The sequence below is a fragment of the Chitinophaga lutea genome, assembly GCF_003813775.1.
Lineage (GTDB): Bacteria > Bacteroidota > Bacteroidia > Chitinophagales > Chitinophagaceae > Chitinophaga > Chitinophaga lutea.
The window spans coordinates 2708796-2766466 of sequence record NZ_RPDH01000001.1 but is presented as its reverse complement, the minus strand read 5'-3'; the positions used below and the strand labels follow the sequence as shown (position 1 = coordinate 2766466).

Genomic DNA, 57671 nt, shown 5'->3' with positions numbered 1-57671 from the left:
TTCCAGCGTTTTCACACCGGCCCGCAGCATCTGGTAGCGGAAGTCGGGCGTGGTATCCACCACGATGTTGCCGGCATCCGATGAAATGAGAATGCTGCTGCGCAGGCGGTTGTCGCGCGGGTCGGGCGACGCACATACTTTACAGGGGCAGGCGATGACCGGTACGCCCTGTGAAGTGCCAGTTCCAAGGAATGTTACTTTCAAAGCGTATGGTTATGCGGGTGTTTCTGTTGACGGGTTTTCTTCTTCCTCCCCACCGGCGGCTTCCGCGTTGCGGCTGTCTACCACCTGGCGGTACAGTTTCTGGGACTCGGGCGTGAGATAGCCTTCCTCCAGCGCTATGGACGGCAGGATGTCCATCAGGGTGTTGATCCGCCCTTCCACATTCAGGAATTTGTTGATCACCACCACTTTCTTATGTTCCAGCACACAGTAGCCGGAATTGAAGGTGCCTTTTTCGTACCGCAGGATATATTTCGCCTCTTCAAAAATCTTCTCCAGCTTCGCCAGGTTGTTAGGGGTACTTTTCAGGTTCATGATGTCTTCTTTTAAAATCCGCTATTTGCTGACCATCCTTGCTACCGGCACAATCATCTCCTCCATGGAAATGCCGCCGTGCTGGAAGGTGTTGCGGTAATAGTTCACGAAATAATTATAATTGTTGGGATAGCAAAGATACCCGTCTTCGCGGGCAAAGATATAAGAAGAATTGACATTTGGCTTCGGCAACCCTGCATCGCGGGGGTCGCGGAAGGCGAGCACCTCCTTGGGGTCGTAGTTGAGATTGCGGCCGTGTTTGTACCGCAGGTTGGTGGTGGTCTGCTTGTCGCCGATCACTTTGACCGGCGTTTTCACCCGCACGCTGCCGTGGTCGGTGGCGATGATCAGGTTGATTTTCCGGTCGGCCACCTTCCTGAGCGCCTGGTGCAGGTGCGAGTGCTCGAACCAGCTGGCGGTGATGGAGCGGTAAGACACTTCGTCGCCGGCCAGCTCCTTCAGCACTTCCATTTCCGTACGGGCATGGCTGAGCATGTCCACAAAATTATAAACGATCACGTTCAGCGGGTAATCCAGCATATTATGCATGTTGTTCACCAGGTGCTGGCCGTCTGCATGGTTGATCACCTTCGTGTACGAAAAGCGGCTGTCCATTTTCAGGCGCTGCAGCTGTGCCGCGAAAAAACTCTCCTCGTAGAGGTTCTTCCCGCCCTGCTCGTCGTCGTTCTTCCACTCTTCCGGGAACTTCGCCTCGATCTCGGCCGGCAGCATGCCCGCGAAAATGGCGTTACGGCTGTATTGGGTAGAGGTGGGCAGGATGCTGTAAAAGGTATCTTCCTCCATCAGCCGGAACGATTCGGCGAAAATGGGCTGGATCGTTTTCCACTGGTCGTACCGGAGATTGTCGATGAGAATAAAGAAGTTAGGCACCGAAGGATCCATATACGGCACGATCTTGTCGCGGAACAGGGTATGGCTCATCACCGGCGCGTCCTCGTTCTTCGGCTGCATCCAGCTGCTGTAATGGCGGGCGATGAACTTGGCGAACTCGGTGTTGGCTTCGGCTTTCTGGGAATGCAGCACTTCCAGCATCTCGGGGCTGTCGCTTTTACTCATTTCCATTTCCCAGTACACCAGTTTTTTATAGATATCCGCCCATTCGGCGTGGTTCGGGTTATCGTTGAGGGCCATGAACAGGGTGCGGAACTGCTGCTGGTAGGCCGTGGTGGTTTTTTCGGCCACGAGGCGCTTGTTGTCGATGATCTTTTTGAGCGACAGCAATACCTGGTTGGGGTTGACGGGTTTGATGAGGTAATCGGTGATCTGCGAACCGATGGCCTCGTCCATCACGTTTTCCGCCTCGTTTTTGGTGATCATCACCACCGGCACCTGCTGATTGTTTTCGCGGATGCGGGCCAGGGTTTCGAGGCCGGTAATGCCCGGCATCGATTCGTCGAGCAGCACCACATCCACAATATTGTCTTTCAGGAATTCCAGCGCATCATACCCGTTGGTGAGCGCCGATACTTTGTAGCCTTTATTTTCGAGAAAAATGATCTGAGATTTAAGGGAGTCGATTTCATCGTCTACCCAGAGTATGTTGATTTGGTTCATGCAATTTTTTTGGACCTGCTTTAAAATTACCGAAATATGTCAAAAATCGTTCCCTCAAAATATATGAAACTCTAATAATTCGTTAAATTATCGTGGTTTGGGCGCTGCGGCGCGCCATTCGTCACTTCAGACGGGTAAAAGTTACCTGCAAAGCTGTAGATTTGTACGGACAGATATTAAAAAATCCGAATGACTGACCGCAAACGAAAGATTGTGAACGATCCGGTTCACGGGTTTATTACCATCGATCATCCATTGATTTTCAACCTTATATCACACCCGTATTATCAGCGGTTACGCCGGATACACCAAATGGCGCTGGCCCACCTGGTATACCCCGGGGCCATGCATACGCGTTTTCATCACAGCATGGGGGCTTACCACCTGATGAGTTGTGCCTTGCAGGAGCTGCGCGGAAAGGGGGTGGTTATCACGGAAGAAGAGGAAGTGGCTGCAAAAATGGCCATATTATTGCATGACGTAGGGCACGGGCCTTATTCGCATGCGTTGGAACATACGCTGGTGGAAGACGTGTCTCACGAGGAGATTTCCCAGCTGCTGATGCAGACCCTCAACCGGGAAATGAACGGCAGCCTGGACCTTACCCTGGAGATATTCAACGGCCGGTACCATAAACAGTTCCTGCACCAGCTCGTTTCGAGCCAGCTGGATGTGGACCGGATGGACTACCTGAGCCGCGACAGTTTCTACACGGGTGTGTCCGAGGGGGTGATCAGCTACGACCGCATCATCAAGATGCTGACCGTGCATGAGGGCGAACTGATGGTGGAGGAAAAGGGGATTTATTCCATTGAAAAGTTTATTGTCGCCCGCCGGCTCATGTACTGGCAGGTATACCTGCATAAAACCGTGCTGAGCGCGGAAAATATGCTCGTAAAGGTGCTGGACAGGGCCAAAAAGCTGGCTTTGGACGGCACGGAGCTGTTTGCCTCGCCGGCGCTGCATTATTTCTTGTATAACCGCATCGGCCGGGGGGAATTCGAGGGACAGGAATGCCTTTCCCAATTTTGCCTGCTCGATGACTATGATATCATGGGGGCGATTAAAGTATGGACGCAGCACCCGGACAAGGTGTTACGCCTGCTATGCCAATGGCTCGTAAACCGCCAGCTTTTCAAGGTTACCCTCAGAAATGAGCCGTCGGAACCTGAGCTGCTGGCAGACCTGAAAGAAAAAGTGAAACAACGCTGGGACCTGAGCGACGGGGAGGCGGATTATTTCGTATTTACGGATACCGCCAGCCTGAAGGCATATGACGCAAACGACGAAAAGATCAATATCCTATTCAAGGACGGCACGGTGAGGGATATTTCATCGATCGACAATGCCCTTGTATCGCATACTTTGGCAAGACCGATAAAAAAATTCTACATTTGTCATCCAAAAATCTAGGCTAACAACGTTTTATACGAGCGCAACATGTTAGAGAATACATTCATATTATCCGGAGACGGCCTGGAAGGTAACATTTCAATTAATTACTATGCAATTTAGCGCATTACAGCTGGCTACCATATTGAACGGGAAGCTGGAAGGGGACCCGGAAGTGAAGGTGCACAATATCGCCAAGATTGAGGAGGCGGGCGACGGCATGTTGAGTTTCATCGCCAATCCCAAGTACGAGGAGTTTCTCTATTCCACCCAGGCCTCCATTCTGATCGTGAATGATTCCCTGGTGATAGAGCGGCCCATCAAGCCTACCCTTATCCGGGTGCAGGACGCCTACAGCGCTTTTGCGCTCCTGCTGGAGCAATATCAGAAAATGGTGGGTGCCGGGGCCAAAACGGGCATCCAGCAGCCTTCCCATGTACCGGCCTCCGTTAAAATGGGCCAGGGCGTGTTTATCGGTGCGTTTGCCTACCTCGGTGAGAATGTGGTGCTGGGCGACAATGTGAAGATCTATCCCGGCGTTTACCTCGGCGATAATGTGAAAATAGGCAGCAATACCGTGCTTTACCCGGGTGTAAAGCTGTACGATAACAGCGTGGTGGGCAACCGCGTGATCCTCCATGCCGGCTGCGTGATCGGCGGCGACGGGTTCGGATTCGCCCCCCAGGCCAACGGGACCTATAAAAAAGTGCCCCAGGTGGGCAACGTGATCATACACGACGACGTGGAAATCGGCGCCAATACGACCATCGACCGGGCCACCATGGGCTCTACGGTGATCCATGCCGGTGTGAAACTCGATAATCTTATCCAGATCGCCCATAACGTGGAGATCGGCAGCAGCACGGTGATCGCCGCCCAGTCCGGCGTATCCGGCAGCACCAAAATCGGCAAAAACTGCGTGATCGGCGGCCAGGTAGGCATCGTGGGCCACATCCAGATCGCCGACGGCACCAAAATCAACGCCCAGAGCGGTTTGTCCAAATCCATCACCACCCCCAACACCGCTTTGACCGGCTCTCCGGCCTACGATTATAAAAGTTCGCTAAAAAGTCAGGCAATTTTTAGAAATTTGCCGGACCTGGAAAAGAGGGTAAAAGAACTGGAAGATATGGTGAAACAGCTGTTGGCCGAAAAAGCCCTTCTTCGCTGAAGCGGCAGCAAGGATTGAAAGAGCTACAAGAAGGATTTAAAACGCAATTGAATACGAAGCTATAATGATGGAAAATCAGCAGTCGAACCAGCAGACCCTGCAAGGTCCCGTGACCATATCAGGCGTTGGTTTACACACAGGAGCACAGGTGAATATGACTCTCAAGCCGGCCATGCCCGGCTTTGGTATTAAATTCCAGCGCATCGACCTCCCCGACCAGCCGATTGTGAAAGCCGATGTGGATTACGTGGTGGATACCGCCCGCGGCACCACCCTGGAGCACAACGGCGCCCGCGTCAGCACGGTCGAGCACATCCTGGCCGCCCTCGTGGGCATGGGCGTGGATAACGTGCTGATCGAACTGAACGGCCCCGAAATCCCCATCATGGACGGCAGCTCCATCCCCTTCATCGACATCATCGAGGAAGCCGGCATCCAGGTGCAGGACGCCAAAAAGGTCTATTATTCCATCGACACCAATATTAACTATTACGATGAGGTGAAAAAGGTCGAAATGGTGGCTTTGCCCGCCGTTGACTACCGGGTTACCGCCCTCATCGACTTCAATTCCCAGGTACTCGGCACCCAGCACGCCAACCTGAAAAGCATGAGCGATTTCAAAAAAGAAATCGCCCCCTGCCGCACTTTCGTATTCCTCCACGAGCTGGAATACCTGCTGGCCCACAATCTCATCAAGGGAGGCGACATCAACAACGCGATCGTGGTGGTAGACCGCCCGGTGACCGACGAAGAGCTCGGCCGCCTGGCGAAAGCCTTCGACCGCGAGGAAATGTCCGTGCAACAGCGCGAAGGCATCCTCAACAATGCCCAGCTGCACTTCCCCAACGAGCCCGCGCGCCACAAGCTGCTCGACGTGGTGGGCGACCTGGCCCTGATCGGCGTGCCCATCAAGGCGCACATCATCGCCAACCGCCCCGGTCATGCTTCCAACGTGGAGTTTGCCCGCAAAATCAAACAGTACATCAAGAAAAACAAACATAACAGGGACGTGCCCATTTACGATCCCAACCAGCCCGCGATCTATGATGTGAACCGCATCATCAAAACCCTGCCGCACCGGTACCCGATGATGCTGGTAGACAAGATCATCGAGCTGAGCGATACCCGTGTGGTGGGCATCAAGAACGTCACTTTCAACGAACAGATTTTCCAGGGCCACTTCCCCGGTAACCCCGTAATGCCGGGTGTACTGATCTGCGAAGCGCTGGCCCAGGTGGGTGGAATATTGGCGCTGAATCCGATGCCGGATCCGGAAAACTATGATACCTATTTTTTAAAGATCGATAATTGCAAATTCAAACAAAAGGTATTGCCCGGCGATACCATGGTGCTGAAGATGGAGCTCCTGAGCCCCATCCGCAGAGGCCTCGTGGAAATGCGCGGAACGGCATTCGTAGGCAACAAGGTAGTCACCGAGGCTGACATGGTTGCCCAAATTGTAAAACGCGAAGGAAAATAACAGCATGATTCATCCGCTCACATACATCCACCCGGACGCTAAAGTTGCGCCCAACGTAAAAATCGATCCGTTCACCGTTATCCATAAAAATGTTGAGATCGGGGAAGGCACCTGGATTGGTTCCAATGTAACCATCATGGAAGGCGCCCGTATCGGCAAAAACTGCCGCATCTTCCCCGGTGCTGTTATTTCCGCCATTCCACAGGACCTCAAATTCGAAGGCGAGGATACCATCGTGGAAATCGGCGACAATACCACCATCCGCGAATATGTGACCGTTAACCGCGGTACCAAAGACCGGCTGAAGACCTCCATCGGCAGCAACTGCCTCATTATGGCCTACAGCCACATTGCGCACGACTGCATCGTGGGCAATTACTGCGTGTTTTCGAACAACACCACCCTCGCAGGCCACATCACCGTGGGCGACAACGTGGTGCTCGCAGGCATGGTAGCGGTACAGCAGTTCTGTAAAATCGGCAATCACGCTTTCGTAACCGGCGGTTCGCTGGTGAGGAAAGACGTACCGCCCTACGTAAAGGCGGCGCGCGAGCCCCTCTCCTATGTGGGCGTGAACTCCGTGGGGCTTAAACGCAGGGGCTTCACCCTCGAGAAGATCAACCACATCCTGGACATCTACCGCGTCATTTTTGTGAAAGGCAACAATATTTCCAAAGCCATCCGCATCATTGAAGCAGAATTTCCGGCCACGGACGAAAGGGATGAAATACTCTCCTTCATCCGCGATTCCGGGCGCGGCATCATGAGAGGATACAGTACCAGGGCGAATGACGATCTCGCTTAACCAGGTCGGCAAGCGGTTCAATTACGACTGGATCTTCCGTCGTTTCACCTATACGTTCAGCGGTACAGGCCACTACGCCATACTGGGGCCCAACGGCTCCGGCAAATCCACTTTACTGCAGATCATCAGCGGGCACCATCACCACAGTGAAGGCGATGTGCAATATCTTTTCAACGAACAGACGCTCCCGTCCGACCGGTTTTTCAATCATTGCGCCATCGTGGCTCCCTACCTGGAGCTGGTGGAAGAACTGAGCCTGCAGGAGTGCTTCGATTTCCATCTCCATTTCAAATCTTTCCTTCCCGGCTTTTCACCCCGGGAAATTGCGCGCATCGTAGGCCTCGAAAAAGCCTGGAAAAAACAGGTGCGCAACTTTTCCTCCGGCATGAAACAGCGGGCCCGGCTGGCGCTCGCCATTTTTTCGGACGTGCCGGTGCTGCTGCTCGATGAGCCCTGCACCAACCTCGACGGCGACGGCATCGCCCTCTACCAGCAACTGATCCGCGACTACTGCGGCAACCGCCTCGTGATCGTGAGCTCCAACGACGAAGCCGAATATGGCTTTTGCCGTGAACATATCCGGATCAATGACTATAAACAGTAATAATCATTACTTTTAGTAATTCGTGTGAATCTTCAATCACTCCCTATGAGCATACCAAACAGGAAAGTTGTCAATGGCTGGGCCATGTACGATTGGGCCAATTCCGTGTACAACCTGGTGATCACCACCACCTTTTTCCCCATCTATTACCTGGGCGTCACCAAAGCCCGCTCCGGTACCGATGAGGTGACCTTCATGGGGAAAACGCTGCTCAGCTCCGTTTTGTACGATTATACCCTGTCGCTCGCCTACCTGCTGATCGCCATCAGCCTGCCCATCCTCTCCTCGATCGCGGATACGCGCGGCAATAAAAAGAACTTCCTCCGTTTCTTCTGTTACCTCGGTTCCCTGGCCTGCGCCTCCCTCTATACCTTCACCGACACCAGCAGCCTCGAACTGGGCATGCTGTCCGTGATGCTGGCGGCCATCGGCTTCTGGGGCGGCCTTGTGTTCTACAACTCCTACCTGCCCGAAATTGCGTCGCCGGAGTACCAGGACCGGGTGAGCGCCCGCGGCTTTTCATTCGGGTACATGGGCAGCGTGCTCATGCAGCTCGTGGGGTTTGCCCTGGTAACGGTGAAACCTTTCGGCATCACCGACGGTATGGCGGTGCGCATCACCTTCCTGCTGGTGGGCATCTGGTGGTTCGGCTTCGCGCAGATCACGTTCAAACGCCTGCCTGCCTCCAAACCCGCCGTCAACGACGGTTCCGGAAGAGTGTTCAAAGACGGGTTCATCGAACTGAAAAAAGTATATGCGCAGGTAAAAGTGATGCCTGTGCTGAAAAGATTCCTCCGCGCCTTTTTCTTCTACAGCATGGGCGTGCAGACCGTGATGATGGTGGCCGTGATTTTCGCGTCCAAGGAGCTCAAACTCGAAGCCACCAAACTCATCATCTGCGTGGTGCTGATACAGATCGTGGCCATCCTGGGCGCCTGGGGCATGGCGCGGCTCTCCGGCCGCTTCGGCAACTTCAGGGTGCTCATTGCCACGGTGCTGCTGTGGATTGGCGTATGCCTCAACGCCTACTTCATCACCACCGAAGTACAGTTTTATTTCCTGGCCGTAGCCGTGGGCCTGGTGATGGGCGGCATCCAGTCGCTCAGCCGCTCCACCTACGCCAAACTGCTTCCCGAAACCCGCGATACGGCTTCGTTTTTCAGCTACTACGACGTCACGGAAAAAATGGCCATCGCGCTGGGCGTATTCAGTTTCGGGTACATCGAGCATATGACCAACAACATGCGCACCTCGGTGCTGGTGCTCATCGGCTTTTTCTCCATCGGGCTCATATGGCTGTTCTCCGCTTTACAAAAACAACGTAGTTTAGCAAAGAGAAAAACGCAAGTACCCGATTATGCAGCTTCACACGATTAATACAGGACTCTTCAAGCTCGACGGCGGCGCCATGTTCGGCGTGGTGCCCAAAACCCTCTGGCAGAAACTGAACCCGCCGGACGCCGATAATCTTTGCACATGGGCCATGCGCTGCCTGCTGGTGGAGGACGGCAACCGCCTCATCCTCATCGATAACGGCATCGGCAATAAACAGGATGAAAAGTTCCTCAGCCACTACCGCCTCCACGGCGACGATACGCTCGACAAATCGCTGGCCGCCCTCGGTTACCACCGCAACGATATCACGGACGTACTGCTCACCCATCTCCATTTCGATCATTGCGGCGGCAGCATCGAGCGCGAAGGCGACAAACTGGTGCCGGCCTTCCGCAACGCCACGTACTGGAGCAATGAAGCGCACTGGAAATGGGCCACCGAGCCGAATGACCGGGAAAAAGCCTCGTTCCTGAAAGAAAACATCCTGCCCATCCAGCAGAGCGGACAGCTGAAATTCATCGAGCAGCGCGACGGCGTTTCGTTCACGGACCACATCCGCCTGCGGTTCGCATACGGGCACACCGATGCCATGATGCTGCCCGAGATCCGCTATAAAGGCCATACCATCGTTTACATGGCGGACCTGCTGCCTTCCGCGGCGCATATTCCCATTCCGTATGTGATGGCCTACGATATGTTCCCGCTGACCACACTGGAGGAAAAAAAGCGTTTTCTCATGGAAGCGAACGAGCGCCAGTATGTGCTGTATTTCGAGCATGATCCTTCCATTGAGTGTGGCCTGCTGCACAGTACCGAAAAAGGCATCCGGCTGAAAAGCTCGTTCCCGTTAAGCGATTTATAATTTTAAAAAATCTCAGCTTATGTATAAAAACATTTTCCGCATGCTGCCCGTTGCTGCATTGATCGCTCTCGCAGCCTGCCAGGGCGGTGCTCCCGCCGGCAATACCGCCGCCATCGCCGATTCCCTGAAAGTAGATTCCCTGTCGGCCGACGTGATGAACATCCACGACGAGGCCATGGCCAAAATGATGGTGATCCGCCGCCTCAAGACCCGCATGGCGGAAATATCCGACAGCCTCGGGCACGACACCAAAGTGTCCAACCCCTACATCGCCGCCGAGTTCAGGCTCGACAGCGCCAACAGGGCCATGGAAAACTGGATGCAGGGGTACGACATGCACTTGGAAAACAAAACGACCGCCGAAAAGAAAGCCTATCTCGAATCAGAGAAAAAGAAAATAGAGGAGGTAAAAACCTTTATGCTGGAAACGATCGACCAGGCCAAAAAGCTGTTAAAAGAAGAATAAAACCCATCCACCATGGCTACCAAAGAAGCATTTCTCGAATACATCAAAACCGGCTATACGTTCAAAGGCGAGCACTTTAAACTGGGCTGCGCGATGTTCAATGGCGAAGTGGTGACGGGCGCGGACGTGCTCCTGCCCCTGAAAACGCTCAACCGCCACGGCCTCATCGCGGGCGCTACCGGCACCGGTAAAACCAAAACCCTCCAGGTGATCGCCGAAGGCCTCAGCGACGCCAGCGTGCCCGTGCTGCTGATGGACATCAAGGGCGACCTTAGCGGCATTGCCGCGGCCGGCGCCTCCAACGCCAAAATCGAAGAACGGTACGCCAAGATCGGCGGTACCTGGGCGCCCGCAGCCTACCCGGTGGAGCTGCTCACCCTCAGCCACGAAAAAGGCGCGCGCCTCAGGGCCACCGTCAGCGAATTCGGCCCCGTGCTGCTGTCCAAAATCCTCGACCTCAACGATACGCAGGCGGGATTTGTGGCGATGATCTTCAAATATTGCGACGACAATAAACTGCCCCTGCTCGACCTGAAAGACTTCAAAAAAGTACTCCAGTATGTGAGCGACGAAGGCAAAAAGGAACTGGAGAAAGATTACGGCAAGATTTCCACCACCAGCACCGGCACCATCCTCCGGAAGGTGATCGAGCTGGAACAACAGGGCGCCACCGTGTTTTTCGGTGAGAAGTCCTTTGAGGTAGACGACCTGATGCACATCGCCGAAGACGGCCGCGGCAAGATCTCGATCGTGCGCGTGACCGACATCCAGGACCGCCCGAAACTCTTTTCCACCTTCATGCTCAGCCTGCTCGCCGAATTATACGCCACGCTGCCGGAAGAGGGTGACCTCGACAAACCGAAGCTGGTGATGTTCATCGACGAGGCGCACCTGATTTTCCAGGAGGCCAGCGATGCGCTGCTGCAGCAGATCGAAACCATCATCAAACTCATCCGGTCCAAAGGCGTTGGTATTTTCTTCTGCACCCAGAACCCGATGGACGTGCCCGCTTCCGTGCTCGGCCAGCTCGGCCTCAAGGTGCAGCACGCACTGCGCGCCTTTACCGCTAACGACCGCAAGGCCATCAAACAGACCGCGGAAAACTACCCGCTGTCCGATTTTTATAAAACCGACGAACTCCTGACGCAGATCGGCATCGGCGAGGCGCTGGTAACCTGCCTGAGCGAAAAAGGCACGCCTACCCCGCTGGCCGCCACCATGCTGGTGTCGCCGCATTCCCGGATGGACATCCTCACGGATGCCGAGCTCGATCAGCTCGTAGCCGGCAGCAAACTCGTGCGGAAATACAACGAGGATATCGACAGCGACAGTGCTTACGAGATGCTCACCGCCAAGCTGGAAGAAGCGGCTGAAAAAAGCAAAGCCGCCGAAGAAGAAGCGCCCGCCAGAAAAGGCCGGCAGAAGGAAGAAAAAGGCCTGCTGGAAACCATCGTGACCAGTTCCGCCGCCCGCCAGGCCGGCAGAACGGCCGCCAACATCATCACCCGCAGCCTTTTGGGAGCGCTGGGATTGGGCGGCCGCAGCAGCAGGAAAAAGAGCAGCTGGTTTTAATCAGATAATATCCGGCCTGTATTTCTTCAACCCCTGACCGTTGACGAAGTACAGGCCTTTTTTAAACCGATCAGGTATGGTGTCTTTCCTGTTTATCACCGGGTTATCCCTGCTGTTTGCCGGTATGGGCCTGTGGACGTGGAAAAAACCGCGCCGCCGCATCAACCCGCTGGTTGGCTACCGAACCGCCCGTTCCATGAAAAGCCAGGCTGCATGGGACTTTGCACAGGCATACTCGGGTAAGGTGATGTGCTTTACCGGCTGTGCAATGCTGGCAGCGGCGCTCCTCCTGTTTCTGATCGCCCCGGGCATCTTTGATGACGGGCCCGCAGCCGCCGTTCTCTCCCTGATGATCATTCCAACGGTTGCAGCTTCCGTTTTGCCGCTGTATCTTACCGAAAGAAAACTGAAACGGCTTTTTGACGAAGCCGGCAACCCGATAAAATAGTCTTAGCATATGTCGACACCCATCAAAACGGGGCTTTGCTCCTACGGCCACAGCGGCTACGCGTTTCACGCGCCTTTCATTCATGTGCATCCCGGTTTCGAACTCACGGCCGTGGTGGAGCGCAGCAAACACCTCACCCAGCAGCGTTATCCGTACGTAAAGATCTATAACGACGTGAAGGCCCTGATGGCGGATGCTTCGCTGGAACTGATCGTGGTCAACACGCCCAACTATACCCACTACGAATACACGAAAGCCGCCCTTCAGGCAGGTAAAAACGTGATCGTGGAAAAACCCTTCACCGTTACGGTGGCGCAGGGCGAAGAACTGATCCAGCTGGCCGCATCCAAAAAGCTGCTGCTGAGCGTGTACCAGAACCGCCGCTTCGACAGCGACTATAAAATCGTTCGGAAAGTGGTGGAAGACGGCCTGCTGGGCGACGTGCTGGAAGTGGAATTCCACTACGACCGCTTCAAGGAAGAACTGAGCTACAAAAAACACAAGGAAGTAGCCGAGGCGGGCACCGGCGTGCTGTACGACCTGGGTTCCCACCTGATCGACCAGGGGCTGACCATTTTCGGGATGCCGCAGGCGGTATGGGGCGATGTGCGCATCATCCGTAAAGATTCCGTGGTGGACGACTATTTCGAACTGGTGATGTATTACGACCAGCTGCGCGTGCGACTCAAATCGAGCTACCTCGTGCGTGAAGCGCTGCCGGCTTACATCCTGCACGGCCGCAAAGGTTCGTTCATCAAATCCAAATCAGACATCCAGGAAGCGCTGCTGATGAAAGGCGTGCTGCCCGATACGCCAGACTGGGGCGCTGAAGCGCCGCATGAGTGGGGGCTGCTCCACACCGAGATCAACGGTAAAGTGGTGAAAGAATTCATCCCTTCCGGCAACGGCAACTACCTCGATTATTACCAGGGCATATACAGCGCATTGCGGGAAGGGAAACCGAACCCCGTTACGGCGGAAGACGGCCTGAACGTGATCAGGGTCATTGAAGCGACGTTTAAGAGCAGTGAAGAAAAACGGGTGGTTACGCTGTAATCATGCGGAGATAAAACGCCGGTGCATGCTACTTCCTGTTTACATGTAATGCGGGGAGTGTGGATGGCACCGGCCGTGAGAACGTTATGCCGTAGGCGAGAGCATCCCGTCTTCATCGCGCAATACAAAACCTTCTGCAACCAGGAACTGCAGGGTTTCCAACACCCTGCTTTCCTCTGCATCCACTTTCTGCATCAGCGCCTGCAGGCTGATTTTCCCGTCTAAAGCCGCCATGATCGCGGTAGTGAGGCGGCCGAACTCTTTGGACTGCAGTTCGCCTTTTTCCTTTTTCACACATACATCACATACGCCGCAGGGTTTGGCGTCTTTTTCGCCGAAGTATGCCACCAACTGCCGGGTGCGGCACTGGCTGCCGGTGCGCGCATAAGCGGAAACGGCGGCTATGCGTGCTTCCATGGCCTTGCGCCTTTCTTCGATCCGCGCCATATTCACCCGCAAATGCTGTGCGGGCAGCCTTTCTTCAAGGAAACAAAGCTGAGGTTGGTCTTTCCGCGGATAATACCGCAGCAGGGCCTGGTTATGCAGCATCTGCAGGTCGTGTATCACATCTTCCTCATCCACCCGCATGATCCGCGCGATCTGTTTTTCGAACACGGGCACGGGGTTATCGAAGATGCCTTCGTAGGTGCGGAGCAGGGTCTGGATAACCGGCTCCAGGTCCGGGTGGCGTTCTTCATATTCGAACAACGCATCGCGGCTGGTGACGAATTCCAGTTTGGACGGCAGGTACACGCTCTCGCTCAGCTGCCAGACGCCCTCCTGCTCGAGGATGCGCAGCGCGCGGAACGCCACGGTGATGTTGAGGCCGAAGCGTTTTACAAAGTCGTTGATATCAAAATCGTAGTAGACTCCCTCCGAGCCTACCGGCACCTGCAGGTAGTTCACGACGGCCTGGTACACGGCCCTTATTTCGTCGAGCGACGGGAATTGCAGCGGGATGCGGGCTTTGAGCTCTTCGAGGTCGCGTTCGTTGTACAGCAGCACGGCATAGGCCTTTTCTTCATCGCGGCCGGCGCGGCCGGCTTCCTGGTAGTACGCTTCGATGCTGTCGGGCACATCCGCATGTATCACCATTCTTACATCGGGTTTGTCGATTCCCATCCCGAAGGCGTTGGTGCACACCATCACACGGGTTTCATTGTTGACCCAGGCTTCCTGGCGGGCGGTGCGCTCCGCCTGGGCGAGGCCGGCGTGATAGTAGCTCGCTTCGATGCCCTGCGCGCCGAGCATGCCGGCGATGTCTTTGGTTTGCCGGCGGTTGCGGCAATAAATGATGGCGCTGCCGGGCACCCGTTCGAGTATCTGTTTGATGCGGCCCAGTTTCCCTTCTTCCTCCACCACGCTGTAGGAAAGATTGGCCCGCGCGAAACTCTTGACGAATACGGCCGGGTCGCGCAGCTGTAACTGCTGGCAGATGTCTTCCCGTACTTTGGGTGTAGCCGTGGCCGTTAGCGCCAGTATGGGCGCGTTGGGAAAGTGTTCGCGGATAGTGGCGATCTGGAGGTATGCGGGCCGGAAATCATAGCCCCACTGCGAGATACAGTGCGCTTCGTCTACCGCGATGAGGCGCACGGGCAGCACTTCGCAATACCAGAGGAAACGCCTGCTCTGCAACCGTTCCGGCGACACGTAGAGGAACTTGATTTCCCCTTCGCGGGCCAGCGCCAGTACCTTTTCCACGTCGCGCGTCTGCATGCCCGCGTAGATGGCGAAAGCGGGGATGCCCCGTTTGTTGAGGTTTTCCACCTGGTCTTTCATCAGGGCGATGAGCGGCGTCACCACCAGGCAAAGCCCTTCCTTCATCATGGCAGGCACCTGGAAACAAATGGACTTCCCGCCGCCCGTAGGCAGCAGGGCCAGTGTATCGCGGCCGGCGGCGATGGAGTTCACGATATCTTCCTGCAAAGGCCGGAATTGCTGAAAGCCCCAGAATCGGTGTAATATGGAATGTGCGGTTACCAAGCAGGCAAATTTAGCGCTATTCTTTCTGCAAATACGGCAACGACCATCCTTTTTTGAGCGAGGTGAGGCGGATGGCGATCACCAGTAAAATACTGGCGATCATGTTCCAGTCTTCATCCACACCTACGTGGCGCAGCCCGATGTACAGCGCGGCGCCGGCAAGGCAGGCCGTGGCATAGATCTGGCGGCTGAAGATCAGGGGGATTTCATTCACCATCATATCCCTGATCACCCCGCCGAAAATGGCGGATATCATGCCGAGGATAACGGCGGCCCAGGGATGCACTCCATAGAGCAAGGCTTTCTGCAAACCGATGACGGTATAAAACCCGATGCCGATGGTATCGAAGAGGAAAATGCCGCGGCGCACGCGCAGCAGGCGGGCGCGGAAGAGGATCGTCACCAGTACGCCGAAGGCGATGGCGATGATATAGTTTTTATCGCCGACCCACACGGGCCGTACGCCGAGGATGAGGTCGCGCATGGTGCCGCCGCCGATGGAGGTGACGAAAGCCGTAAAACTCACCCCGAAAATATCGTGGTACATTTTTTTATCCCAGGCAGCGAGCGCGCCGGATATGGCAAACACGAACGTGCCGATGAGGTCTAACCAGTAGATCATAGTTGGTGCGCATTACAATGCAATACGCGAATTAACGATAAATCGGTCAGATTACTTTTTTAAACCGCAGCCGCACCGAATTGATGGCCAGCACCACATCGGAGAGCCCCATCACGAGCGCGGCCAGGATGGGATTCAGGAAACCCAGCGCGGCGACCGGTATCGCCACCACGTTGTAGGCAAAGGCCCAGAACAGGTTCTGTTTGATGGTGAGATAGGTATGTTTGCCCAGCCCCATGGCCAGCGGCAACGCGCTGAGATGACCGTTGAGCAGGATGACGTTGGCGCTTTGCATGGCCACCTGCGTGGCGTCGCTGAGTGATATGCCGATGCTGGCCTTGGCGAGTGCGGGCGCATCGTTGATGCCGTCGCCCACCATGGCCGTAGGGGCCTGTTGCATCAGGTCTTCTATTTGCTGCAGCTTCTGCGCGGGGGATTGTTCGGCATACACTTCGTCGATGCCCAGTTGTTGCGCCAGCTGTTCGCATTTGCGCCGCATGTCGCCGCTCAGCAGGATGGTGCGGATACCGGCCTGTTTCAGCTGCGCCATTACCTGCTGCGCTTCGGGGCGCAGCTCATCGATGAAATCGATCCAGCCCATCAGCTCGCCGTTCTTCAGCAGGTAGATATTATGCGAATCGTCGCCGGTAGCGCCGCGGGCCATCAGGTACGAGCCTAACTGCCACTCGTTACCTGCTTTATCTTTCGCCTGCATGCCCACGCCTTTCTGTTCCCTAACCTGCTGCAGGGCGGTTTCTCCCACACCCTTCCAGAGCGCCACAATGGAGCGGGCGATGGGATGGGAGGAATATTTTTCGAGGCTGAACACCACGGAACGGAACTCATCCGGCTCCATGGCGGTTTCCCAGCGGCCGATCTGCAACTTACCCGTGGTGAGTGTGCCCGTTTTATCAAACACGATCTGGCGGATGTTACGGAACGCTTCCAGCGTATGCGCTCCCTTGATGAGGATGCCGTTGCGGGCGGCGCGGCCAAGGCCCACCATCACGGCGGCGGGCGTAGCGAGGCCCATCGCGCAGGGGCAGGCAATCACCAGCACGGCGATGCTGCGCATCATGGCGGTAGACAGCGGGGTCTGACCGATGAAGTACCAGCCGAGGAAGGTAAGCAGGGCGATGCCCAGCACCACCGGTACGAAAATGGCGCTGATCCTGTCCGCCAGTTTCTGCATGGGCGGTTTGTTGCTCTGCGCCTGCTTCACCAGGTTGATGATGTACGACAGCACGGTGTCTTTCCCCGTAGCGGTAATGAATATTTTGATGCTGCCTTCTTCCAGGATGGTGCCGCCGATCACTTTATCCTTTTCGCGGCGGTTCACGGGCTCGCTTTCGCCGGTGATCATCGATTCGTTGACATGGCCGCCGCCCCAGTAAATGGTGCCGTCCATGGGGATTTTATCGCCGGTATTGACCAGTACCCGGTCGCCCGTACGCAGTTCGCTGTTATCGACTTCCTCTACTTCCCCCGCATCGTTGAGCCGCTTTGCGTGGGTATGCTGCAGGCGCGCCAGCTCCGCGATGGCCGTGGTGGTGGATTTCACCGATTTCTCCTCGAGCAGGTTGCCCAAAAACACGAGCGTGAGAATGGCGGCGGTAGTCTCATAAAAAAGATAGTCCGGGCCCAGGTGCTGCAGCGTTCCGATGAGGCTGTACACAAAAGCAGCCGTGGCGCCCAGGGTGATGAGGACATCCATATTGGCGATGCCGTTGCGCAGCGAGCGCAGGGCGCTCCGCCCGAAATGCAGCATGCCCGTGGCATACACCGGTATGGTGAGCGCCAGCTGCACCCAGGGGTTATGCAGCCAATGCCAGTCCGCCACCATGTGCAGCATGAGCGGTGCGGTGAAAACAAGACTGAACAGGAATTTAAAACGGAGCGTGGTATAGAACGGTTTGGTTTTGCCACCCTGGTTGGGCAGCACCACTTCATAACCGAGATTATTGATGCCATTGATGACTTCGTCGGCGCTGGCGCCTTCGGGGAGGTTAAAACGCAGCTCTTCCGTGGCCACACTGATCGCTACATCCTCCACCCCCTTTTTTTCGAGGTATTTGGAGATGGTCAGTGCGCAACTGGAGCAATTCATTCCTTTTACTTTACAACTGATCGTTTCCATGGCTTAAAATGCTGACACCGTAAAATTACCACAAACCCGCTTGCAGCGCGGGATTATTTATGCAACCCGGGTGCTTTTTCCCGGGCCCGGGGCGGGATACACGGCTTCCCTGCTGCTTTTGGGAATTAATGCAACGGCGGTGCCATTTTCCGCCGCGGAATTGCTAATTTTAAACCCTGTTTAAGGCCCAAAGCGTATGAGATTGACATTTGCACATGCGGAGCTGCCGGAAGTGGCCCGCCAGTTCTGGTCTGCCTTCCCCCGGGAACAGGTTTTCGCCCTGACAGGGGAAATGGGAGCAGGTAAAACCACGCTGATCAAGGAGCTCTGCGCCGCCAAAGGCGTGGAAGACGCCACGGCCAGCCCCACTTTTTCCATCATTAACGAATACCGGTATGCAGACGGTAGCGGGCGCGAAAAGATTATCTACCACCTCGACCTCTACCGCCTCAAAAGTCTCGAAGAAGCCGTGGAAGCGGGTGTGGAAGACTGCCTTTACCACCCGGACGCCATCTGTTTCGTGGAATGGCCCGAGCTGGTGGCCCCCCTGCTGCCCGCCGGCACCGTGCACATTTACCTGACCGTTACCCCGGACCACAAGCGGAAGCTCCACGCCGGCCACGCGGAACCCGGGCATTTTGCACCTTCCCTGCAATAATAAATGTATCTTTGAATAGTGACCTAACATACAATTGTCTACGATTATGGAGCAAAGGCAAAAACCTGTTGTGAGTGCCGGATTTACTTATTCTCCGCTGGAAGAAACGCTGGATATTCCACAAAAAAATTCCCGTTTATTCATTGGCATCCCCAAGGAGACTTCCTTCCAGGAAAGCCGCATCGCACTGACCCCGGACGCGGTGAGCATCCTGAGCAACAATGGCCATCACATTGTGGTGGAACATAAGGCGGGAGACGGTTCCCACTTCTACGACACGGATTATTCCGAAGCCGGCGCCGAAATCGTTTACGAGAAAAAAGAGGTGTTCAAGGCAGACATCATCGTGAAATCGGCTCCCCTCAACGACGAGGAAATAGAGCTGCTCCGCCCCCACCAGATCGTGATCTCCCCCATCCACCTGTCTGTACTGAAAGCCGAGCAGCTGCAGAAGATGATGGACAAACGCATCACCCTGCTCTCATTCGAAAACCTGAAAGACGATGCGGGCACTTATCCCATCGTGCGCGCCATGAGTGAAATAGCCGGCGGGGCGGTGATGCTCATCGCCGGGCAGTACCTCAGCAACAGCAACCGCGGCAAGGGCATATTGCTGGGCGGCATTACCGGCATCCCTCCCACCAAGGTGGTGATCATCGGGGCGGGCATCGTAGGCGAATTTGCGGCCCGTACAGCCCTTGCACTGGGATCTTCGGTAAAAGTATTCGACAACAATATTTACAAGCTCAAAAGGCTCCAGAATAACATCGGCGTGCGTGTATTCACCTCCGTGATACAACCCCGCGTGCTGGCGGAACAACTCCGTAATGCGGACGTGGCCGTCGGCGCACTGTCGTCCCAGAGCGGCCGCACCCCCATCGTTGTCACCGAATCAATGGTGAGCCACATGAAAGCAGGGTCGGTAATCGTAGATGTGAGCATCGACCGGGGCGGGTGTTTTGAAACCTCCGAAATCACCTCGCACGAAAACCCCGTATTCAAGAAATATGACGTGATCCACTACTGCGTGCCCAATATTCCCTCCGGCTTTGCCGGCACCGCCTCACAGGCCATCAGCAACGTGCTGATGCCGCTGCTGCTCGAAGCGGCGGACGACGGCGGGTTCGAGAACCTCGTATGGATAAAGCGCGGCGTGCGCAACGGGATTTACCTCTACAAAGGCGCCCTCACCAACTACCACCTCAGCGAAAAATTCAAATTGAAGTATACGGACCTGGAGCTGCTGCTGGCAGTAAAGGGATAATAAAAAAGAGGCTGCGAAAACAGCCTCTTTTTTTATTGCGTCGATTCAAGATTTGCCCTGTTCCCCCAGGGAATAAAGATCACACAGGCTTCTTTTTTTACTCCGGCAATGCGGAGATATTCATTGTGATGGACATCCTTTTGCAGCGGCTCCGGCAATGGAACAATAGGTGCTGTACGGGCTCAGAACAATGTATATCGCACCAGCAGTTGCGGTGTGATGGCAGTAGCCGACAGTGCTTCGTAAGGGCTCATGTTGTTGGGCAATATCACCCGCAGTTCCGTATGCAGCCTGTTATACCGGACACCCGCCCCTATCAGCAGCGGCAGGAAGAACTCCCGCCCGCCGTCGAGCGCAGTAGTCGCTTCTACCAGGCTGCCATCGTTTTCACGTGTTTTGCGCAACTCGTCTTTCCCGCCGATATAAATGGCGCCGGTCATGCCTGCATTGAAATAAGGGCGCCAGGTGCCGGTGGGGAAAGTATATTTAACGAGCGTTTGCACCTGCACATAATGTTCCTGCACATCCACTTCGTTCAAAAAGCCGTTTTTGCTCCAGTTGCCCCGGACGGCGCGGCTCGTATAAATGAGCTCGTTGGTCCAGGCCAGCTTCTGGCGGTTGCGGGAAATAGGTACATCCAGGAAAACACCGATCACCGGTGCCGCCTGCGGGCCGTATTGACCCAGCGCCATGGGATGCACTCCCGAAAAACGGTACATGTTCAGACCGGCCCCACCCATTACGCCCAGGGACACACGGAGGTCTTTATCTTTTTTCGGCAGTTCCACCTGCTGGCCGGGATAGCGGCAGGCCACATATTGCTGCAGCACCCTGCGCAGGGCAGTCTCCGAATAATCGAGACCGGCCAGCTGGCGCGCGGGCACACAGTCGCCCAAGGCCACCACCAATTGCTGGCGGTAGAAATGATGCGTTTTCAGTTTGCCGTAGTCCGGCGAGTTTCTGTCGCCGATGAACACCATTTTTTTCACCAGTTGCGTAACGCTGTCTTTTTCGATGATAAAAAAGTGCTGCCGGTGATTGCGGTCGGCGTACAACAACAGCTGCACGGGGCCTGTCATCAGCACCCGCATGAAGTGATTGCCGGTAATCGTATCACGGTCGGGGCGGAACGACAATACATCCAGTTTTTCGTTGGTGACGTCCATCACCGCCGGCAGCGACAGGTAGGTTTCCTGGTTCTCGCGGATGCGGAAACCTTTGATATCGGCAGGAACATACTCTTTGGCAGCGGCGTTGTCTCCTTCCCGGAAACTCACCGTAAGCGGGTTAATGTCCCATTTCCGGTAATCGATTTGCCCGGAAAGGCTGTCGCCGTTAAGGAGCAGTAACGCACCGGGTACATAATTGCGTTGCGCCGATGCGGCATATGCCAGCAGCATGCCGGCACAGAAGAGGTACAGAGATTTCAACTATTGGGGGTTTTAAGCTTCCAGTTTATAGCCCATAAAAAAGGCCGCGAGAATAATGATACCGACAATGATGCGGTAGTATCCCCACATTTTGAATCCGTATTTCTGCAGCGCCCCGATGAAGAACTTGATGGCGAGCATGGCCACCACGAAGGCTACGACGTTGCCGATCAGCAGCAGTTTGATATTTTCCGCGGAGCTGGTCAGCAGCTCATGGTGTTTCAGCAGTTTATATCCTGTAGCGGCAGCCATGGTAGGCACCGCCAGGAAGAAAGAAAATTCGGCGGCGGCGTGGCGCGTCAGTTTCTGCTGCATCCCGCCGATGATGGTGGCCGCGCTGCGGCTCACACCGGGAATGAGGGCAAGGCACTGGAACAGGCCGATGCGGATGGCTTTGAAATAATCCATCTTTTCGTCGGTATCGATGGTGGGGTTCTTGAACCACTTGTCGACGAACAGCAGCACGATGCCGCCCAAAAACAGGGTGGCGCCTACCACTTCGGGTTTTTCAAGCAGGGCGTCGATCTGGTCGCCCAGCAGGTAGCCCAGGATGAGAGCCGGCAGCACGCCCAGCAACAGCTTGAAATAAAAAGACGGTTTGCTGAAATTGAAGAACTTCTTCCAGTACAGCACCACTACGGCCAGGATGGCGCCCAGCTGGATGCAGACTTCGAACAGTTTGGTGAATTCGTCTTTGTTGATGCCCATCAGGCTGCTGGCGATGATCATGTGGCCGGTGGACGATACGGGTATAAACTCGGTTAATCCCTCTACAATTGCGATGATGATAGCTTCAATTATGCTCATGGTTCATTCAAATAAGAAAAGCGATGATGTTGATCATCGCCGTGGATATAATAATGTATGCCCGTTTGTTATTGTTTCGGTTTGCGCATGATCGCGTAAGCCTCCACGCCCAGCCCGATCAGGATAACGATAGGCGCCAGGGTGATGCGGCGGAAGCTGTATACTTCTTCCGGTGAAAAACGGCTGGCATCGTTGCCGCCGCCGCCCATCATGAGCAGAAAGCCGATCACGATCAGCACCACGCCGCCCAGCATCAGCTGGTAGTTGCTCTTGCCGAAGAGGCTGCGCCCTTCGGTTTCTTTAATTTCTTTAGACATATTGTGTGTATGAACTTTTTAATCAATATAAATCATCCAGCTTCAGCTTCAGGTACTTCATCACCGAACGGTGCGTGCTGACCAGCGAAATGCCGATGCCGATCACGATCAAACCGAGGAACAGCAGCCCCGTCATAAAATAGTCCCGCATGCTTCTCACCTCGGGCAGCGCGGATTCCGCGAAATAGATCAGCACGATCAGGCCGGCAATGGCCAGCAGGGCACTGATGCCGCCGTTGATGATGCTCCGGATATCGAATGGCTTGGCGATGAACCAGCGTGTAGCGCCCACCATCTGCATGGTTTTGATCAGGAAACGGTTGCTGAACATCGCCAGGCGGATGGTATTATCGATCAGGAACAGCACCACGATCGCCATGATGATACAGATCACCAGGATAACCAGGCCGATGGACTTGGCCTTATCCAGTACCTCGCTCACCAGGGTGCGCTGGTAGTACAGTTCCCGTACGGTGCTGCGACCTGCGATGTTTTTCTCGATGGCGGCGAGGCTGTCCGGATGCACATAACGCGCATACAGGCTGATATCGATGCTCGCATACAGGGGGTTGAAGCCCAGTACAGCGAAATTTTCCTCCGGGTTCTCTTTTTTGAATCTTTCAGCCGCCATATCCTTCGACACGTACTGGATCTTCCGTACAAACGGCAAAACGGCGAGTGAATCTTTTAATAACAAAGCCTGTGGTTCCTTTACATTGTCCCTGAGGATCACCTGCAATTCTATGCTTTCCTTATAGTAGTCACTCAGCTTTTTGGCGTTAATCATAAAAAGACCGAGCACTCCGAGCAGCAGCAGCACAAGCGTGATCCCGATGATCGAATAGATATAAGAAGGCTTCGATTTCTTTGCTGACGATTTCCCTGATTGAGCCATTCATCGATAGTTTAGAGGCGAAAATAATAAAAATTGGCAGTTATGTTTACTTTTGCCATCCCAAACGGTATTTTAACATTTTTTATTATATGCATATGAACACCGGTTGGAAATTGAGGCATAAATATTTAATTTACTATAAACGCCCCTCACCGGGGCCATTCTGGTATGGAGTATAATTTCAGGCAAATAGAGCGAAAATGGCAGCAGCACTGGGTTGAAACCGGTGCTTACAAGATAAGCAACACCAGTACGAAGCCCAAATGTTATGTGCTGGACATGTTCCCCTACCCCTCCGGGGCGGGCCTCCATGTGGGGCATCCGCTGGGTTACATCGCGTCGGACATTTACGCCCGTTATAAACGCCTCAAAGGCTTTAATGTGCTGCACCCCATGGGTTACGACGCCTTCGGGCTGCCGGCGGAGCAATATGCGCTGGAAACAGGGCAGCATCCGGCCGTAACCACGGAGCAGAACATCCGGGCTTTCCGGAGCCAGCTGGACAATATCGGGTTTTCGTACGACTGGAGCCGCGAAATCCGCACCAGCGACCCCTCTTACTATAAATGGACGCAGCGCATCTTCCTGCAGCTGTTCGGCAGCTGGTACAATCGCCAGGCCGGCAAAGCAGAGAAGATCGAAACCCTCGTGCGCATTTTCGAGGCGGAAGGCAACCTGCACCACGAATGCCCCGGCGACCGCGCCATCCGCTTCAGCGCCGACAGCTGGAACGACTATACGTACGAACAACAGCAGGAAATCCTCATGGAATACCGCCTCGGCTACCTGGCCTACGCGGAAGTGAACTGGTGCCCCGCCCTCGGTACAGTACTGGCTAATGACGAGGTGATCAACGGCGTCAGCGAACGCGGCGGCCACCCTGTGATCAAGAAAAAAATGCGGCAGTGGTTCCTGCGTATCACGGAGTATGCAGACCGCCTGCTCGAAGGCCTGGAGAAAGTGACCTTCAGCGAAGCCATGAAAGATATGCAGCGCAACTGGATAGGTAAAAGCCAGGGTGCCGAAATCAAGTTCAACATCGCCGGCAGCATGGAAAGCCTCGTGGTGTACACCACCCGCCCCGACACTATTTTCGGGGTGGATTTCATGGTGGTGGCCCCTGAGCATGAACTGGTAGACGCGATTACGAGCGAAGCGCAGATGCAGGCCGTAAACGACTATAAAGATTACGTGCAGAGCCGTTCCGAACGCGAGCGGATGGCCGACGTGAAACTCATCACCGGCTGTTTCACCGGCGCATACGCCATCAACCCGTTCGACGGCCGCCAGATCCCCATCTGGATATCCGAATACGTACTGGCCGGCTACGGCACCGGGGCCATTATGGCCGTGCCCTGCGGCGACCAGCGCGATTTCAACTTTGCCAAACACTTCAACATCCCCATCACCAACATCCTGGGCGATGCGTTCAATGGCGAGGAAGCCAATCCCACCAAGGAAGGCAAACTCTTCAACAGCAACTTCATCACCGGCGTGGAGATGAAAGAAGCCATGGAGATGGTGATCAGTAAAATTGAGACACTCGGCATCGGCAAAAGGCAGATTAACTATAAAATGCGCGACGCCGGCTTCAGCCGCCAGCGTTACTGGGGCGAGCCCTTCCCGATCGTATACCGCAACGGCGTTCCCGAGGCCATGAACCCGGATGAACTGCCGCTGGAACTGCCCCACGTGGAGCACTACACGCCCGGTGAAGACGGCGAAGGCCCGTTGGCCAATATTACCGGCTGGGTGAACCTGCCCGCGGAACCCGGTACCTCCCTGCGCCGCGAAACCAGCACCATGCCCGGTTATGCCGGCAGCAGCTGGTATTTCCTCCGGTATATGGACCCGAACAACGACAGTAATTTCTGCGACCGTAAAATATCCGACTACTGGGGCCAGGTAGACCTTTACATCGGCGGCACCGAGCACGCCGTGGGCCACCTGCTGTATTCCCGGATGTGGACGAAAGTACTGTTCGACCTCGGGCACATCGGCTTCGACGAACCGTATAAAAAACTGGTGAACCAGGGCATGATCACCGGCAGCTCCCGCCTCGTGTACCGCCTGCGCGGCACCAACCAGTTCGTTTCCGCCGGCCTCCGCGACCAGTATGAGACCGACGAGCTGCACGTGGACGTGAACATCGTAGACGGGCTGGAACTTGACCTCAACGCCTTTAAAAACTGGCGCGCGGAGTATGCCACGGCACAGTTCATCCTCGAAGACGGGAAATACATCTGCGGCACGCTGACCGAAAAAATGAGCAAACGCCTCTTCAATACGGTAAACCCCGATGTGGTGGTAGACAGATTCGGTGCGGACACCTTCCGCATGTACGAAATGTTCCTCGGCCCGGTGGAGCAAAGCAAGCCCTGGGAAACAAAAGGGATCGAAGGCGTGCACCGCTTCCTCAAAAAATTCTGGCGCCTGTTTGCAGACGAACAAAAAGGCCTCATCGTACAGAACGCGGCCCCCACAGCAGAAGAACTGAAGGCGCTCCATAAAACCATCCGTAAAATCGAAGAGGATTCCGAGCGGCTTTCGTTCAACACCGCCGTGAGCGGCTTTATGGTGTGCGTGAACGAGCTCACCGACCTGAAGTGCCATAAAAAAGCCATCCTCGAACAATTGCTGGTACTGCTGACGCCCTACGCCCCGCACGTATGCGAGGAGCTGTGGCACCTCATCGGCAACAGCGGCTCCGTGCTGGATGCAGCTTTCCCCGTTTTCGACGCGCAATACGTGACCGAAAGCACCAAGGAATATCCCGTGTCTGTAAACGGCAAACTCCGCACCACCATCAACATTTCACTCGAAGCCACGGAAGCGGAAGTTTCCGCCATCGCACTGGCCAATGAAGTGATACTGAAATGGACGGAAGGCAAACCACCGAAGAAGGTGATTTTTGTGAAAGGGAAGATGATCAACGTGGTGATATAAGCACACACTCAATGTCTGATAGATAAAGGCCGCTTGTAACAAGCGGCCTTTATAATTTTACAGGGTCTGCGCCGCCACCGCAGTATCATTTCTTCTTATCATGCCTGGGCGGGTTCCCGGCCTTTTCAGCCCCCTGTTTCATCCCATTTTCCTCAAAATACATGACGAACGGTTTCGGCAAACCCCATTTCCTTCTTAATTTCCCATGGAAAACTAAAATCTTGCAGCTTATGAGATCATTGTTAGCAGGCTTACTGTCAGCCGCACTATCCCTCCCGGTCTACGCACAAAGCACGGAAGCCTACTTCACCACATACCCTACGCTCAGCCCCGACGGCAAAACCGTGGTGTTCAGCTTTGAAGGCGACCTCTGGAAAGCCGATGTACAGAATCCCCAGGCCGTTCGCCTCACCGCCATGCAGGGCAACGAAATACTCCCTAAAATATCGCCCGACGGGAAATGGGTGGCCTTTACCGCCTTCCAGTACGGTAACGCCGATATTTTCCTGATGCCGCTGCAGGGCGGTGAAATCAGGCAGCTCACCATGCACGAGGCGGGCGATCAGCTCGAATCCTGGAGCTGGGACTCGAAATACGTTTATTTCGCCTCCAGCCGCAGCGGCAACGCCGCCAGCTACAAGCTCGGCATCGAAGGCGGCACACCCGCACGGGTGTTTAACCACTATTTCAACGTAACGCACAACGTGGTGGAACACCCCACCAGCGGCGAACTGTTCTTCAACGACACCTGGGAGAGCAGCTTCCAGGCCAACCGTAAAAGATATAAGGGCGATTTCAACCCCGATATTCAGTCGTATATCCCCGCCACCAAAGCTTACAAGCGGTATACCGATTACCGCGGCAAAGACTTCTGGGCCACCATCGATAAAAAAGGCGCCATCTATTTCGCATCGGACGAAGCGAACGGCGAATACAACCTCTATACCTTCAGCAACGGGCAGAAAAAAGCCCTCACCAGCTTTTCCACCTCCATCAAACGCCCGTTTGCCAATGCAGACGGCGGGAAGGTGGTGTTTGAAAAAGACTACCAGGTATGGCTGTACGATGTGGCTTCCGGCAAGGCTGAAAAAGTACCCATCAAAATATACCGGAACCCCGTGTTACCCAAGGAACAAGGGTTTGACGTAAAAGATAAAATCTCCAATTTCGATGTATCGCCCGACGGGAAAAAGCTTGCCTTTATTTCCCGCGGCGAGATTTTTGTGTCTGACATCGAAGGGAAATTCGTGCGCCAGATCCCCCGGCCCGCGGAACGCGCCCTGGAAGTGTTGTGGATGGCCGATAACCGCACCCTGCTCTTTAACCAGACGCTGAACGGCTACCAGAACCTCTACACCGTGGCGGCAGACGGCAAAGGCACGCCTAAAGAGCTGACCAAAGACAAAAGGAGCAACCGCGACATCAACATGAACAAAACCCGCACCATGGCCGTATATCTCAGCGGCCGCGATGAAGTGCGGGTGTTGGATCTGAAAACGCTGGATTCACGCACCATCGCCAAAGACGAGCTTTGGGCCTTCCAGAATGCCGATCCGCGCTTTTCACCGAACGACGAATACGTGGTGTTCACCGCTTTCCGCAATTTCGAGCAGGACATCATGGTGCATAACCTGAAAAAAAATACCACCGTCAACCTCACCAATACCGGTGTCACAGAAACGAATCCGTACTGGTCGCCCGACGGAAAGTACATTTATTTCACTTCCTCCCGCACCAAGCCGGCGTATCCTTTCGGCCTCAACAACCCAAGGATTTACCGCCTCGCGCTCGACAAATTCGATGCGCCGTTCCGTGCGGACAAGTTCGACGAGCTGTTTAGAAAGGAGGAAAAGAAAGACACCTCCAAAGCCTCGCCCGCACCGTCTTCCATCGATATCAACACCGCGCGCATCATGAAGCGGATTGAGCTCGTAAGCCCCGATTTCGGTTCGCAGTATGGCCCGATCTTCATCAATAAAAAAGGAGAAAAGACCACCGTTTATTATTCTTCCAATCACGACGGCAAGCCCGGTATCTGGAAAACCGTTTCCGAACCGTTCGAGGCGTCCAAAACGGATAAAATCGCCGGTACGGAAAGCGGCGGCGGCAGCATCGTGGAGGCAGACGGCAAGCTGTACATGCTCGCCGGCGGCAACATCCAGAAGCTGAACCCCGATGCCAACAAAATCGAAGGCATCAACATCAGCACCCCCTTCTACCGCAACCTGCGCCAGGAATTCGACCAGATTTTCTACGAAACCTGGGCCAACGTGGAAGAGAACTTCTATAACGCCGACTTCCACGGCACCAACTGGAGCAAGGTGCGCGACGACTATGCCCGTTATCTGCCGTACATCAATAACCGCGGCGACCTGCGCGTACTGCTCAACGACATGCTCGGCGAACTGAACTCTTCGCACCTCGGCTTCAACACCGGCGGCGAAGACGAAAAAATCGCCCTCAGCTACCGCACCATGGAAACGGGCATCCTGTTCGACCAGCAGAAACCTTACACCGTGGAAAGCATCGTACCCAACAGCAATGCGGACAAATCAGGGGTGGATGTAAAACCCGGCGACGTGCTCACCAAAGTAAACGGCGAAACGGTGAACAAAGCCGCCTGCCGCGACCAGTATTTTACCCGGCCTTCATTTGAGCGGGAAATCACCCTCACCTTCGAGCGCGGCGGCAAACCGTTCGACGTAAGGCTGCATCCGCAAAGCATCGGAGAGCTGGGCGACCAGCTATACGACGACTGGATTTACAGCAACGAGAAGAAAGTAGACCAGCTCGGCAACAACCGCATCGCTTACACCTGTATGAAAAATATGGGTACCGGCGAACTGGATAAATTCCTGATCGACATGACCGGGAAAATTGCGCAGAAAGACGCCCTCATCCTCGACCTCCGTTATAACACCGGCGGCAACGTTCATGATGAGGTACTGCGCTTCCTGGCCCAGCGCCCCTACCTGCAATGGCAGTACCGCGGCGGCAAACTTTCACCCCAGCCGAATTTCGCGCCTGCCGGCAAACCCATCGTGCTGCTGATCAATGAGCAGTCGCTCAGCGACGCCGAAATGACCGCCGCCGGTTTTAAAGCCCTGAAACTGGGTAAAATCATCGGTACGGAAACCTACCGCTGGATCATTTTCACCTCCGGGAAAGGACTGGTGGACGGCTCTTTCTACCGCCTGCCTTCCTGGGGCTGTTATACGCTCGACGGGAAGAACCTCGAGAAAGAAGGCGTGGCGCCGGACATTTACGTGAAAACCACGTTTACCGACCGCCTCGAAGGGAAAGACCCGCAGCTGGAAAAAGCGGTACAGGAAATCATGAAAGACCTGAAATAAAACCTGCCATAGCAATAGAAAGGGCGCACCGTACAGGTGCGCCTTTTTTGTGCCGTTAAATTTGCGTCAACACGCTGCACCCGCCGGAAAAAATTTCTATCTTGGTAACTATGAAAAAGACCGCGTCTGCGCTGCTGCTTTGTTTGATAAGCGCATTAACCACCTTCGCCCAGGATAAGACCCTGACGGTAATGACATTTAATATCCGCTACAACACCCCGCGGGATAGCGTGAATGCATGGCCCAACCGGAAAGACAAGGTGGCCTCGCAGATTCTTTTCCATCAGCCGCAGGTGCTGGGCGTACAGGAAGCCCTGTGGGACCAGATGGACGACCTGGCCAAGGCGCTGCCCGGTTATAAATTCATCGGTGTGGGCCGCGACGACGGTGATAAAAAAGGCGAGTTTTCCGCCATCTTCTACGATGCCGCCCGCCTCACTTTGCTCGACCAGCGTACCTTCTGGCTGTCTGAAACACCGGAAACCGTGGGCAGCAAGGGCTGGGATGCCGCCATCTGCCGCATCGTGACCTACGGCCGCTTCCGCGACAATAAAACCAAAAAGGAATTCTATCATTTTAATACCCACTTCGACCATATCGGCAAGGTAGCCCGCCGCGAAAGCGCTAAGCTGTTGCTGAAAAAAGTGCAGGAGATCGCCGGCAAAACGCCCGTGGTGATCACCGGCGACTTCAACGCCACACCCACCGACGAGCCCATCCAGGTGATCGTGAACCAGCAGGACCCTCAGCGCCTCACCGATGCGAAAGCCATCAGCAAAACGCCGCATTACGGCCCTAACAGCACTTTCAACAGCTTCCGCGCCCACGATATCGGCAACGAGCCGATCGATTATATTTTCCTGAAAGGGAACTGGGGCGTGAACAAACACGCTACCATCTCCCAAACCTGGAAGGGACTGTTTGCATCCGACCACTTTTCGGTGGTGGCGGAACTGCGTTTCCCGTAAGCATTGATTCAATAAAAAAAGCGGCTGCGTCCCACCGGATACAGCCGCTTTTTTTATTGCCGGGGCTCAGGGCCGCCGGTTCAATGCTATTGTTTTTCTTCCTTCGCAATGCGCGTGGGCGCATCTACCCCGCCAACGATGCTTTTAGCGCTTACGGCGATGGCTTCGATGATGTCCGCAATGTTCTGCATGTCCAGGCTTTCCACTTCGTCGTTCACGGAATGATAAAGGGTGTCTTTATCGATCTGCGTGGTGGAAATGGTATGCGCCGGCACACCGAGGCGGGCCAGGGTGGCATTGTCCGAGCGGTAGAACAATCGCTGCTCCGGATAAGGGTCCGGGTGAAAACGGAACGTGGAGGCTTCGAGGTTCTTTTGCAGGATGGTGCCGAAGTCTGATCGTTCAAAACCGGTAATGAACGCGCTGTTACGGCCGAACTTCGATTCTTTCCCGATCATTTCTATGTTGAACATCGCCACGATCTTTTCGGGAGCCAGCTGCTGGGAGAAGTAACGCGAGCCGAAGCCGCCGATCTCTTCTGCGGTGAATGCGGCAAAGATGACGCTCCTGGCGGGCGGATGCTGTTTGAAATAGTTGGCCAGCAGGATAACGGCCGTGATGCCCGAAGCATCGTCGTCCGCGCCATTGGCGACACTATCTTCCGCCTCGGCCTTCTGGATGCCGATATGATCGTAGTGACCCGAAAAGATCACATATTCCTCCGGCTTGTCCGTACCGCGGATCATGCCCACCACATTGTGCAGGTAGCGGGGATTTTCTTCCGCCGTAACGGAATCCACCGGGCGTATGCGGCGGCCCACCGTGGCGAAGGCCTGCCGGTAACCGGTGAGGCCCGGCAGCGGCTCCAGGCCTGCTTTTTTAAACTCATCTTCAATGAACAGGGAAGCCATTTCGATACCGGGCGAGTAGGTTGCGCGCCCCTGCATGCTGTCGGCCGCCAGCACCGAAATGATGCGGCTCACTTCCGCTTTACTGATGCGCTGGGCGCCTGCCGGCCCACAGATCAGCAGCAACGCACAACACAGGCCGGATAAGTATAATTTCATATAGACAAAGATTTGGTTAAAAATAATACATTTGACGTTGAAAGAGATCCCATGTCCAATTCTAATATAAGACCAGATGAGAACCGGCTTAGCGCCGCAGAGAAGGAGTTTGAGAATAGCATCCGGCCGAAGGAAATCATGGATTTCTCGGGGCAGGAGCAGATCATCGGCAACCTGAAGATATTTATCCAGGCGGCCAAACAGCGCGGCGAGGCCCTTGATCACATTCTTTTCCACGGCCCTCCGGGCCTGGGTAAAACCACCCTGTCCCGCATCGTCGCCAACGAACTGGGCGTGAACATCCGTGAAACCTCGGGCCCCGTGATCGAAAAACCCGGCGACCTGGCGGGTTTGCTCACCAACCTCGAAGAAAAGGACGTGCTGTTCGTGGATGAAATCCACCGCCTCAGCACCGTGGTGGAGGAATACCTCTATTCCGCGATGGAAGACTACCGCATCGACATCATGATCGATTCCGGGCCCAGCGCCCGTTCGGTGCAGATCAACCTGCACCCTTTCACGCTGATCGGCGCCACCACCCGCTCGGGATTGCTCACCGCGCCCCTGCTGAGCCGCTTCGGTATCAAATCGAGGCTGGAATATTACAATGCTGCCACTTTGCAGAAAATACTCTGGCGCGCAGCGGGCCTGCTGGGCACCAAAATCACATCCGACGCAGCCATGGAAATAGCGCGCCGCTCGCGTGGCACGCCGCGTATCGCCAACGGCCTGCTGCGCCGTGTGCGCGATTTTGCACAGGTGATCGGCAACGGCGTGATCGACATGGGCATCGCGCAGCACAGCCTCCGCGCACTGAGCGTGGATGAATATGGCCTCGACGAAATGGATAACCGCATCCTCAATGTGATCATCGAAAACTTCAAAGGAGGCCCTGTCGGCATCACCACCATTGCCACCGCAGTGGGCGAAGAGGCGGGCACACTCGAAGAGGTGTACGAGCCCTTCCTCATCCAGGAAGGTTTTATCAAACGGACGCCCCGCGGCCGTGAGGTGACCGAAAAGGCCTACACACACCTGGGCAAAACGCCGAACAAGGGCGGGCAGCTGTTATTCTGACCATTCATCATCCGCATAAAAAAGAGCGTGCCACTGGAATGCGGCACGCTCTTTTTTTATGTCGTTTGTTAGTGTGATCAGTCTTTCACCACCAGCCTGAAACCATTGCCGTGAATGTTCACGATCTCGATGTTGGTATCGTCTTTCAGGTATTTGCGCAGTTTGGCGATATACACGTCCATGCTGCGCCCGTTGAAGTAGGTATCGCTGCCCCAGATCTTTTTAAGGGCCACTTCCCTCGGCAGCAGGTCGTTTTTATGTTCGCAGAGCATGTGCAGCAGCTCGTTTTCTTTCGGAGACAGGGTGTGCGTGGATTCGCCGCCCTTGGTAAGGGTGCGCAGGCGGGAATTGAAGGCGTACTGCCCTATTTTGAATTCGAACTGTTCTTCTTCCTTGCTGTTCAGCTCCTGGTTGCGCTTCAGGATGGCTTTGATCTTGAGCAGCAGCAGCTCGCTGTCGAACGGTTTGGAGATATAATCGTCGGCGCCCAGTTTGTAGCCCTGGATGATATCTTCCTTCATGGTTTTGGCGGACAGGAAAAAGAGCGGGATGTCGGGATCCACGTCGCGGATCTCTTCGGCGAGCTTGAAACCGTCCATATTGGGCATCATGATGTCGAGCAGGCAGATGTCGAACTTGTCGCGGCGGAAGGCGGCGAGCGCCAGGATGCCGTCCCGGCAGAGCTCCACATCATAATCGTTCAGCTCCAGGTAGTTCTTCAGCACCATACCCAGGTTGGTGTCGTCTTCTGCCAGCAATATCTTAGGTTTACGTTCTTCCATATCCAGTTAGTTTTTAAACTGTAACAAATATACTTATCTTTTTTTCACCAGGGCGCTGAGGGGGTGCCGGAGGTTGGCATAATTGATCATGTCCACTTTAATGCTGCCGACGGAAATGGGGCTGTCTATCCGCAGGGGTATCTTGTTCCCGTCGTCGCTCACCCAAACGGTCATCTGTTCCCCGCCCTGGAAGATGGTGCCTTTGATCAGGAGCGGCTTGAACTTGATGGCGCGGAAGGTGCCGTAGCGGGTGTCTACATTTTCCTTGCCTACATAGCGGATATAAATTTCATACACTTCGTCGTCGAGGAACATCGTAAAGGGAATTTTATCCCCGGGCTTATGTTTGGAAAAGTCGATGTTGCGGGCGTAGTAGATGGCGCTGATCACGTCCTGGATGCAGTTGGGCACTTTGAAGGTGCCGTTGGTGCTGGTAGCCTGGCCGGTTTCGCGGTTGAAGCCCACGTTATTGTAGATTTTATAGCCGCCTTCGTTGACGTTGCGGATAAAGCGGATGGGGAGCATGGTGGCGGTATCGATATAACTTTCGTATTTATCGCGCACTTTGAAGAACCAGTCGTAGGTGCGGTAGGTGCGTCCTTCCCCTATTACGTGGTAAGCATCTTTCCCGTTGTATTTTTCCAGTTTGCAGTTGAAGGTGGCTTCGCCGGCGCCGACGAACATGCTGCCCAGGTTATAGAACACTTTCAGGGTCAGCGATTCACCTGCGTTGAAACTGGTATTGGTGATGCCGCAAAAGTCGCTTTGGGCAAATGATCCTCCTGCAATGGTTAACCCGCAAAATAACATCAGAAAATACTTCATCGATCAATCGCTATTTGTCTTGAATATTTTTACGCCCAGCAGCAACAGGCTCCCCATCACGGCCGGCAACACCAGGTTGATCAGCCAAATGGCCACCGTGGCCGCCAGAATGCCCGCTGCGTTTGTACTCAGCAGGCCCAGGAAATGCATGCTAACACTGCCGCGAAGCCCAATTTCAGCAATAGCGATGGTGGGCAGCACAGCCATCACGAGGTAAATCACATTGATCATAAAAAACCCCTGCCACCACACGAAAGACACGCCCAACGCATATAATAAAATCAAATATTGTGCCGAGAACACCGTATACCGCAGGGCGCTCAGGAGCAGCAGCTTCCGCAGTTCCGTGGGGGAATAGCGGGCAATGATCTGGATAAACACTTTGACCTTGCGCAGCCAGGGTATTTTTTCAAACAGGGTTACAATGATCTGTAACCGAAAGTAAAGTATTAGCACGAGGGTGCAAATAACCAGCAGAAAAGCTAACAATAATTTCTCCCTGACGGCCGGTTCGAAATTCCCCCCGCGGGTCATTTCATACTGATTAATATAGTAAATAAAGCCAATCAGCCCAAAAACGATGGTGATGATCAGCTGGGAGAAGCTACCTACGATGGTGGCGGCGATGGCTTTGAGTTTGTTCTTGTTACGCAGGTAAAGGATGCGGCCGCCGTATTCCCCGATACGGTTGGGGGTGTTCACGGAGAGGGACACCCCGCTGAGGATGGCCCCGAAGGCCCGCCGGAAGGGCACTTCTTCGAGCGGCTGCACCAGCAGCTGCCATTTGCGGGCTTCCAGCCCCCAGTTCAGGAACATCATCACCACCACCACCAGCATTAACAGCCAGCCCTTCTCCATGACGGTGGTCTTCATATGCGTCCAGGCCGCCGGAAGGTTCTGCTGATGTAAGATCTGTTGGTAGATAGCGAAGGTTAACCACACACACAGGGCGCCGCCCAGCACATAATTGAGGATTATTTTGGTACTTTTGTTCAGTTGTTCAGATTTTGGCAAAAATAGTCTCCGCTTGGCAAACAATACAAAAATAATTCTCGGCATCGACCCGGGAACGATCATTATGGGGTACGGACTGATCGCCGTTACCGGTAAGCAGGCTGTCATTATCGAAATGGACGTACTGAAGATGAATCCCAAAAAAGACCATTACGAGCGGCTCCAGCTCATCCACCACCGCATGAACGAGCTGATTCACCAGCATAAACCCGCCTGTTGCGCCATCGAGGCCCCCTTTTTCGGGAAAAACGTGCAGAGTATGCTGAAACTGGGCCGCGCCCAGGGAGTGGCCATCGCCACGGCCATGCAGGCCGGGCTCACCGTGGCGGAGTATTCTCCCAAGAAAGTGAAACAGTCCATTACCGGGAACGGTAATGCCAATAAAGAGCAGGTCTGGCAAATGCTCCAGCGCATCCTCCGCTTCGACGAGCAGCCCGAATACCTCGATGCCACCGACGCCCTGGCTGTAGCCGTTTGTCATCATTTCCAGGAAAGCAATCCGCTGGCAGGCATCAGTAAATCAAAAGGATGGGAAAAATTTCTCCAGCAACACCCCGAGCGGGTTTGCAAGCCTTAGCCGCATTTGAACAAATAGAAGCGGGCGGCTGTTTGTTAATTGAGAAAATGTACTTATTTTGAACTAAAATATGGCTGAACTGCTTGCTTGAACCGAAAAAACGCAAATACAATTGTTACTTTAATGGATTTTTATACCTTTTATCACCCCTAATTTTTTCGTAGATGGATACGAAGGCTAGAATACTACTAGTGGAGGATGATTATAACCTGGGTGCTATAACCAAAAAGCGTTTGGAAGAATCCGGATACGAGGTGACGCACTGCTCAGATGGGGACATTGCCTGGAAAACGTTTCAAAAAAGCCTGTATGATATTTGCCTGCTGGATGTGGTTATGCCCAAAAAGAACGGCTTTGAACTGGCCAAACAAATCCGGCAGCGGAACGATCTGATCCCTATACTGTTCCTTACCTCCAAATCCCAGGATGAAGACAAAATCAGCGGATTTAAACACGGCGCGGACGATTACGTAACCAAACCTTTCAGCATGCAGGAGCTGCTGCTGCGGATAGAGGTATTCCTCAAACGCACCAGGCCGCTGAATGCAGACAAACGCACCACGTTTACCGTCGGAAAGACCACTTTCGATTACGGAGAGTTGAAGCTGCTGGACAAAACCGGCAAAGTAAAAGCCAGCCTGACCCAAAAAGAAGCGGACCTGCTGAAATTCTTTTGCGAAAACGCCAACAAGACCCTCAAACGCGAAGAAATCCTTTACCACGTATGGGGAAAAGACGATTACTTCCTGGGCCGCAGCATGGACGTTTTTATCACGAAGATCCGCAAACACTTCCTGGACGACAAAGACGTGAAGCTCGAAACACTTCACGGCATCGGCTTCAAGTTTTATGTCCCGACCTTATAAACCCGACGTTATCTTTTCCTGGATTGCTTTAAATTCTTCCTGCGACAACTTCAGTTTCTGACGTGTAAAATTCAGGTCATCCGCAGAATTGATCGGGATGAGGTGCATATGCGCATGCGGCACTTCCAGCCCCACCACGCTCATACCTACCCGGTTGCAGGGAATCGCCTGCTCGATGGCGCGGGCGATGGGCTTGGCAAACAACAGCCATTCCGCCAGCAACTGGTCGTCCACATCAAAGAACTTGTCGGTCTCCACTTTGGGCACAATAAGCGTGTGGCCCTGTACCAGCGGAAAAATATCCAGGAAGGCGTAAAAATGTTCGTTCTCCGCGATTTTATAGCTGGGTATTTCGCCTTTGATGATTTTTGAAAAGATAGTCATAGCGTGTATTGATTAAGCAGGTCCAACTGCTAAGCTACGCCAATCGGCGTAAAAGAAAAAGGTCTTGCCGGAGCAAAGACCTTTTATCGTAGCTATTACAACTATTTGTGCCCGTTTACACGGTAATGCTTTCAATTTTGAATTTCATGCTGCCATTGGGAGCGTTCACGAGCGCTTCATCGCCCACTTTTTTGCCCAGCAGGCCTTTGCCGATGGGGGAAGTCACCGAGATTTTGCCCTGTTTCAGGTCAGCTTCCTTTTCGGAAACCAGCTGGTAGGTCATTGTTTTTTTGTTGGCCAGGTTGGTGATGGTCACCTTGCACAGCACTGATACCTTCGATGTGTCGATGGAATCCGCTTCCACTACCCTGGCATTGGCAATGACGTTTTCCAGCACGGCAATTTTCGCCTCGTGGAGGCCCTGCGCTTCTTTAGCTGCGTCGTATTCTGCGTTCTCCTTCAAATCCCCTTTTTCACGGGCTTCCGAAATGGCTCTCGCTATCTCGGCCCTCCCTTTCGTTTTGAGCTGCGTAAGCTCGTCTCTCATTTGGTCAAGGGTTTCCTTGGTTACATAATTTACGCCAGACATAACCGTAACGATTTAGTATAAAGAAAAAAAAAATTAACGCCCCCGCTTGCGCAAAGACGTCATTAAGTGTGATCATTGCAAATATAACAAAAATAAAATGCGGCGGAAACTCCCGTTCACATATAAAAAACGCTAATATTCTAAAGATTTTAGCTGCCTGAAAGAAGGCCGCAGTGACCCGTTGCCGCCCCCGGTGGGGGAAAATGCTCCACCTGAACAAATCCCCTAAATCCCCAGCTTCGTCAGTACCACCTGTGCCATTTTGATGCTGGCCTCGTGGGAATAACCGGCAATGTGCGGGGTGAGCACCACACGCGGGTGCTGCAGCAGGAACTGCAGTTGTTCTTTTTCCGCTGCGCTGAAGGTATCGAGCTTTTCATTTTCGAGTACGTCGAGGCAGGCGCCCGCCAGCGTGCCGGCTTCCAGCGCGCCGATCACGTCGGCCGTGCGCACCACCTTCCCCCGGGAAGTATTGATCAGCACCACCGGTTTGGCGAAATTGCCCAAAAAAGCGGCGTTCCCCAGGTGCCGGGTTTCTTCGGTGAGGGGCAGGTGCAGGCTCACGATATCCGCTTCCCGGAAAATGGTGTCCATATCCGATTCTTCCACATATTCATTGCCGTAGCCTTTTTTGTATTTATCGTACGCCAGGATGCGCATGTCGAACCCGCGGAGCTTACGAGCAAAGCTGCTGCCTGTGTGGCCGTAGCCGATGATGGCAATGGTTTTGCCGCCAAGTTCCCAGGCGCGGTTACCATCGCGCTCCCAGATGTACTGCCGCAGCTCCAGGTTGCTTTTCAGCAGGTTGTGCATGAGCATGATCAGCATGCCTGTGGCCTGCTCGCCCACCGTGTCCATATTCCCTTCGGGGCTGCTGGCGCAGTGAATGCCCTTGCTTTCCGCATAAGGCACGTCTATCAGTTCCATCCCGGAGCCCAGGCGGCCTATCCACTCCAGCGCCGGGGCCTGGTCGATCAGCGCCTTATCCACCCTGATACGGGTGGTTACGATGAGGCCTTTGCAGTCGTGAATCACCTCCATCACCCCGTTGTAGGTAATGGACGGTTCGTATTGTACGGTGTATCCCTTTGCTTCCAGTTGATTGATCAGGTATTCGTGAACTTTCGCTGTAATTAAAACTTTCTGGCTCATAACATGTGTTCGGAAAGGGTCACGAAGTCGGCCACAGACAGCTCTTCCGCCCTTTTTGTAAATATTGGTTCCTGTAAAAATGTCTTATCGAAAAACCCTTTCAGCGGGTTGCGCAGCTGTTTCCTGCGCTGCCCGAAGGCCGTTTTCACCAGCAGGTTGAACTTCTTCTCGCTTTTGACCGCCAGCGGAGCCTCCAGCCGGGTGAGGCGGATAACGGCCGACTTCACTTTGGGCGGCGGGTTAAAGCTCTGCTCGTCCACCTCAAAGAGGTATTCCACCCTGTAAAAGCGCTGCAGCAGCACGCTCAGGATGCCGTAGTCCTTATTCCCATGCCCCGCCGCGATGCGCTGCGCCACCTCTTTCTGGAACATCCCCACTACCGCAGGCACCTGCGCCCGCCAGTCGAGCACCCGGAACATGATCTGGGTGGATATGTTGTAGGGGAAGTTGCCGATGATGGAAAATTCCCCGGTGAAAGGGGGCTGCATGTCGAGGAAACTCTCATTGATGAGTTTGCCTTTGATGGCGGGAAAGGTCTTTTCGAGGTACTGCACCTTTTCCGCGTCCAGCTCCACCGCCCGGAAGATGATACCGGGGATCTCGAGCAGGTATTTGGTGATAGCGCCGCCACCCGGCCCCACTTCCAGCAATTGCAGGCCCTCCTCTACGGGCATGGCCTCCACGATCTGCCGGCACATATTTTCGTCTTTGAGAAAATGCTGGCCGAGTGACTTTTTAAGCGTATACATGAAATAGTTTGAAGGGCAAAATTAAGGAATAGTCTCCAGTTTGCCCCTGCACGCCGCAATCTGTCAACAATTCCACGTATATTTGACCGATCATTTTTATCCTAAAAGCGCATGAGTACAGCCATTGCACATACACACCGCCCCGTCATAGGAATTTCGGTGGGAGACCTGAACAGCATCGGAACGGAAATCATCATCAAGACTTTTGCTGACAACCGCATGCTGGAACTCTGTACGCCGGTTATTTTCGCGTCGAACAAAACCATCAACTTCTACCGGAAGCTGCTGAACGAAAACAACTTCAATTACCAGAGTATAAAGGACTTCAGCCGCCTTAACCCCAAGCAGGTGAGTGTTTTCAACTGCTGGGAAGAAGAAGTACAGATCACACCCGGCATCCTCAACGAAATCGGCGGGAAATACGCCGCCCGTTCACTGGCGGTGGCGATCGAATGCCTGAAAGACAAACAGATCGAAGGGCTGGTAACCGCTCCTATCCATAAAAAGAATATCCAGAGCGCCGATTTCAACTTCACCGGCCATACGCCTTACCTGCAGAATGCTTTCCAGAGCAAAGATGTGCTGATGTTCATGACGGCAGACAATATGCGGGTGGGCCTGCTCACCGAGCATGTGCCCGTGGCCGAAATCGCGAAGTTCGTGACCAAGGAGAACATCCTCAGCAAGCTGATGCTGATGAAAGAGAGCCTGGTGAAAGACTTCGGGATCGACAAGCCGCGCATCGCCGTACTCGGCCTGAACCCGCACGCGGGCGACGAAGGCCTCATCGGCGACGAAGAAATCAAACACATCACGCCCGCCATCAAGCAGGCCAAACATAATAACATCCTTGCTTTCGGCCCTTACAGCGCCGACGCATTTTTTGCCCGTGAAATGCACCGCAAATTCGACGGGGTGCTGGCCATGTACCACGATCAGGGCCTGATCCCGTTCAAATCGCTGGCGCAGGGCGAAGGCGTGAACTACACGGCCGGCCTGCCCATCGTGCGCACCTCGCCCGACCACGGCACCGCCTTCGACATTGCCGGTAAAAACACCGCCGACGAAGCCTCGTTCCGCCAGGCGGTATTCACAGCCATCGACATCATCGCCAAACGCAAAACATACGCTGAAAACACACAGAATCCCCTGAAGAAAACGGAGATCGCCTCCGAACGGGGCGCTGTGTAAAACAGGCCAACATAGTCAAATGGCAGCCCCTCATGCGGTGGCTGCCATTTTTTATTGCTCAGATATAGCAGGAAATCATTTCAATAAACCCCTCTCCTTCCCCGTAATAGAGCTCGTTGCGCCCGTTGAGCTTGTATTCCACCTCCTGCATCGATGCCACGCTGACCACATCGCCTTGCAGCGCCGCCACCATACTGAACACCTGCGCCCGGTTATAGAAGTGGATGCCGCCCCCGATAAAGGCTTCCATCATCTGCCGCAGCGGCCGGAACACCGGTAATACGCTCGCCGGCAGGCTGTTTTCCGGCAGCATATAATCCATGATCACCACATTGGTTTTGTTGGGCGTCCGGAAAAACTGCATGATGTTGAGAAAATTGATGTCGGAAATATAATGTATCAGTCCCTCGAATATGATAATGGCGGGTATTTCAGGGTGATACCCCGCATCGCGGAGACGATCCGGCAAATGCAGGGTATCTGTGATATCCGCCTGAATGAAATGTATTTTTTCGCTGGCCGGGTATAACTGTTTTTTGATGCCGATGTGCTCTTCGTCCACTTCAAAAATGGCGCTGACCGCGTGAGGGTATTCTTCCAGCAGGTGAAGCGTCAACGGGTCGAGCCCTGCGCCGAGCATGCACACCTGCACGGGGATATCGTCTGTCAGGTATTCCTGCAGCAGGTACCGGATGTATTTTTTGCGGAATAAAATCGTTTCGGGGAAATGTTTGAACAGCTCTTCCAGCTTCGCCGCCATCGGAGCTACCTCGCTGAGATCGATGCGGCCGATGTAATTATGGGTAAGGCCGCTGCTGAACAGCGGACGTGCAAAATGCAGCACAAGCGCGGCCGTTGGCGCCACTTTAAGTTTGTGTTCCAATACTTCCATCTGCTGTACCTTTAATGGTTTTCGCGGAAGATGAAGTTAGCACAAAGCGCTGCACCGGGTTAACAGTGGCCGCGAATTCACTTTTTTTTGCCTGCGTGCAGATAAGACTGAATGGATTTCACATAATTCTCAAACGCACGTTTGCCTTCGGCCGTGATTTTACAGATCGTTTGCGGGTAGTTGTCTTTAAACTGCTTCGTTACTTCGATGTACGACGCGTCTTTCAGCTTGTTGATCTGCACGCTGAGATTGCCTGCCGTAGCATTCGTTTTTTCCTTCAGCAGCGTGAATTCTGCTTCTTCCTCACTGATCAGTACAGACATAATTGCCAACCGTAACTGAGAATGTAATACCGGGTCCAGCTCTTTAAAATCCATTACATACGATTAAACACAGAAAAATAGTTTACGGGCAGGTGTGCCGCCCGTAAACTAAACATTTTATTTTATCCCCGCAATCAGCATCTTCGTGTAATGCTCGCCCCAGCTGGGCGCGATAGGGCTTTCAGGTTTGAATGCGGCAAACTTCTTCAGCGCCACTTCAAACGTTTCTTTCGCTTTTGTTTTGCTGCCGCCGAAAGCCTCGGGCGTATATAGCAGCGATTGCCCTTCCAGCATGTACACACGCGGATTTTCAGGGTTCAGCTTTTTAGCTTCTTCGAGATGCGCGCCGGACTCGGGCCCATATTTCATACCGCGCGTCATCGGGTCTACGCTGATGCGTGACGTAGCGATCATCGACAGGATGCAGGATATCTCGGAATCTTTTCCCTTCAGCGCCTGCGCTTTTTCGATGCTCAGCAGGGCTTTATCTGCGACCCCGTCTACTTTGTCCTTGTGCTTTGCCATGTACGCCTCGTTCACGCGGCAGTAAGCGGCGTAATAATACGGCAACCACTGTGTTTTCTCCGCTTCCGCAATTCGCTCGAATGTATTGGCGAGCTGCTGCATGCCGGCTTCGCTATAGGTGCTGCTGCTGTCGAGCAGGCCTATCTGCTGTTTCATGGCGCTTTCATATTGCTCGCTCTGAGCATTGGCGGTGATGGCCGCGCCGGCCAGTAAAAGAGAAAGAAGCATTCGTTTCATCAGTTAAAGTTTATTTCGTTAGGGTTGTTGTGTAATTATCGATATCAGCAACCGTGTTCATGCCCGGTTGCATTTGGTCATTGTCTGTCGATCACTTCCTGCCGGCGGTCGATGCCGAAACTCATGAACATGCCCACGAAAAAGAAACGCGGCGCCATCGGGCCTACCATGTTCCTCCGCAGCTTGTCCGACGAATACCGGAAGCCATACTCCTGGTCGTTCCCCAGCACGTTCGACATCGTGAACACGAATACCGTAAAGGCCTTGCCGATGGAGGTGAGGTAATTCACGTTCAGGCTCAGCGTATTCAGGTTACGGGTGCGATCTTTCATGAACTCACTCTCCGGCCGGTTGGGATTGTAATACGGCCTTCCCGTCGCGAACGAATAAGTGGCGCCCACATTCAGCTGGATAGACGGAATGTAATGCTTATACACCAGGGTGGCCGTGTGCTGTGCGGCGAAATCAGGCTGCACTTCGTAAGGATAGTTCAGGTAATCGCGCTTGGTATCGAGGAAAGAATAAGACAGCCAGTAATCCACGTTCTTGATGGATTTACGGTCGCGCCAGAACAGCTCCGCTCCTTTCGCATAGCCGGTACCGTTATTATTCAGGTGCGGTACCGTTTTAACGAGGTCGTGGTATTTTTTATAGAACACTTCCCCGCGCAGGGTGTAGAACTCCGACAGGCGCTGGTAGCTGGCAATGTAATGCGTGGCCCGCATGAAACCCAGGTTGTGCGACATCCGCAGGTATTGCTGCTCGGGCTTCTGATAGAATTCACCATAGGCAAACGCCACCTGGCTCTTATCGTCTAGTTTGTAGGCGAGGGAGGCGCGGGGCGCGATATTGGCGGCTTTCAGCAGCGAGGTGTATTCGTACCGCGTGCCCAGGCGGCCCACGAAGCGGGGCGTGAAATAGATATCCGCTTCCGCGAATGAGCCCGAATAACTGTCTACGTAACTGCCGCGGAAGCTGTTGAATTTGTTCCGCTCATCGGCATACTGGTATTCGGTGCCGAGGCGCAGCATCGAAAAGCGGCCGAGCATCCTGGTCACCATCACCCTGAACTGCGTAAGGTCCTGGCGGGCGTTGACGCGGCTGGGGCTGGGCGATTTGCCTACCGTATCCATGTAGATGCGATCCTGGTTGGTGCTGAAAGACGTTCCCAGGTTGAGTTTCCAGCCTTTGCCCAGACTCTCCTTATAACTGATATTGGTGTAGAGATATTTGTTCTCCAGTTCGAACTCTTCGTTGAACCCCGGGTATTCCAGGCTTTCGCCGCGGAAGCCGAACTTACTCCAGCTGCTGTTCACAAATATCTTGAGCATGCCGTTGCGGGAAGTTTTGAGCCGGTAGTTGGCCGATGCATTCGCGCCCTGCGGAGCGATGGTCGGTTTCTGTTTTTGTTTCACCAGCGCGAAATAAGGCGCCAGGTTGAAATAGTCCACCTCAAAACCGTACGCCTGTTTTTTGTTTTTCGACAGCATGTCTACTCCCACACTGGGGCCCACCGTGCCGAGGCCGAGCGAATAAGACGAACGGTCGGGCAGGTCGGTAGACTCCAGTACCAGTGCAGACGACAGCCCCTGGCCATATTGCGCGGAATAGCCGCCACTGCTGAAAGTGGTGCCTTTAAAGAGGAACGGCGAAAACCTGCCCCGGGCCGCATAGTCGGGCATGCCGCTGGAAAAGGGGTTACGCACCAGCATTCCGTCGATGAACGTTTGCGTTTCATAGCCGGTGCCGCCCCTCACGAACAACCCTTCTTTCTCGCCCACCTGCTGCGCGCCGGGAAGCGTTTTGAGGGCGCTCACGATGTCGGCGTTCGCGCCGGCGGTGGTCACGATGTCGAGCGGCTTCAGTACGGTGTTCTTCTTTTCATCGCTGGCCTCGAAACTGCCCGCCGAAATGGTCACCATCTTCAGTTCGTTGACCGTTTCCTTTAACACCAGGTTGAGACCCTGTGCGGCGGCCAGATCTGTTTTGATTTCCAGCGGGGCGTACCCTGCGAGCGAGGCCGTTACGACCCTTTCGCCTTTGGCGGAGGTGGTAAAGGAGAAGCTGCCGTCGGCCGCGGTGGTCGCTCCATCGTATGTGCCGGCAATCGCAATGTTCACGCCGGGGAGGGGTTTCTTTTTAGCATTGGTGACTTTACCGCTGACGGTCGATTGTGCCTGCATAAGCAGGGGAATGAAGGTAAAGAGGATTAGAATGGGGAATGACCTGAGCATATAGTTAGATTAGGATTGACGAAGCAAAACTAAACTAGTTTATATTATAAACCAAATAATTTTTTTGTAGCTAAGCCTGTTAACCTGTGCCCATGGTCGGTGTCTATCGCATGGTCATTGGCTGAGTGGCTGAAATCGGGAAAACCAACTCTACGTGGTGGGGAAGAATTTTCCCTGGAGTTTGAAAAGGATATATGATATATGTACAGCACCGGCATCGACGTGGGCCCTGGCGAACGCGAGGGCGGTTCAACAGTCGTGCCGGATGGCTTGAATTAAAAAAGGCTGTACCACAAATGATACAGCCTTTTATTATCTAAAGCGATGATTTAACTATGCGAATCTGGGCTTCAGTTCTTCTGCCAGGGCGACCATTTTCTTCAGGCCTTCTTCGGGCAGGTTACCTTTTTTGAACTCGCCGAGTACATCGGGGAGCCTTACTTCCATTTCATGCAGGAAAGCGTCTTCGAAGGCACGGATGTTTTTCACGGGCACTTCGCGCAGCAGGCCATTGGTACCGAGGTAAATAATGGCTACCTGTTTTTCTACGGAGAAGGGAGAGAACTGAGGCTGTTTCAGGATTTCCACGTTACGGGCACCTTTATCCAGTACGGATTTGGTTGCCGCGTCGAGGTCACCGCCGAATTTGGAGAAGGCTTCCATTTCGCGGTACATCGCCTGGTCGAGTTTCAGGGTACCTGATACTTTCTTCATGGATTTGATCTGGGCGTTACCACCTACGCGGCTCACGGAGATACCCACGTTGATAGCGGGGCGGATACCCGCGTTGAACAGGTTGTTTTCCAGGAAGATCTGACCGTCGGTGATGGAGATCACGTTCGTGGGGATGTATGCGGATACGTCACCAGCCTGTGTTTCGATGATGGGCAATGCCGTCAGGGAGCCACCGCCTCTTACGAGGTGTTTGATGGAATCCGGGCAGTCGTTCATCTGCTGTGCGATCTCATCTTTTGCGATGATTTTCGCAGCGCGCTCGAGCAGGCGGCTGTGGAGGTAGAATACGTCACCAGGGTAAGCTTCACGGCCGGGAGGGCGGCGGAGCAGCAGGGACACCTCACGGTAAGCCACGGCCTGTTTGGACAGGTCATCATAGATGATCAGGGCAGGGCGGCCGGTGTCGCGGAAGAATTCACCGATGGCTGCACCGGCGAAGGGAGCGTAGAACTGCAGCGGAGCCGGGTCTGAAGCAGAAGCGGCCACGATGGTGGTGTACGCCAGGGCGCCGTTATCTGCCAGGGTTTTCATCACACCTGCGATGGTGGATGCTTTCTGGCCGATCGCTACGTATATGCAATATACCGGTTTACCGGCGTCATAAAACTCTTTCTGATTGATGATGGCATCCACGCAGATGGCGGTTTTACCCGTCTGGCGGTCACCGATCACCAGCTCACGCTGGCCGCGGCCGATGGGGATCATGGCGTCGATCGCCTTGATACCGGTTTGCAGCGGTTCTTTTACCGGCTCACGGTAGATAACGCCCGGTGCTTTACGCTCCAGGGGCATTTCATACAGTTCCCCGGTGATAGGGCCTTTACCGTCGATCGGTTCGCCCAGGGTGTTTACCACACGGCCTACCATGCCTTCGCCCACTTTGATGGAAGCGATCTGGCCGGTGCGGCGTACGGTGTTACCTTCTTTGATTTCTGTTGAAGCACCCATCAATACCACACCCACGTTATCTTCTTCCAGGTTCAATACGATGGCTTTTACGCCGTTTTCGAATTCAACCAGCTCACCGGAGCGCACGTTGTTCAGTCCGTACACGCGGGCGATACCGTCACCTACAGACAGTACGATGCCCACTTCTTCCAGCTCCGCAGAGGCGTTGAAGTTGCTCAGTTGCTGGCGTAAAATCGCCGAAATTTCATCTGGTTTAATGTCAACCATGTTGTTATGCTTTTTTTAAAGAGTCGTTAAAGTTAGAATAATTATAACGACAACAGCTTTGCGGTTACGCAGCGGCTGCTGTTAAATACTTATCGGATGTCGGACACGTAAATGTTCTTGAGGAACTGCTTTTTGATGTCTTTCAGGTCACGCAGTACGGAAGCGTCGAACAGTTCGTTGCCGGTTTCCAGTACAAAGCCGCCGATCAGGTTTGCATTTACAGCCGTTTCCAGCTCTATTTTGCGGCCTGCGGTGGTTTCCACTTTTTCGCGGATCAGGTTCAGCAGTGCGGGCTCCAGCGGTGTGGCGGAAGTCAGCTTTACATGCGTGATACCTTTCAGGATGTTGTATTGCTGTTCAAAGGCGGCGGTGATTTCCGTCAGTACGCCTTCGCGGCCTTTATTGGCCAGCAGGCGGATGAAGCCGGAGGTCATCGCGCTGATTTTACCATCGAGGATGGCGCCCATGATCTTGATCTTCTTATCGGCTTTGATAACCGGGCTTTTCAGCAGCACGGCCACGTCCGGGTTGGTACGCAGGATAGACTGCAGGAGCAGTATATCGCTGTGCACGGCTTCCAGCTCGTTCCTTTCCACCGCCAGGTCTATCAATGATTTAGCATATCTGCTTGCTAAACGGGGATTTTGCATAATCTTTAATTCAGCCGGTTAATTAGTTCATTTTGATTTCAGAAGCCAGTTGCCTGATGTACGCTTCCTGGTTTTGTTTGTCTGACAGCTCTTTGCGCAGAACTTTCTCCGCCACTTCGATCACCAGCGTGCCTACCTGGTTTTTCACCTCGGTGAGGGCCGCCATTTTCTGGTTTTCGATAGCGATGGAAGCGTCGTGGATGATCTTCTTGGCTTCTGCCTGGGCCTGTGCTTTGGCTTCGCTGATGATCTGGTCCTTGGCGTCTTTCGCTTCTTTCAAAATCTTGCTGCGTTCCGCTTTTGCTTCGGCCAGTACATGTTCATGTTCAGCTTTCATCTGGGCCATTTCTTCTTTTACCCTTTCAGCAGTGGCAATAGAATCGGAAATGGAGTCTTCCCTCTCTTTCAGGGTGGAAAGGATGGGTTTCCAGGCGAATTTCTTCAGGATCAGGAATACGATAATGAAGATCAGCAGTGAAATGGTAAACAAGCCTAATGCAGGTTGCAACAAATCCATATATGTATATTTAAATAGTTGTTATGCTTTTCGAAGTAAAGATTACTGCATCCTTTGCCCTGTGCGCCGGATGCAGTAAAAAGTTTGTTCTTACAGAACTACGGCCAACAGACCAGCGATAACGCCGAACAGGGCAACACCCTCTACCAGCGCCGCAGCAAGAATCATGTTCGCACGGATGTCGTTAGCAGCTTCAGGCTGACGGGCGATGGATTCCAGCGCGCTTTTACCGATGTTACCTACACCGATACCAGCTGCGATAGCAGCGATACCAGCACCGATTGCACCGCCGGCTTGTGCCAGACCAGAAGAAGCAGCTTCAGTAGCCTGCATTAAAACAGATAAAAGTGCCATAATGAAATGTGTATTTGAAATTAAAGATTAAACATTGTTTGATTAATGATGTGCATCATGATGTCCTTCGTGTTCCATGGCCTGGCCGATAAACACGGCGGTCAGGTTGGCGAAGATGAACGCCTGGATGAATGCCACCAGCAGCTCCAGCATCATCATTACGATGTTGAACAGGATGGTGATCGGCAAAAATCCGTAACCGGCCACCTTGTTCAGGGAGCCGAATATGAACACGAGGGAAATAATGCTCAGGATGATGATGTGGCCGGCCAGGATGTTGGCGAACAACCTGATCATCAGCGACACGGGCTTGGTGAACACACCGATCAGCTCCACGGGCGCCAGGATGAACTTCACACCCAACGGTACGGGAGGGTTGAAGATGTGGCCCCAGAAGTGCCTGTTGGTAGATGCCATCATCACTACAAAGCTGATCAGCGCCAGGGCTGCGGTAACGGCGATGTTGCCGGTTACGTTGGCGGAGCCGGGCAGCAGGCCCATCAGGTTGTTGATCAGGATGAAGAAGAAGATAGTCAGGATGAGGGGAACGTATTTGTCGCCTTTTTTACCCGGAATATTGGGTTTCACCACCTCGTCACGCATAAAGATGATCACCGGCTCAATGAGGCTCTGCAGCCCTTTGGGCGCCTGGCGGTGACCGCGGATGCGGTATGCCTTGGCTACATTCAGCATAATCACCACCAGCAGGATAGCCGCGATGATCATAAAGGTGATGTTTTTGGTCATGGACAGATCGTAGATCTTGGCGCCGGTCGGCTGGTCGTTGGCATCCACCGCGATGATGGAACCTTCGGTGTACTGCTTTTTGTCCAGGTGGTGGTGCTCCATGTAGTGCGCATCCAGGAGACGGTACCCATCGTACGCGTCGTGCCCGTGATGGAATTTGGAAGAAGAGAAAACGGACAGGCCACGCTCGGGGTTATAAATAATAACCGGTAAGGGCACGGTCCAGTGTGAATCGCCGATGCTCAAAACGTGCCAGTCGTGCGCATCTTTTACGTGACCAAGAATTACCTCTTTGGCGTTAAAACCTTTCTTTTCGCCTGCGCCTTCAGTGGCATGAGGGTCTGCATTGTCTGAAGCAAATGCACCGGACACGGCCATGGAAAAAACCGTTATCAGGGCTACCAGCTTGTATTTGAACCGATTCAAGGAAATCACAGTTTTCTGAAATTTTGTGCAAAGGTAGGCGATTTTACATTAAATAGTAGTAGCCGGCAAAAAAACTGACGAGGATCATGTGGCGGGCAACGGCTGATGCTTATGCATTGATTATGAATGATATAGTGAAGGGGGTTACTAACCGGGCGGGTAACAGCCACCACCCGAAAGACTACCGCTGTTTACTTATTATTTTTTCTCATCATCTGACAAGTTTCCGGTGCTCGCTGTTGGGCTATCTCAAGATCACCTGTTACGGGAGGAAACATATTAAAAATAATCACACCGTATTCCCCGTTTTCTGGAACTGCATGGTGTACAGCTTGTGGTAATATCCCTCCTGCTTCATCAGTTCCTCGTGGTTCCCCATCTCTCGGATCTCGCCCTTATCGAGCACAATGATCTGGTCGGCCTTGCTGATGGTGCTCAGGCGGTGGGCGATCACAATGGCCGTACGCCCGGCGATCAGTTTGTCGATGGCGTGCTGGATAAGCATTTCGGACTCGGTATCCACGGATGAGGTAGCCTCGTCGAGAATGAGGATGGCAGGGTTGTAGAGCAGTGCGCGGATAAATGAGATCAGCTGCCGCTGGCCCAGCGACAGGGTGCTGCCCCGCTCCATCACGGGATAATCATACCCGCCGGGCAGTTGCAGGATAAAGTCGTGCATGCCGATGAGTTTGGCGGCATGCTCCACCTGCTCACGGCTGATATCGGGGTTACGGAGCGTAATATTATCGTAAATGGACCCGGAAAACAGGAACACGTCCTGCAGCACCACCCCTACCCGACTGCGCAGCTCCGCCAGTTTGTAATCCTGCAGCGGCACGCCGTCGATGGCGATGCGGCCTTTCTGGATTTCGTACAGGCGGTTCAGGATGCTGATAATGGTGGTTTTACCGGAACCAGTATGCCCTACCAGGGCGATGGTCTGACCGGGTTTCGCGTGGAAGCTGATATCCTTCAGCACATACCGCTCGTCTTTATAAGCGAACCATACATGCTCGAAACTGATTTCGCCACGCATATGGCCGGCGGTATGCGTCCCTTTGTCTGCAATGTAATCCTCGCTGTCGAGCACCTTGAACACACGCTCGCTGGCCACCATGCCCATCTGCAGGGTGTTGAACTTGTCTGCCAGGATACGCAGCGGCCGGAACAGCATGTTGAGGTACATGATGAACGCGATCATCACGCCCTGCGTCACTTCATAGTTCAGTACCTTGTTGGCGCCCCACCACACCATCAACCCCAGCGAAATGGCCAGTATGATCTCCACAACTGGGAAAAAGACGGAATAGGCGAAGATGGCGTCGATATTGGCCTTGCGGTGATCCTTGTTAATGTTCCTGAACTTGCCGAACTCCCTGTTTTCCGACGAAAATGCCTGTACCACCAGCATACCGGTGATATGCTCCTGCACGAATGCGTTCAGGGCAGCCACGGCATTGCGCACGCGGTGGAACGATTTGTTCACGCTCTCCTTGAACCAGTAGGTGGCGAGAATCAATACCGGGAATGGCGACAGGCTGATCAGGGTCAGCCGCCAGTCTTCATAAAACATCACACCGAGGATAGCCAGGATCATGAGCAGATCGGCCACGATGGAAATGATGCCTTCGGAAAAAATATCGTTGATGGCTTCAATGTCGTTGATGGTGCGGGTGGTAAGGGTACCGATGGGCGTTCTGTCGAAAAAGGCGAGGTTGAGGCCCACCACCTTCTTGTACACGGCCACGCGCAGGTCTTTGATCACGGATTGCCCCAGCCAGTTGGTGATGTATGAAAAAAAGAACCGCACGGCAGTTTCCAGTATCAGCATGCCGATCTGGAGGATGGTGACGATCACCAGCATCTGCGCCCACTGGTTGGTGATGTATTTGTCGACCGACAGCTGGATCAGATACGGCCTTACGGGCGACAGCAGCGCCAGCATCACCGTGAGAAACATGGATAAATAAAAATAGCGCCGGTACGGTGCCGCAAAGGAAAATACCCGCCTCAGCAAACTGACGTTAAACAATTGCTTTTTCTTTTGAACCTGGTCCATTCCTGTAAATGTAAATGCTTAATCGGAAAACGCAAAAGGGAGAATGCCGGCCGGCTGTTTCTCCCTTTTACTGGTATCTGTTGAATATCTTTTAGTTTTCTTTCATCACCTGGCGGTACGCTTTGATGAAGATGGCGCCGAGGTTTTTATGCGGCGGCACATAGTCGTCGAACAGCGTTTTGCTGCCTGCGTCGCCCGCAAAGCGTTTGGAAAGGCCTACCCACATCTGCACCCAGTCTACATTCTTACCCGCGCGTATTACCTCTTCGAGGCTGCGGATAATGGGCTCGTTCACCCGGTAGGTACCTACCTGTTTGGACGAAATGATGTGCGCTTCGGGCGCTTTTTCCAGCACGGTGGCCAGGTTATGGTAACCGCCACAGGAGCCGAGAATCACGATGCGCGCGGTGCTCTGCAGGTTATCGAGCGTGGTGTTCACGTGGTAACTGTGGCCGCGGTGCACGAATACGGTGGGATGAATGTCTTTTTCATCGAGGTATTCGGCCAGCTTTTCGATGGCGGTTTTGTCTTCCGGCTCTTTCAGCGGGTTATTCGCGTAAATGGTGATGGGTTTGCCTTTGGTGGACGAAATCGTGGTCCAGTAGTTGTTTTTGCTGACCGTCCATTCGCCACCGGGGAAGTTGCCCATGAAACTGCGATAGGAAATCAGGCCGTCTTCATCGCCATAAAAGAATACCTGCTGGTAGATGCGCCCGCTGTCGCTGGGGAGGGTGGCGAACTCCACATAGTTGATGGGCGGCAGCTGCAGTTTGGCGGCCATGTCGGACGCTTTGGAGGAATCCGTTCCGCCGGCATCTTCTGTAAAGATGCTGTTGAGCAGGCCGTAAATGGTGGTGCCTCTTTTATCTTTTTTACCTTCTACGAACACCAGGTTTTTACGCACCTCTGCCCGGAGGAAGTCCAGCAGCTTGGGATCACGGATGGAACCGAACGAGTTGGCCACGTCCACGGCGTCTTCCAGGTCTTCCGTTTTTTCCAGGCTCCGCACGAATTTTACCATCAGGTAGTTCGCATTTTCGGGGTCCATGGATTTCAGGAAATTGTCGAGCGTATTGAAGCCGGCGGCCATGGCGATGAACTTCTTGAAACGGTCGAAGTTCACCAGCATCAGCAGGCTGTCGCCGCGGGGCGGTTTCATCCGGATCATCATCTGGTCGTACAGCCCTGCCTTGGCGGCGTTGGTGTAGCTGGAGGTATACAGTTCTTCCTGGCCGTTTACGATCAGGTAATACAGTTCTTCGGGGGTAAAATCCTTCACTATCCGGAACCTTACGGCCGGCCCTTCTTCGTGCAGGTCGTTGATTTCGCGGATATAGCGGAGAGATTTGGCGTGCATGTTTTCCTGCATCGCTTTCAGGCCCAGGGGCTCCTGGCCGCTGGATTTCCTTTGCTGCAGGGCGATGGCCGCTTTGACCATTTTGCGGAAATAGTTGTCGTCGTTTTCCACGGCGGCTTCCAGTTCCGAAATGGAAGCGCTGCCGTCGAGCAGCTGATCGATGAAGGGCATCAGTTTGGTGGACTGGGAAGAGCGGCCGATCTGTACGATCTGCTGCACCAGCGGGTCCGGGTTGCGGCGGATGGCGCTCGCCGTGGGCGTGTACGAAGTGGCGTAGGTAAGCACCTTGTTCGGGTACTTGCGCGCTACGGCGGCCACGATGGAGTCCGTCACCGGGTAATCGAGATAGGGCCCGAGTTTGGGCATGATATCGTCGAGGTTCTTGAAGGCATATTTGCCCCACATTTCGCCGCGGGCTTCCTTGGAACCGGGATTGTCCTTGAACACTTCCACGAGGCGCTCCCCAGCTTCGAAGCTGAGGTTGCGTACAACGGGATAGATGCTTTTACCGGCGATGTCGGCCAGCATCATGTTGCGGTAGGCCTGCACGATCGACGGCGCTTCGTCTGCCTCGATGCGGCGGAACGAACGTTTGGTGTTATAATCCTTGAGCACCTGCTGCAGGCCGGTGAGGTATTTCACCTTCAGGCGCTGGTCCAGCGCCTCGTTCTGCTCGATCTCCACCTGGATGGCGTCTACCTGTTTCATCAGGGCGTTCGTCACCTGGAGGTTGATCGCTTCATCCTCCGTGGCCTTTACAAAATTGTCGGTTTTACCGTCAAATTTGTCGGCGGCCTGCTGCTCCTTGTCGATGTTATCATGAAAAATCTGTCGCTGTATCGGTATTTTGATCTGCTGTGCGGACACCCATCCGCCGAATACCATGCTTAAAGATATGATTAGTAATGTTTTCTTCATATAAATGAGTTACGCCTACGCTACACTGCAAATTTACTACCAATTATTCCGAATACACAAGCCGGCAGTCCCATTATTCTTAATTCTAATTTAAAAAATACATCATACCAATGCTCTGCGGGCCTTGCTGGCTGTAACCGCGCGCAAATGCGTATCTTGCAGCCGGGTGAGGGCCTGAATTAACAATTACATAATGTTATCATTTCATTAAACGGGAAAGCGCTGTTTAATTTTGTGCCATCTAAAAACCCAAGTTTATGTTGATGGAACCAGCAGTAGCAGTAGGTAAAATTCTTGTAGTGGATGACGAGGCGGATATCCTGGAAATCATAAGTTACAATCTCCGGAGCGCGGGTTATGAAACAGTGACGGCCAAAGACGGCAGCGAAGCCATCCAGAAGGCGAAGATCTTCCGGCCGGATCTGATTATGCTGGACATCATGATGCCCAACAAAAATGGCATCGACACCTGTAAAGAAATCCGTAAACTGCCGGAGTTCAAGGAAACCATGGTGCTTTTCCTCACCGCGCTCAATGACGAGAAGAGCGAGATCGAGGGGCTGAACATGGGGGCAGACGATTACATCGCCAAGCCCATCAAACCCAAACTGCTGGTAAGCCGCATCAACGCCCTTTTCCGCCGCCTCAACAAAGTGGAGGAGCAGCAACTGCACCTGGGCGACCTGGTGATTGACCGCGAAAAATTCACCGTCACCTATAAAGGGGTGGAAATCATCCTTGCCAAGAAAGAATTCGAACTGTTGCAGTTATTGGCCTCCAAGCCGGGCCGCGTATTCCTCCGCAACGAAATCCTCAACCAGGTATGGGGCACCGAAGTGATCGTGGGCGACCGTACCATCGACGTGCATATCCGCAAGATACGCCAGAAGCTGGGCGTAGACCTCATCACCACTGTAAAGGGCGTGGGGTACAAGTTTGAGATGTGATTGTTTGCGTTTCCCGCTTTTCTTCCCTCCTTTTAATTTCTCTCCGGGGCAATGGGGCCCCGCCGGCTATGTGGTATGGCAAGTAAAAAATTTGACTTAATTTCCCGGTATTACAATCATTACTCACTCTGGAGTATGTTTAAAGCAAAAAATCTATCGCCGCAGAAGCTGGCCGGTTTTACGGCGCTTGTGCTGTCTGTTATCATGGGCCTGGGCTGCCTCATCCTCGATGTGGGCCTGAAAGAAACCGGGATAGCCTTTGTGCTGACCTTCCTGGTGGCTTATTACCTGTACCTCTATACCCTGCAGAACTTCATCTACCGCAAAATAAAACTGATCTACAAGTTCATTTACCAGACGAAGGCATCCAAGCGGGAAGACTTTTTCAACAAAAACATCCTGCCCCTCAAAACCATCGACGAAGTAAGCGAGGACGTGGAGAAATGGGCTTCGCAGAAGAAGGAAGAACTGGACAACCTGCGGCGCAATGAGGCGTTCCGGAAGGAGTTCCTGCTCAACCTTTCGCACGAGCTGAAAACGCCCATTTTTGCGGTACAGGGCTACATCCATACGCTGCTCGACGGCGCCATCGACGACCCGGCCGTGAACAAGATGTTCCTGAAAAACGCCACCAAGAACATCGACCGCCTTTGCCGGCTGATCGATGACCTGGACGAGATCTCCAAACTGGAGAGCGGGGAGATGACCATCAACAAGGAACTGTTCGTAATACAGGACCTGGTGAAAGACGTGTTCGACACCCTTTCGCTCAAGGCCAAACAGAAAGAGATCAAATTCAGTATCAAGAAAGGCTGCGAAGCGCCGGTATATGTGTTTGCCGACAAGGAAAAAATACGCCAGGTGCTGATCAACCTCATCGAAAACTCCGTAAAATACGGCAAGCAGGAAGGCCAGACCATCGCCAGCATCTACAATATGGACGGCAAGCGCGTCCTGATCGAAATTTCCGACACCGGCATCGGGATGGCGGAAGAACACCTGCCGCGCGTGTTTGAACGTTTTTACCGCACCGACCGCGCCCGCAGCCGCGACATCGGCGGCACCGGCCTCGGCCTCGCCATCGTGAAACACATCGTGGAAGCGCACGAGCAGACCATCAATGTGCGGAGCAAAGTGGAAGTGGGCTCCACCTTCGGGTTTACGCTGGAACTGGGCAGGGAGAATTAGGCCGATGCAAGGTCGAAAGTTAATGTAACCTTTAGGGACAACCGTCCGTTTTAAGAGTGTTCAACCTTATACTTAACGCTTAAATGCTCTTATGAAACGGATTCCATTACTCGCCGCTATTACGAAAAACAGGCTGGCACTCCTCGTTATAATGACAGCCGCCATGGCATTCGCCGCCTGTAAAAAAGATAAAACAACCACCGACCCCTTAACTACAGGCACCTGGAAAGCGGTTGCCTATATGGGCAGTGCCCAGGAAACACCCATCACTGCAGGTCCGTCACTCACCTTTTCTTCCAATGGCACCTATCAGAGTGCATATGAAAGCAATCCCGGCGGCACCTCCACCGGTACCTGGAAGCGCGCCACTTCATGGCCTTCCGATATACCGGAAGGCGTTTTGGTGCTTGAAACCAAGCAGGAAGGAGCATCCTCCGTTCAGCTGATACTGATTACTTTCCTTAATAAAAACGAGATCATCGTCCGCTATTATATTTCCCCCGAGCTTCGGCCGGTCGTTAGCACCGTGCCGCCGGTTAAATTCAGAAGGGGTTAATTGTCAGAACCGGTATTGCAACCTGGCGGTAAACACATTGTCCGGAATATCGTCCGCAAACTCTTCCAGCGCCGTGGCTTCATTCCACACCCGGTCGAACCAGAAGGTAGCTTTCATGTTTTCGTTGAAATAATACACGTACCCGAACCCGAACGTATCAAAACGGATATCGGCTTTCGAAAGACTGGTCGCCAGCGGACTTCCGATCTGGCGACCTTTTACTTTGGTGTTGGGATCGTACCAGTCGTATTTCAGCACCAGCTGGTGTTTTTCGCTGCCAAGATGCTGGAGGAAGGACAGATAGGCACCGTCGAAGTCGCGGATATAAAGCGGCGCGAATCCCGCAGAACGCAGGGGAACAACGCCCGGCGTCTCGGTATCAAGATGGGTGGCGGTTTGCACCCCGCGGATGTATTCGGCCCGGAACTGGGTGAGGCCCTTTCTGTTAGGGATCACCAGTTGCGCATCGCCGCCGTAATAGTGGCGCGGCGCTATCCTGCCTATGTTGGCGGCCGCAGAATCCCGCCGGAAGGCAGGTTTACCGTCTTCCATTTGGTAAATCTCCGGGGTGAACTGCTCCATGCCGCCGTACAGGATAGAGGCGCCGGCGGAGAGTTTCCAGCCTCCTATCCCCAGTTTCGTGGGTTTCATCGCTACACGGGCAATAAGGTCTTTGTGACTGTCGAAGTCGGCAGGCCCGCTCAGGCCCTGGCCGTTAAACAGACCCACATCCATTTTCAGCCAGTGCAGCGGATGGTCCAGCGCGCGGGGCTCGAAGGTGAGCATGCCCCCCATGTCGCGCTCGCTTCTCATCAGTATTTGCGACATACGGCCCCTTTCCGGCGCCTCCCGGTCGCCGGAGGAAAGGTTCACC

The 57671-nt window shown here is 53.9% G+C and carries 53 protein-coding genes (2 of these 53 cut by a window edge); 23 read left to right on the top strand and 30 right to left on the bottom strand.

Annotation, left to right across the window (positions count from 1 at the left end; genetic code table 11):
• The 3 genes in view from EGT74_RS11255 to porX are tightly spaced (at most 21 nt apart) and all read right to left on the bottom strand, a layout consistent with a single transcriptional unit that may run on beyond the window.
• On the bottom strand, nt 1-204 hold the 5' end (the start) of the coding sequence (locus tag EGT74_RS11255) for an MBL fold metallo-hydrolase (protein WP_123846597.1). 558 nt of this gene lie to the left of the window's left edge; the window shows 204 of its 762 coding nt (coding positions 1-204); the start codon lies at nt 202-204; its stop codon lies off the left edge, out of view.
• A gap of 9 nt (nt 205-213) precedes the next feature.
• The gene (locus EGT74_RS11250) at nt 214-537 is read right to left on the bottom strand and encodes a hypothetical protein (RefSeq protein WP_123846596.1); all 324 of its coding nucleotides are present in this window, start codon (nt 535-537) and stop codon (nt 214-216) included.
• Nucleotides 538-558: 21 nt separating this feature from the next.
• Nucleotides 559-2112, bottom strand: a complete 1554-nt coding sequence (gene porX / locus EGT74_RS11245) for a T9SS response regulator signal transducer PorX (protein WP_123846595.1) — start codon at nt 2110-2112, stop codon at nt 559-561.
• Between the two features lie 345 nt (nt 2113-2457).
• On the opposite strand from porX, the gene EGT74_RS11240 reads away from it, so the two are divergent.
• The 11 genes from EGT74_RS11240 (at nt 2458) to EGT74_RS11190 (ending at nt 13303) form a co-directional block, all read left to right on the top strand.
• The gene (locus EGT74_RS11240) at nt 2458-3525 is read left to right on the top strand and encodes an HD domain-containing protein (RefSeq protein ID WP_246008189.1); all 1068 of its coding nucleotides are present in this window, start codon (nt 2458-2460) and stop codon (nt 3523-3525) included.
• A gap of 91 nt (nt 3526-3616) precedes the next feature.
• Nucleotides 3617-4675 (top strand): UDP-3-O-(3-hydroxymyristoyl)glucosamine N-acyltransferase, encoded by a 1059-nt coding sequence (lpxD, locus tag EGT74_RS11235; RefSeq protein ID WP_123846593.1) that lies wholly within the window; start codon nt 3617-3619, stop codon nt 4673-4675.
• Between the two features lie 64 nt (nt 4676-4739).
• Entirely contained in the window at nt 4740-6155 is a 1416-nt protein-coding gene (locus EGT74_RS11230; RefSeq protein WP_246008188.1) for a bifunctional UDP-3-O-[3-hydroxymyristoyl] N-acetylglucosamine deacetylase/3-hydroxyacyl-ACP dehydratase, read from the top strand.
• Nucleotides 6156-6159: 4 nt separating this feature from the next.
• Nucleotides 6160-6960 carry an acyl-ACP--UDP-N-acetylglucosamine O-acyltransferase gene (gene lpxA / locus EGT74_RS11225; RefSeq protein WP_123846592.1) on the top strand — a complete coding sequence of 267 codons (801 nt, stop codon included), beginning with the start codon at nt 6160-6162 and terminating at the stop codon, nt 6958-6960.
• A complete protein-coding gene (locus tag EGT74_RS11220; protein WP_123846591.1) occupies nt 6944-7564 on the top strand; it encodes an ABC transporter ATP-binding protein in 621 nt (206 codons plus the stop codon). Before lpxA ends, EGT74_RS11220 begins: the two co-directional genes overlap by 17 nt.
• Nucleotides 7565-7609: 45 nt before the next feature.
• A complete protein-coding gene (locus EGT74_RS11215; RefSeq protein ID WP_123846590.1) occupies nt 7610-8941 on the top strand; it encodes an MFS transporter in 1332 nt (443 codons plus the stop codon).
• On the top strand, nt 8922-9761 hold the full coding sequence (locus tag EGT74_RS11210) for an MBL fold metallo-hydrolase (RefSeq protein WP_123846589.1): 840 nt from the start codon (nt 8922-8924) through the stop codon (nt 9759-9761). The genes EGT74_RS11215 and EGT74_RS11210 overlap by 20 nt, the downstream gene beginning before the upstream one ends.
• Before the next feature lie 19 nt (nt 9762-9780).
• A complete protein-coding gene (locus tag EGT74_RS11205) occupies nt 9781-10227 on the top strand; it encodes a hypothetical protein (RefSeq protein WP_123846588.1) in 447 nt (148 codons plus the stop codon).
• A 12-nt stretch (nt 10228-10239) separates the two neighbouring features.
• Nucleotides 10240-11799: a helicase HerA-like domain-containing protein gene (locus EGT74_RS11200; protein ID WP_123846587.1), complete on the top strand. Its 1560-nt coding sequence runs from the start codon at nt 10240-10242 to the stop codon at nt 11797-11799.
• 76 nt (nt 11800-11875) lie between these two features.
• Nucleotides 11876-12247 (top strand): SdpI family protein, encoded by a 372-nt coding sequence (locus tag EGT74_RS11195; RefSeq protein ID WP_123846586.1) that lies wholly within the window; start codon nt 11876-11878, stop codon nt 12245-12247.
• A 9-nt stretch (nt 12248-12256) separates the two neighbouring features.
• Nucleotides 12257-13303, top strand: coding sequence for a Gfo/Idh/MocA family oxidoreductase (locus EGT74_RS11190; protein WP_123846585.1), 1047 nt, complete (start codon nt 12257-12259; stop codon nt 13301-13303).
• An 84-nt stretch (nt 13304-13387) separates the two neighbouring features.
• On the opposite strand, the gene EGT74_RS11185 is transcribed toward EGT74_RS11190, so the two are convergent.
• Genes EGT74_RS11185 through EGT74_RS11175 form a run of 3 tightly spaced genes read right to left on the bottom strand, consistent with a single transcriptional unit; the run spans nt 13388 to nt 18015 of the window.
• The gene (locus EGT74_RS11185) at nt 13388-15286 is read right to left on the bottom strand and encodes a RecQ family ATP-dependent DNA helicase (protein ID WP_123846584.1); all 1899 of its coding nucleotides are present in this window, start codon (nt 15284-15286) and stop codon (nt 13388-13390) included.
• 16 nt (nt 15287-15302) lie between these two features.
• Nucleotides 15303-15908 carry a trimeric intracellular cation channel family protein gene (locus EGT74_RS11180; RefSeq protein WP_123846583.1) on the bottom strand — a complete coding sequence of 202 codons (606 nt, stop codon included), beginning with the start codon at nt 15906-15908 and terminating at the stop codon, nt 15303-15305.
• A gap of 46 nt (nt 15909-15954) precedes the next feature.
• Nucleotides 15955-18015, bottom strand: coding sequence for a heavy metal translocating P-type ATPase (locus tag EGT74_RS11175; protein ID WP_246008186.1), 2061 nt, complete (start codon nt 18013-18015; stop codon nt 15955-15957).
• Nucleotides 18016-18241: 226 nt separating this feature from the next.
• Here EGT74_RS11175 and tsaE point away from each other — a divergent pair, with 226 nt between their 5' ends.
• A complete protein-coding gene (gene tsaE, locus EGT74_RS11170; RefSeq protein WP_123846581.1) occupies nt 18242-18703 on the top strand; it encodes a tRNA (adenosine(37)-N6)-threonylcarbamoyltransferase complex ATPase subunit type 1 TsaE in 462 nt (153 codons plus the stop codon).
• A 46-nt stretch (nt 18704-18749) separates the two neighbouring features.
• Nucleotides 18750-19967 (top strand): alanine dehydrogenase, encoded by a 1218-nt coding sequence (locus tag EGT74_RS11165; protein ID WP_123846580.1) that lies wholly within the window; start codon nt 18750-18752, stop codon nt 19965-19967.
• A 182-nt stretch (nt 19968-20149) separates the two neighbouring features.
• Here EGT74_RS11165 and EGT74_RS11160 read toward each other — a convergent pair whose 3' ends face one another.
• From EGT74_RS11160 to EGT74_RS11145, 4 genes are all read right to left on the bottom strand, one after another.
• Nucleotides 20150-21397, bottom strand: coding sequence for an outer membrane beta-barrel protein (locus EGT74_RS11160; protein WP_123846579.1), 1248 nt, complete (start codon nt 21395-21397; stop codon nt 20150-20152).
• Nucleotides 21398-21409: 12 nt separating this feature from the next.
• Nucleotides 21410-22204 carry an undecaprenyl-diphosphate phosphatase gene (locus EGT74_RS11155; RefSeq protein WP_123846578.1) on the bottom strand — a complete coding sequence of 265 codons (795 nt, stop codon included), beginning with the start codon at nt 22202-22204 and terminating at the stop codon, nt 21410-21412.
• A gap of 68 nt (nt 22205-22272) precedes the next feature.
• On the bottom strand, nt 22273-22521 hold the full coding sequence (locus tag EGT74_RS11150; protein WP_123846577.1) for a DUF3098 domain-containing protein: 249 nt from the start codon (nt 22519-22521) through the stop codon (nt 22273-22275).
• Between the two features lie 22 nt (nt 22522-22543).
• Nucleotides 22544-23416 carry a cell division protein FtsX gene (locus tag EGT74_RS11145; protein ID WP_123846576.1) on the bottom strand — a complete coding sequence of 291 codons (873 nt, stop codon included), beginning with the start codon at nt 23414-23416 and terminating at the stop codon, nt 22544-22546.
• A gap of 168 nt (nt 23417-23584) precedes the next feature.
• Between EGT74_RS11145 and leuS the strand changes: the two genes are divergently transcribed.
• The 3 genes from leuS (at nt 23585) to EGT74_RS11130 (ending at nt 30683) form a co-directional block, all read left to right on the top strand.
• Nucleotides 23585-26362, top strand: a complete 2778-nt coding sequence (gene leuS, locus EGT74_RS11140) for a leucine--tRNA ligase (RefSeq protein ID WP_123846575.1) — start codon at nt 23585-23587, stop codon at nt 26360-26362.
• Nucleotides 26363-26592: 230 nt separating this feature from the next.
• The gene (locus EGT74_RS11135) at nt 26593-29715 is read left to right on the top strand and encodes a S41 family peptidase (protein WP_123846574.1); all 3123 of its coding nucleotides are present in this window, start codon (nt 26593-26595) and stop codon (nt 29713-29715) included.
• Between the two features lie 110 nt (nt 29716-29825).
• Nucleotides 29826-30683, top strand: coding sequence for an endonuclease/exonuclease/phosphatase family protein (locus tag EGT74_RS11130; protein WP_123846573.1), 858 nt, complete (start codon nt 29826-29828; stop codon nt 30681-30683).
• An 86-nt stretch (nt 30684-30769) separates the two neighbouring features.
• Here EGT74_RS11130 and EGT74_RS11125 read toward each other — a convergent pair whose 3' ends face one another.
• Nucleotides 30770-31750, bottom strand: coding sequence for a M20/M25/M40 family metallo-hydrolase (locus EGT74_RS11125; protein WP_123846572.1), 981 nt, complete (start codon nt 31748-31750; stop codon nt 30770-30772).
• A 51-nt stretch (nt 31751-31801) separates the two neighbouring features.
• Here EGT74_RS11125 and ruvB point away from each other — a divergent pair, with 51 nt between their 5' ends.
• Complete coding sequence (ruvB, locus tag EGT74_RS11120) at nt 31802-32827, top strand: Holliday junction branch migration DNA helicase RuvB (RefSeq protein WP_123846571.1); 1026 nt, start codon at nt 31802-31804, stop codon at nt 32825-32827.
• A gap of 77 nt (nt 32828-32904) precedes the next feature.
• Here the strand turns inward: ruvB and EGT74_RS11115 are convergent, their stop codons facing one another.
• From EGT74_RS11115 to EGT74_RS11105, 3 genes are read right to left on the bottom strand one after another with little or no spacing between them, the layout of a single operon-like run.
• Nucleotides 32905-33609: a response regulator transcription factor gene (locus EGT74_RS11115; RefSeq protein ID WP_123846570.1), complete on the bottom strand. Its 705-nt coding sequence runs from the start codon at nt 33607-33609 to the stop codon at nt 32905-32907.
• 33 nt (nt 33610-33642) lie between these two features.
• Entirely contained in the window at nt 33643-34434 is a 792-nt protein-coding gene (locus tag EGT74_RS11110) for a DUF3108 domain-containing protein (RefSeq protein WP_123846569.1), read from the bottom strand.
• Nucleotides 34435-34437: 3 nt separating this feature from the next.
• Nucleotides 34438-35448, bottom strand: a complete 1011-nt coding sequence (locus EGT74_RS11105) for a lysylphosphatidylglycerol synthase domain-containing protein (protein WP_158618090.1) — start codon at nt 35446-35448, stop codon at nt 34438-34440.
• Nucleotides 35449-35461: 13 nt separating this feature from the next.
• Here EGT74_RS11105 and ruvC point away from each other — a divergent pair, with 13 nt between their 5' ends.
• Complete coding sequence (gene ruvC / locus EGT74_RS11100; protein WP_123846567.1) at nt 35462-36025, top strand: crossover junction endodeoxyribonuclease RuvC; 564 nt, start codon at nt 35462-35464, stop codon at nt 36023-36025.
• A gap of 164 nt (nt 36026-36189) precedes the next feature.
• Nucleotides 36190-36891: a response regulator transcription factor gene (locus tag EGT74_RS11095; protein ID WP_123846566.1), complete on the top strand. Its 702-nt coding sequence runs from the start codon at nt 36190-36192 to the stop codon at nt 36889-36891.
• Here the strand turns inward: EGT74_RS11095 and EGT74_RS11090 are convergent.
• From EGT74_RS11090 to rsmA, 4 genes are all read right to left on the bottom strand, one after another.
• Complete coding sequence (locus EGT74_RS11090; protein ID WP_123846565.1) at nt 36886-37275, bottom strand: HIT family protein; 390 nt, start codon at nt 37273-37275, stop codon at nt 36886-36888. The two genes, EGT74_RS11095 and EGT74_RS11090, sit on opposite strands and share 6 nt — an antisense overlap.
• 115 nt (nt 37276-37390) lie before the next feature.
• Entirely contained in the window at nt 37391-37864 is a 474-nt protein-coding gene (gene greA / locus EGT74_RS11085) for a transcription elongation factor GreA (RefSeq protein ID WP_123846564.1), read from the bottom strand.
• 225 nt (nt 37865-38089) lie between these two features.
• The gene (locus tag EGT74_RS11080) at nt 38090-39016 is read right to left on the bottom strand and encodes an NAD(P)-dependent oxidoreductase (RefSeq protein WP_123846563.1); all 927 of its coding nucleotides are present in this window, start codon (nt 39014-39016) and stop codon (nt 38090-38092) included.
• Nucleotides 39013-39765: a 16S rRNA (adenine(1518)-N(6)/adenine(1519)-N(6))-dimethyltransferase RsmA gene (gene rsmA / locus EGT74_RS11075; RefSeq protein ID WP_123846562.1), complete on the bottom strand. Its 753-nt coding sequence runs from the start codon at nt 39763-39765 to the stop codon at nt 39013-39015. Before rsmA ends, EGT74_RS11080 begins: the two co-directional genes overlap by 4 nt.
• Nucleotides 39766-39876: 111 nt before the next feature.
• Between rsmA and pdxA the strand changes: the two genes are divergently transcribed.
• The gene (pdxA, locus tag EGT74_RS11070) at nt 39877-40956 is read left to right on the top strand and encodes a 4-hydroxythreonine-4-phosphate dehydrogenase PdxA (protein WP_123846561.1); all 1080 of its coding nucleotides are present in this window, start codon (nt 39877-39879) and stop codon (nt 40954-40956) included.
• Nucleotides 40957-41014: 58 nt separating this feature from the next.
• Here the strand turns inward: pdxA and EGT74_RS11065 are convergent, their stop codons facing one another.
• The 11 genes from EGT74_RS11065 to EGT74_RS11015 form a co-directional block, all read right to left on the bottom strand.
• Nucleotides 41015-41848 carry a class I SAM-dependent methyltransferase gene (locus EGT74_RS11065; RefSeq protein ID WP_123846560.1) on the bottom strand — a complete coding sequence of 278 codons (834 nt, stop codon included), beginning with the start codon at nt 41846-41848 and terminating at the stop codon, nt 41015-41017.
• 77 nt (nt 41849-41925) lie between these two features.
• Nucleotides 41926-42225, bottom strand: coding sequence for a winged helix-turn-helix domain-containing protein (locus EGT74_RS11060; RefSeq protein ID WP_123846559.1), 300 nt, complete (start codon nt 42223-42225; stop codon nt 41926-41928).
• A gap of 63 nt (nt 42226-42288) precedes the next feature.
• Nucleotides 42289-42933: a tetratricopeptide repeat protein gene (locus EGT74_RS11055; protein ID WP_123846558.1), complete on the bottom strand. Its 645-nt coding sequence runs from the start codon at nt 42931-42933 to the stop codon at nt 42289-42291.
• A gap of 77 nt (nt 42934-43010) precedes the next feature.
• Entirely contained in the window at nt 43011-45167 is a 2157-nt protein-coding gene (locus EGT74_RS11050) for a TonB-dependent receptor (RefSeq protein ID WP_123846557.1), read from the bottom strand.
• A 333-nt stretch (nt 45168-45500) separates the two neighbouring features.
• Nucleotides 45501-47078, bottom strand: coding sequence for a F0F1 ATP synthase subunit alpha (gene atpA / locus EGT74_RS11045; RefSeq protein WP_123846556.1), 1578 nt, complete (start codon nt 47076-47078; stop codon nt 45501-45503).
• An 89-nt stretch (nt 47079-47167) separates the two neighbouring features.
• On the bottom strand, nt 47168-47728 hold the full coding sequence (atpH, locus tag EGT74_RS11040) for an ATP synthase F1 subunit delta (RefSeq protein WP_123846555.1): 561 nt from the start codon (nt 47726-47728) through the stop codon (nt 47168-47170).
• Between the two features lie 22 nt (nt 47729-47750).
• Nucleotides 47751-48245 (bottom strand): F0F1 ATP synthase subunit B, encoded by a 495-nt coding sequence (gene atpF / locus EGT74_RS11035; RefSeq protein WP_123846554.1) that lies wholly within the window; start codon nt 48243-48245, stop codon nt 47751-47753.
• A 90-nt stretch (nt 48246-48335) separates the two neighbouring features.
• Complete coding sequence (atpE, locus tag EGT74_RS11030) at nt 48336-48599, bottom strand: ATP synthase F0 subunit C (RefSeq protein WP_123846553.1); 264 nt, start codon at nt 48597-48599, stop codon at nt 48336-48338.
• A 42-nt stretch (nt 48600-48641) separates the two neighbouring features.
• On the bottom strand, nt 48642-49781 hold the full coding sequence (gene atpB / locus EGT74_RS11025) for a F0F1 ATP synthase subunit A (RefSeq protein WP_394338029.1): 1140 nt from the start codon (nt 49779-49781) through the stop codon (nt 48642-48644).
• 280 nt (nt 49782-50061) lie between these two features.
• A complete protein-coding gene (locus tag EGT74_RS11020; RefSeq protein WP_246008181.1) occupies nt 50062-51732 on the bottom strand; it encodes an ABC transporter ATP-binding protein in 1671 nt (556 codons plus the stop codon).
• Between the two features lie 190 nt (nt 51733-51922).
• Nucleotides 51923-54106 carry a hypothetical protein gene (locus EGT74_RS11015; protein ID WP_123846551.1) on the bottom strand — a complete coding sequence of 728 codons (2184 nt, stop codon included), beginning with the start codon at nt 54104-54106 and terminating at the stop codon, nt 51923-51925.
• Nucleotides 54107-54363: 257 nt separating this feature from the next.
• Here EGT74_RS11015 and EGT74_RS11010 point away from each other — a divergent pair, with 257 nt between their 5' ends.
• From EGT74_RS11010 to EGT74_RS11000, 3 genes are all read left to right on the top strand, one after another.
• Nucleotides 54364-55053 carry a response regulator transcription factor gene (locus EGT74_RS11010; protein WP_220392841.1) on the top strand — a complete coding sequence of 230 codons (690 nt, stop codon included), beginning with the start codon at nt 54364-54366 and terminating at the stop codon, nt 55051-55053.
• Nucleotides 55054-55188: 135 nt separating this feature from the next.
• The gene (locus EGT74_RS11005) at nt 55189-56241 is read left to right on the top strand and encodes a sensor histidine kinase (protein ID WP_181954739.1); all 1053 of its coding nucleotides are present in this window, start codon (nt 55189-55191) and stop codon (nt 56239-56241) included.
• A 91-nt stretch (nt 56242-56332) separates the two neighbouring features.
• The gene (locus EGT74_RS11000) at nt 56333-56797 is read left to right on the top strand and encodes a hypothetical protein (protein ID WP_123846549.1); all 465 of its coding nucleotides are present in this window, start codon (nt 56333-56335) and stop codon (nt 56795-56797) included.
• Nucleotides 56798-56800: 3 nt separating this feature from the next.
• Here EGT74_RS11000 and EGT74_RS10995 read toward each other — a convergent pair whose 3' ends face one another.
• Nucleotides 56801-57671 carry the 3' portion of a porin gene (locus EGT74_RS10995; RefSeq protein ID WP_220392840.1) on the bottom strand. It continues 401 nt past the right edge of the window, so 871 of the gene's 1272 nt are visible here — the last part of the coding sequence; the start codon falls outside the window, past its right edge; its stop codon occupies nt 56801-56803.

Coding starts and splice junctions, on each gene's coding strand:
- EGT74_RS11250 (WP_123846596.1), bottom strand. CDS start 537: ATGAACCTGAAAAGTACCCCTAACAACCTGGCGAAGCTGGAGAAGATT.
- porX (WP_123846595.1), bottom strand. CDS start 2,112: ATGAACCAAATCAACATACTCTGGGTAGACGATGAAATCGACTCCCTT.
- EGT74_RS11240 (WP_246008189.1), top strand. CDS start 2,458: ATGCATACGCGTTTTCATCACAGCATGGGGGCTTACCACCTGATGAGT.
- lpxD (WP_123846593.1), top strand. CDS start 3,617: ATGCAATTTAGCGCATTACAGCTGGCTACCATATTGAACGGGAAGCTG.
- EGT74_RS11230 (WP_246008188.1), top strand. CDS start 4,740: ATGATGGAAAATCAGCAGTCGAACCAGCAGACCCTGCAAGGTCCCGTG.
- lpxA (WP_123846592.1), top strand. CDS start 6,160: ATGATTCATCCGCTCACATACATCCACCCGGACGCTAAAGTTGCGCCC.
- EGT74_RS11220 (WP_123846591.1), top strand. CDS start 6,944: ATGACGATCTCGCTTAACCAGGTCGGCAAGCGGTTCAATTACGACTGG.
- EGT74_RS11215 (WP_123846590.1), top strand. CDS start 7,610: ATGAGCATACCAAACAGGAAAGTTGTCAATGGCTGGGCCATGTACGAT.
- EGT74_RS11210 (WP_123846589.1), top strand. CDS start 8,922: ATGCAGCTTCACACGATTAATACAGGACTCTTCAAGCTCGACGGCGGC.
- EGT74_RS11205 (WP_123846588.1), top strand. CDS start 9,781: ATGTATAAAAACATTTTCCGCATGCTGCCCGTTGCTGCATTGATCGCT.
- EGT74_RS11200 (WP_123846587.1), top strand. CDS start 10,240: ATGGCTACCAAAGAAGCATTTCTCGAATACATCAAAACCGGCTATACG.
- EGT74_RS11195 (WP_123846586.1), top strand. CDS start 11,876: ATGGTGTCTTTCCTGTTTATCACCGGGTTATCCCTGCTGTTTGCCGGT.
- EGT74_RS11190 (WP_123846585.1), top strand. CDS start 12,257: ATGTCGACACCCATCAAAACGGGGCTTTGCTCCTACGGCCACAGCGGC.
- EGT74_RS11180 (WP_123846583.1), bottom strand. CDS start 15,908: ATGATCTACTGGTTAGACCTCATCGGCACGTTCGTGTTTGCCATATCC.
- EGT74_RS11175 (WP_246008186.1), bottom strand. CDS start 18,015: ATGAATTGCTCCAGTTGCGCACTGACCATCTCCAAATACCTCGAAAAA.
- tsaE (WP_123846581.1), top strand. CDS start 18,242: ATGAGATTGACATTTGCACATGCGGAGCTGCCGGAAGTGGCCCGCCAG.
- EGT74_RS11165 (WP_123846580.1), top strand. CDS start 18,750: ATGGAGCAAAGGCAAAAACCTGTTGTGAGTGCCGGATTTACTTATTCT.
- EGT74_RS11155 (WP_123846578.1), bottom strand. CDS start 22,204: ATGAGCATAATTGAAGCTATCATCATCGCAATTGTAGAGGGATTAACC.
- EGT74_RS11150 (WP_123846577.1), bottom strand. CDS start 22,521: ATGTCTAAAGAAATTAAAGAAACCGAAGGGCGCAGCCTCTTCGGCAAG.
- EGT74_RS11145 (WP_123846576.1), bottom strand. CDS start 23,416: ATGGCTCAATCAGGGAAATCGTCAGCAAAGAAATCGAAGCCTTCTTAT.
- leuS (WP_123846575.1), top strand. CDS start 23,585: ATGGAGTATAATTTCAGGCAAATAGAGCGAAAATGGCAGCAGCACTGG.
- EGT74_RS11135 (WP_123846574.1), top strand. CDS start 26,593: ATGAGATCATTGTTAGCAGGCTTACTGTCAGCCGCACTATCCCTCCCG.
- EGT74_RS11130 (WP_123846573.1), top strand. CDS start 29,826: ATGAAAAAGACCGCGTCTGCGCTGCTGCTTTGTTTGATAAGCGCATTA.
- EGT74_RS11125 (WP_123846572.1), bottom strand. CDS start 31,750: ATGAAATTATACTTATCCGGCCTGTGTTGTGCGTTGCTGCTGATCTGT.
- ruvB (WP_123846571.1), top strand. CDS start 31,802: ATGTCCAATTCTAATATAAGACCAGATGAGAACCGGCTTAGCGCCGCA.
- EGT74_RS11115 (WP_123846570.1), bottom strand. CDS start 33,609: ATGGAAGAACGTAAACCTAAGATATTGCTGGCAGAAGACGACACCAAC.
- EGT74_RS11110 (WP_123846569.1), bottom strand. CDS start 34,434: ATGAAGTATTTTCTGATGTTATTTTGCGGGTTAACCATTGCAGGAGGA.
- EGT74_RS11095 (WP_123846566.1), top strand. CDS start 36,190: ATGGATACGAAGGCTAGAATACTACTAGTGGAGGATGATTATAACCTG.
- EGT74_RS11090 (WP_123846565.1), bottom strand. CDS start 37,275: ATGACTATCTTTTCAAAAATCATCAAAGGCGAAATACCCAGCTATAAA.
- greA (WP_123846564.1), bottom strand. CDS start 37,864: ATGTCTGGCGTAAATTATGTAACCAAGGAAACCCTTGACCAAATGAGA.
- EGT74_RS11080 (WP_123846563.1), bottom strand. CDS start 39,016: ATGAGCCAGAAAGTTTTAATTACAGCGAAAGTTCACGAATACCTGATC.
- rsmA (WP_123846562.1), bottom strand. CDS start 39,765: ATGTATACGCTTAAAAAGTCACTCGGCCAGCATTTTCTCAAAGACGAA.
- pdxA (WP_123846561.1), top strand. CDS start 39,877: ATGAGTACAGCCATTGCACATACACACCGCCCCGTCATAGGAATTTCG.
- EGT74_RS11065 (WP_123846560.1), bottom strand. CDS start 41,848: ATGGAAGTATTGGAACACAAACTTAAAGTGGCGCCAACGGCCGCGCTT.
- EGT74_RS11060 (WP_123846559.1), bottom strand. CDS start 42,225: ATGGATTTTAAAGAGCTGGACCCGGTATTACATTCTCAGTTACGGTTG.
- EGT74_RS11055 (WP_123846558.1), bottom strand. CDS start 42,933: ATGAAACGAATGCTTCTTTCTCTTTTACTGGCCGGCGCGGCCATCACC.
- EGT74_RS11050 (WP_123846557.1), bottom strand. CDS start 45,167: ATGCTCAGGTCATTCCCCATTCTAATCCTCTTTACCTTCATTCCCCTG.
- atpA (WP_123846556.1), bottom strand. CDS start 47,078: ATGGTTGACATTAAACCAGATGAAATTTCGGCGATTTTACGCCAGCAA.
- atpH (WP_123846555.1), bottom strand. CDS start 47,728: ATGCAAAATCCCCGTTTAGCAAGCAGATATGCTAAATCATTGATAGAC.
- atpF (WP_123846554.1), bottom strand. CDS start 48,245: ATGGATTTGTTGCAACCTGCATTAGGCTTGTTTACCATTTCACTGCTG.
- atpE (WP_123846553.1), bottom strand. CDS start 48,599: ATGGCACTTTTATCTGTTTTAATGCAGGCTACTGAAGCTGCTTCTTCT.
- EGT74_RS11020 (WP_246008181.1), bottom strand. CDS start 51,732: ATGTTTCTCACGGTGATGCTGGCGCTGCTGTCGCCCGTAAGGCCGTAT.
- EGT74_RS11015 (WP_123846551.1), bottom strand. CDS start 54,106: ATGAAGAAAACATTACTAATCATATCTTTAAGCATGGTATTCGGCGGA.
- EGT74_RS11010 (WP_220392841.1), top strand. CDS start 54,364: ATGTTGATGGAACCAGCAGTAGCAGTAGGTAAAATTCTTGTAGTGGAT.
- EGT74_RS11005 (WP_181954739.1), top strand. CDS start 55,189: ATGTTTAAAGCAAAAAATCTATCGCCGCAGAAGCTGGCCGGTTTTACG.
- EGT74_RS11000 (WP_123846549.1), top strand. CDS start 56,333: ATGAAACGGATTCCATTACTCGCCGCTATTACGAAAAACAGGCTGGCA.